The organism is Kitasatospora sp. NPDC032121, from assembly GCF_055580145.1.
Genome location: NZ_JBVILX010000006.1, coordinates 298,576 through 354,857, shown reverse-complemented (window position 1 = coordinate 354,857; position 56,282 = coordinate 298,576). Strand labels below are relative to the sequence as shown.

At 73.6% G+C, this 56,282-nt stretch carries 52 protein-coding genes (1 of these 52 running past the window's edge); 28 read left to right on the top strand and 24 right to left on the bottom strand.

Annotated features, from left to right (window positions below; all coding sequences use genetic code 11):
* The 4 genes from ACZ5OX_RS19430 to ACZ5OX_RS19415 all read right to left on the bottom strand — a co-directional run.
* Window positions 1–574, bottom strand: the beginning of a protein-coding gene (locus tag ACZ5OX_RS19430) for a sensor histidine kinase (RefSeq protein WP_465631332.1). It extends 2,534 nt beyond the left edge of the window; only the first 574 of its 3,108 coding nucleotides appear in the window; its start codon is at window positions 572–574; its stop codon lies beyond the left edge, outside the window.
* A 106-nt stretch (window positions 575–680) separates the two neighbouring features.
* Window positions 681–1,544 (bottom strand): MHYT domain-containing protein, encoded by an 864-nt coding sequence (locus ACZ5OX_RS19425; RefSeq protein ID WP_465631330.1) that lies wholly within the window; start codon window positions 1,542–1,544, stop codon window positions 681–683.
* A gap of 387 nt (window positions 1,545–1,931) precedes the next feature.
* The gene (locus ACZ5OX_RS19420; protein WP_465631328.1) at window positions 1,932–3,335 is read right to left on the bottom strand and encodes a cytochrome P450; all 1,404 of its coding nucleotides are present in this window, start codon (window positions 3,333–3,335) and stop codon (window positions 1,932–1,934) included.
* A 121-nt stretch (window positions 3,336–3,456) separates the two neighbouring features.
* A complete protein-coding gene (locus ACZ5OX_RS19415) occupies window positions 3,457–4,524 on the bottom strand; it encodes an RNA ligase (ATP) (RefSeq protein ID WP_465631326.1) in 1,068 nt (355 codons plus the stop codon).
* A 396-nt stretch (window positions 4,525–4,920) separates the two neighbouring features.
* Between ACZ5OX_RS19415 and modA the strand changes: the two genes are divergently transcribed.
* The 3 genes from modA to ACZ5OX_RS19400 all read left to right on the top strand — a co-directional run bounded on the left by modA (window position 4,921) and on the right by ACZ5OX_RS19400 (window position 7,948).
* On the top strand, window positions 4,921–5,781 hold the full coding sequence (gene modA / locus ACZ5OX_RS19410) for a molybdate ABC transporter substrate-binding protein (protein WP_465631324.1): 861 nt from the start codon (window positions 4,921–4,923) through the stop codon (window positions 5,779–5,781).
* 95 nt (window positions 5,782–5,876) lie between these two features.
* On the top strand, window positions 5,877–6,755 hold the full coding sequence (locus ACZ5OX_RS19405) for an ABC transporter permease (protein ID WP_465631411.1): 879 nt from the start codon (window positions 5,877–5,879) through the stop codon (window positions 6,753–6,755).
* Between the two features lie 116 nt (window positions 6,756–6,871).
* Window positions 6,872–7,948: an ABC transporter ATP-binding protein gene (locus tag ACZ5OX_RS19400; RefSeq protein WP_465631322.1), complete on the top strand. Its 1,077-nt coding sequence runs from the start codon at window positions 6,872–6,874 to the stop codon at window positions 7,946–7,948.
* 86 nt (window positions 7,949–8,034) lie between these two features.
* Here ACZ5OX_RS19400 and ACZ5OX_RS19395 read toward each other — a convergent pair whose 3' ends face one another.
* Both ACZ5OX_RS19395 and ACZ5OX_RS19390 read right to left on the bottom strand, forming a co-directional pair.
* Window positions 8,035–8,694, bottom strand: coding sequence for a response regulator (locus tag ACZ5OX_RS19395; RefSeq protein WP_392913935.1), 660 nt, complete (start codon window positions 8,692–8,694; stop codon window positions 8,035–8,037).
* A 44-nt stretch (window positions 8,695–8,738) separates the two neighbouring features.
* Window positions 8,739–10,124: a sensor histidine kinase gene (locus ACZ5OX_RS19390; RefSeq protein ID WP_465631320.1), complete on the bottom strand. Its 1,386-nt coding sequence runs from the start codon at window positions 10,122–10,124 to the stop codon at window positions 8,739–8,741.
* A gap of 205 nt (window positions 10,125–10,329) precedes the next feature.
* Between ACZ5OX_RS19390 and ACZ5OX_RS19385 the strand changes: the two genes are divergently transcribed.
* From ACZ5OX_RS19385 to ACZ5OX_RS19375, 3 genes are read left to right on the top strand one after another with little or no spacing between them, the layout of a single operon-like run.
* Window positions 10,330–11,247: an ATP-binding cassette domain-containing protein gene (locus ACZ5OX_RS19385; protein ID WP_465631318.1), complete on the top strand. Its 918-nt coding sequence runs from the start codon at window positions 10,330–10,332 to the stop codon at window positions 11,245–11,247.
* Window positions 11,244–12,032, top strand: coding sequence for an ABC transporter permease (locus ACZ5OX_RS19380; protein WP_465631316.1), 789 nt, complete (start codon window positions 11,244–11,246; stop codon window positions 12,030–12,032). The genes ACZ5OX_RS19385 and ACZ5OX_RS19380 overlap by 4 nt, the downstream gene beginning before the upstream one ends.
* A gap of 57 nt (window positions 12,033–12,089) precedes the next feature.
* Window positions 12,090–12,833 carry a hypothetical protein gene (locus tag ACZ5OX_RS19375; protein WP_465631315.1) on the top strand — a complete coding sequence of 248 codons (744 nt, stop codon included), beginning with the start codon at window positions 12,090–12,092 and terminating at the stop codon, window positions 12,831–12,833.
* 199 nt (window positions 12,834–13,032) lie between these two features.
* On the opposite strand, the gene ACZ5OX_RS19370 is transcribed toward ACZ5OX_RS19375, so the two are convergent.
* Window positions 13,033–14,073 carry a ferritin-like domain-containing protein gene (locus ACZ5OX_RS19370; RefSeq protein WP_465631313.1) on the bottom strand — a complete coding sequence of 347 codons (1,041 nt, stop codon included), beginning with the start codon at window positions 14,071–14,073 and terminating at the stop codon, window positions 13,033–13,035.
* Window positions 14,070–16,178, bottom strand: coding sequence for a hypothetical protein (locus ACZ5OX_RS19365; RefSeq protein ID WP_465631311.1), 2,109 nt, complete (start codon window positions 16,176–16,178; stop codon window positions 14,070–14,072). Before ACZ5OX_RS19365 ends, ACZ5OX_RS19370 begins: the two co-directional genes overlap by 4 nt.
* A gap of 312 nt (window positions 16,179–16,490) precedes the next feature.
* On the opposite strand from ACZ5OX_RS19365, the gene ACZ5OX_RS19360 reads away from it, so the two are divergent.
* From ACZ5OX_RS19360 to ACZ5OX_RS19330, 7 genes are read left to right on the top strand one after another with little or no spacing between them, the layout of a single operon-like run.
* A complete protein-coding gene (locus ACZ5OX_RS19360) occupies window positions 16,491–17,675 on the top strand; it encodes an inositol-3-phosphate synthase (protein ID WP_465631310.1) in 1,185 nt (394 codons plus the stop codon).
* A complete protein-coding gene (locus tag ACZ5OX_RS19355; RefSeq protein WP_465631309.1) occupies window positions 17,672–18,541 on the top strand; it encodes an SCO3242 family prenyltransferase in 870 nt (289 codons plus the stop codon). Before ACZ5OX_RS19360 ends, ACZ5OX_RS19355 begins: the two co-directional genes overlap by 4 nt.
* The gene (locus tag ACZ5OX_RS19350) at window positions 18,538–19,482 is read left to right on the top strand and encodes a sugar phosphate isomerase/epimerase family protein (protein ID WP_465631307.1); all 945 of its coding nucleotides are present in this window, start codon (window positions 18,538–18,540) and stop codon (window positions 19,480–19,482) included. The genes ACZ5OX_RS19355 and ACZ5OX_RS19350 overlap by 4 nt, the downstream gene beginning before the upstream one ends.
* Window positions 19,479–20,216: an EboA domain-containing protein gene (locus ACZ5OX_RS19345; RefSeq protein WP_465631305.1), complete on the top strand. Its 738-nt coding sequence runs from the start codon at window positions 19,479–19,481 to the stop codon at window positions 20,214–20,216. The genes ACZ5OX_RS19350 and ACZ5OX_RS19345 overlap by 4 nt, the downstream gene beginning before the upstream one ends.
* Window positions 20,216–21,094 carry a TatD family hydrolase gene (locus ACZ5OX_RS19340; RefSeq protein WP_465631303.1) on the top strand — a complete coding sequence of 293 codons (879 nt, stop codon included), beginning with the start codon at window positions 20,216–20,218 and terminating at the stop codon, window positions 21,092–21,094. Before ACZ5OX_RS19345 ends, ACZ5OX_RS19340 begins: the two co-directional genes overlap by 1 nt.
* Before the next feature lie 25 nt (window positions 21,095–21,119).
* Window positions 21,120–22,298 carry a metabolite traffic protein EboE gene (eboE, locus tag ACZ5OX_RS19335; protein WP_465631301.1) on the top strand — a complete coding sequence of 393 codons (1,179 nt, stop codon included), beginning with the start codon at window positions 21,120–21,122 and terminating at the stop codon, window positions 22,296–22,298.
* A complete protein-coding gene (locus ACZ5OX_RS19330; RefSeq protein WP_465631299.1) occupies window positions 22,295–23,722 on the top strand; it encodes a nucleotide pyrophosphatase/phosphodiesterase family protein in 1,428 nt (475 codons plus the stop codon). The genes eboE and ACZ5OX_RS19330 overlap by 4 nt, the downstream gene beginning before the upstream one ends.
* A 156-nt stretch (window positions 23,723–23,878) precedes the next feature.
* On the opposite strand, the gene ACZ5OX_RS19325 is transcribed toward ACZ5OX_RS19330, so the two are convergent.
* On the bottom strand, window positions 23,879–24,616 hold the full coding sequence (locus tag ACZ5OX_RS19325) for a peptidyl-tRNA hydrolase (RefSeq protein ID WP_465631297.1): 738 nt from the start codon (window positions 24,614–24,616) through the stop codon (window positions 23,879–23,881).
* A gap of 273 nt (window positions 24,617–24,889) precedes the next feature.
* On the bottom strand, window positions 24,890–25,819 hold the full coding sequence (locus ACZ5OX_RS19320) for a hypothetical protein (protein ID WP_465631295.1): 930 nt from the start codon (window positions 25,817–25,819) through the stop codon (window positions 24,890–24,892).
* A gap of 124 nt (window positions 25,820–25,943) precedes the next feature.
* On the opposite strand from ACZ5OX_RS19320, the gene ACZ5OX_RS19315 reads away from it, so the two are divergent.
* Together ACZ5OX_RS19315 and ACZ5OX_RS19310 are read left to right on the top strand one after the other, a co-directional pair.
* The gene (locus ACZ5OX_RS19315) at window positions 25,944–26,315 is read left to right on the top strand and encodes a YbjQ family protein (RefSeq protein WP_449791642.1); all 372 of its coding nucleotides are present in this window, start codon (window positions 25,944–25,946) and stop codon (window positions 26,313–26,315) included.
* 159 nt (window positions 26,316–26,474) lie between these two features.
* Complete coding sequence (locus ACZ5OX_RS19310) at window positions 26,475–27,599, top strand: flavin-containing monooxygenase (protein WP_465631293.1); 1,125 nt, start codon at window positions 26,475–26,477, stop codon at window positions 27,597–27,599.
* A gap of 3 nt (window positions 27,600–27,602) precedes the next feature.
* Here the strand turns inward: ACZ5OX_RS19310 and paaE are convergent, their stop codons facing one another.
* From paaE to ACZ5OX_RS19270, 8 genes are all read right to left on the bottom strand, one after another.
* Window positions 27,603–28,892, bottom strand: coding sequence for a 1,2-phenylacetyl-CoA epoxidase subunit PaaE (gene paaE / locus ACZ5OX_RS19305; protein WP_465631291.1), 1,290 nt, complete (start codon window positions 28,890–28,892; stop codon window positions 27,603–27,605).
* The gene (gene paaD / locus ACZ5OX_RS19300; RefSeq protein ID WP_465631289.1) at window positions 28,893–29,531 is read right to left on the bottom strand and encodes a 1,2-phenylacetyl-CoA epoxidase subunit PaaD; all 639 of its coding nucleotides are present in this window, start codon (window positions 29,529–29,531) and stop codon (window positions 28,893–28,895) included.
* Window positions 29,525–30,433: a 1,2-phenylacetyl-CoA epoxidase subunit PaaC gene (paaC, locus tag ACZ5OX_RS19295; protein WP_465631287.1), complete on the bottom strand. Its 909-nt coding sequence runs from the start codon at window positions 30,431–30,433 to the stop codon at window positions 29,525–29,527. The genes paaD and paaC overlap by 7 nt, the downstream gene beginning before the upstream one ends.
* Window positions 30,434–30,446: 13 nt before the next feature.
* The gene (paaB, locus tag ACZ5OX_RS19290) at window positions 30,447–30,764 is read right to left on the bottom strand and encodes a 1,2-phenylacetyl-CoA epoxidase subunit PaaB (protein WP_387757691.1); all 318 of its coding nucleotides are present in this window, start codon (window positions 30,762–30,764) and stop codon (window positions 30,447–30,449) included.
* The gene (paaA, locus tag ACZ5OX_RS19285; protein WP_465631285.1) at window positions 30,761–31,831 is read right to left on the bottom strand and encodes a 1,2-phenylacetyl-CoA epoxidase subunit PaaA; all 1,071 of its coding nucleotides are present in this window, start codon (window positions 31,829–31,831) and stop codon (window positions 30,761–30,763) included. Before paaA ends, paaB begins: the two co-directional genes overlap by 4 nt.
* Before the next feature lie 314 nt (window positions 31,832–32,145).
* Complete coding sequence (locus tag ACZ5OX_RS19280; protein WP_465631283.1) at window positions 32,146–33,771, bottom strand: M20 family metallopeptidase; 1,626 nt, start codon at window positions 33,769–33,771, stop codon at window positions 32,146–32,148.
* Window positions 33,772–34,524: 753 nt separating this feature from the next.
* Window positions 34,525–35,184 (bottom strand): response regulator, encoded by a 660-nt coding sequence (locus ACZ5OX_RS19275; protein WP_465631281.1) that lies wholly within the window; start codon window positions 35,182–35,184, stop codon window positions 34,525–34,527.
* Entirely contained in the window at window positions 35,181–36,569 is a 1,389-nt protein-coding gene (locus ACZ5OX_RS19270) for a sensor histidine kinase (RefSeq protein ID WP_465631279.1), read from the bottom strand. The genes ACZ5OX_RS19275 and ACZ5OX_RS19270 overlap by 4 nt, the downstream gene beginning before the upstream one ends.
* Window positions 36,570–36,766: 197 nt before the next feature.
* Here ACZ5OX_RS19270 and ACZ5OX_RS19265 point away from each other — a divergent pair, with 197 nt between their 5' ends.
* The 4 genes from ACZ5OX_RS19265 (at window position 36,767) to ACZ5OX_RS19250 (ending at window position 40,471) form a co-directional block, all read left to right on the top strand.
* Entirely contained in the window at window positions 36,767–37,624 is an 858-nt protein-coding gene (locus ACZ5OX_RS19265; RefSeq protein ID WP_465631277.1) for a class I SAM-dependent methyltransferase, read from the top strand.
* A 137-nt stretch (window positions 37,625–37,761) separates the two neighbouring features.
* Window positions 37,762–38,775, top strand: a complete 1,014-nt coding sequence (locus tag ACZ5OX_RS19260; RefSeq protein WP_465631275.1) for an aldo/keto reductase — start codon at window positions 37,762–37,764, stop codon at window positions 38,773–38,775.
* 76 nt (window positions 38,776–38,851) lie between these two features.
* Window positions 38,852–39,439 carry a TetR/AcrR family transcriptional regulator gene (locus ACZ5OX_RS19255; protein WP_465631273.1) on the top strand — a complete coding sequence of 196 codons (588 nt, stop codon included), beginning with the start codon at window positions 38,852–38,854 and terminating at the stop codon, window positions 39,437–39,439.
* A gap of 108 nt (window positions 39,440–39,547) precedes the next feature.
* Window positions 39,548–40,471 (top strand): ADP-ribosylglycohydrolase family protein, encoded by a 924-nt coding sequence (locus tag ACZ5OX_RS19250; RefSeq protein ID WP_465631271.1) that lies wholly within the window; start codon window positions 39,548–39,550, stop codon window positions 40,469–40,471.
* 79 nt (window positions 40,472–40,550) lie between these two features.
* Here the strand turns inward: ACZ5OX_RS19250 and ACZ5OX_RS19245 are convergent, their stop codons facing one another.
* Together ACZ5OX_RS19245 and ACZ5OX_RS19240 are read right to left on the bottom strand one after the other, a co-directional pair.
* Window positions 40,551–40,814, bottom strand: coding sequence for a GlsB/YeaQ/YmgE family stress response membrane protein (locus tag ACZ5OX_RS19245; protein ID WP_392871954.1), 264 nt, complete (start codon window positions 40,812–40,814; stop codon window positions 40,551–40,553).
* A gap of 150 nt (window positions 40,815–40,964) precedes the next feature.
* A complete protein-coding gene (locus ACZ5OX_RS19240) occupies window positions 40,965–41,231 on the bottom strand; it encodes a GlsB/YeaQ/YmgE family stress response membrane protein (RefSeq protein WP_224275209.1) in 267 nt (88 codons plus the stop codon).
* 5 nt (window positions 41,232–41,236) lie between these two features.
* Here ACZ5OX_RS19240 and ACZ5OX_RS19235 point away from each other — a divergent pair, with 5 nt between their 5' ends.
* The gene (locus tag ACZ5OX_RS19235) at window positions 41,237–41,746 is read left to right on the top strand and encodes a nucleotide disphospho-sugar-binding domain-containing protein (protein ID WP_465631409.1); all 510 of its coding nucleotides are present in this window, start codon (window positions 41,237–41,239) and stop codon (window positions 41,744–41,746) included.
* Window positions 41,747–41,832: 86 nt separating this feature from the next.
* On the opposite strand, the gene ACZ5OX_RS19230 is transcribed toward ACZ5OX_RS19235, so the two are convergent.
* From ACZ5OX_RS19230 to ACZ5OX_RS19215, 4 genes are all read right to left on the bottom strand, one after another.
* Window positions 41,833–43,431: an NCS1 family nucleobase:cation symporter-1 gene (locus tag ACZ5OX_RS19230; protein WP_465631269.1), complete on the bottom strand. Its 1,599-nt coding sequence runs from the start codon at window positions 43,429–43,431 to the stop codon at window positions 41,833–41,835.
* 235 nt (window positions 43,432–43,666) lie between these two features.
* Entirely contained in the window at window positions 43,667–44,680 is a 1,014-nt protein-coding gene (locus ACZ5OX_RS19225; RefSeq protein ID WP_465631267.1) for a TIGR03842 family LLM class F420-dependent oxidoreductase, read from the bottom strand.
* Window positions 44,681–44,882: 202 nt separating this feature from the next.
* A complete protein-coding gene (gene hydA, locus ACZ5OX_RS19220; protein WP_392871969.1) occupies window positions 44,883–46,331 on the bottom strand; it encodes a dihydropyrimidinase in 1,449 nt (482 codons plus the stop codon).
* A gap of 11 nt (window positions 46,332–46,342) precedes the next feature.
* Entirely contained in the window at window positions 46,343–47,185 is an 843-nt protein-coding gene (locus ACZ5OX_RS19215) for a nitrilase-related carbon-nitrogen hydrolase (RefSeq protein WP_392871972.1), read from the bottom strand.
* Window positions 47,186–47,609: 424 nt separating this feature from the next.
* Here ACZ5OX_RS19215 and ACZ5OX_RS19210 point away from each other — a divergent pair, with 424 nt between their 5' ends.
* The 8 genes from ACZ5OX_RS19210 to ACZ5OX_RS19175 all read left to right on the top strand — a co-directional run bounded on the left by ACZ5OX_RS19210 (window position 47,610) and on the right by ACZ5OX_RS19175 (window position 56,058).
* Complete coding sequence (locus ACZ5OX_RS19210) at window positions 47,610–50,792, top strand: hypothetical protein (RefSeq protein ID WP_465631265.1); 3,183 nt, start codon at window positions 47,610–47,612, stop codon at window positions 50,790–50,792.
* Window positions 50,793–50,930: 138 nt separating this feature from the next.
* Window positions 50,931–51,008, top strand: coding sequence for a putative leader peptide (locus ACZ5OX_RS19205; protein ID WP_350736542.1), 78 nt, complete (start codon window positions 50,931–50,933; stop codon window positions 51,006–51,008).
* A 200-nt stretch (window positions 51,009–51,208) separates the two neighbouring features.
* Window positions 51,209–51,949: a cysteine dioxygenase gene (locus ACZ5OX_RS19200; RefSeq protein WP_465631263.1), complete on the top strand. Its 741-nt coding sequence runs from the start codon at window positions 51,209–51,211 to the stop codon at window positions 51,947–51,949.
* On the top strand, window positions 51,943–52,329 hold the full coding sequence (locus ACZ5OX_RS19195; protein WP_360251340.1) for a rhodanese-like domain-containing protein: 387 nt from the start codon (window positions 51,943–51,945) through the stop codon (window positions 52,327–52,329). Before ACZ5OX_RS19200 ends, ACZ5OX_RS19195 begins: the two co-directional genes overlap by 7 nt.
* Window positions 52,330–52,543: 214 nt before the next feature.
* Entirely contained in the window at window positions 52,544–53,725 is a 1,182-nt protein-coding gene (locus ACZ5OX_RS19190) for an ABC transporter ATP-binding protein (protein WP_465631261.1), read from the top strand.
* The gene (locus ACZ5OX_RS19185; RefSeq protein ID WP_449791662.1) at window positions 53,715–54,383 is read left to right on the top strand and encodes an ABC transporter permease; all 669 of its coding nucleotides are present in this window, start codon (window positions 53,715–53,717) and stop codon (window positions 54,381–54,383) included. The genes ACZ5OX_RS19190 and ACZ5OX_RS19185 overlap by 11 nt, the downstream gene beginning before the upstream one ends.
* Window positions 54,380–55,057 (top strand): ABC transporter permease, encoded by a 678-nt coding sequence (locus ACZ5OX_RS19180; protein ID WP_465631259.1) that lies wholly within the window; start codon window positions 54,380–54,382, stop codon window positions 55,055–55,057. The genes ACZ5OX_RS19185 and ACZ5OX_RS19180 overlap by 4 nt, the downstream gene beginning before the upstream one ends.
* Window positions 55,058–55,101: 44 nt before the next feature.
* On the top strand, window positions 55,102–56,058 hold the full coding sequence (locus ACZ5OX_RS19175) for an ABC transporter substrate-binding protein (protein ID WP_465631257.1): 957 nt from the start codon (window positions 55,102–55,104) through the stop codon (window positions 56,056–56,058).
* The last annotated feature ends 224 nt before the right edge of the window (window positions 56,059–56,282 follow it).

The window sequence follows — 56,282 nt, the reverse complement described above, 5'->3', positions numbered from 1 at the left end:
CGCCGTACACGGCGTACGCCTCGGGCCAGCCGACGCTCCTGGCCAGGACCCGGTCGCGCAGGACGGGCAGGGCAGCGAGCGAGCTGCCGAGGGCGTCCAGCCTGGCCGCCGCCTCGCCGCCCAGTCCCTGGGCGTCGGCGCGGTTGTAGCCCCGGTCGGGGCGGTGGGCGTCCGGGAACAGCGGGGTGAGCGCCCGGTCGGTGGCCGCCGCCGCCTCGCGCAGGGCGCTCTCCCGGACGGCGGTGGGGGCCGGCGCCGGGGCCGCCAGCAGCTGACCGACAGCGGTGCGTTCGGCCTGCAGCCCGGCGACGGTCTCGGCGATGGGGGTGAGCAGCGTGCGCTGGGCGTCGCGCTGGCGCATCAGGCCCCAGACGCCCTGGGCGGTGGTGACGGTGGCGAACCCCCACAGCGCGATGACGGAGACGACCGGGACCATCAGCAGCGCGATGATCCGGGCGCGGACGCTCCGGGGGCGCAGCCCGCGCAGCCACGGGCCGGGGCGCGGCGGACGGGCGGGCGGCCCGGCATGGGCACCCCGGCGGGTACCGGGGGCGGTACCGCGGTCTTCTCGCATGGGTGAGGAGCCTTTCGGGCGGGGAGAGCGGGAAAACGGAAAAGCGGGAAAGCGGAGGGCGTGCGGCTCATGCGGCTTGGAAGACGCGCCGCGGCGGATGCGCAGCTCAGGCGGCGCGCTGCCCGGCCCCCGCCTCGGCCGGGGCGGGCCCATGCGAGGCTGGCCCGTGCGGGGCCGGCCCGGGGTGCGGGGGCTCGCCGGGGTGCTCGCCGATGGACGGCTCGCCGGCCGCCCGGTAGCCGGCCCGCTCCTGGGCGGTCGGCGAGAGCGCCACGAAGGCGGAGGCGAGGAAGAGGAAGGAGCCGAGGCCGACGGCGAGCGGGAAGACGAACTCCATCGGGCTGACTCCGCCGAGCTCCGTGCGGGTCGGCTCCAGCCGGACATGGACGGCGGCCATGCCGGTGTAGTGCATGCAGCTGACGGCGAGGCCCATGGCCATCGCGGCGGCCGCGGCCGCGTACACGTTGCGGATGGTGACGGCGGACCAGAGCGCGGCGGTGGCGGCACCGACGGCGACCAGTACGGAGAGCGCGACCGTTCCGGGGTCGTAGTGCAGTCCGCCGTGCATCCGGAGGGCGGCCATGCCCAGGTAGTGCATCGCGGCGACGCCGAGGCCGGTGGTGACGCCGCCGGAGAGCAGGGAGAGGCCGCGGTGCCGGCCGTAGCAGACCACGGTCAGGCCGAGGCCGGTGACCAGCACCGCGACCACGAGGCTGAGGAGGGTCAGCGGCACGTTGTAGCGCAGCTCGGTGCCGTCGACGGTGAAGCCGAACATGGCGACGAAGTGCATGGTCCAGATGCCGGAGCCGATCGCGGCGGCGGCCGTGACCAGCCAGTTCCGCCGGGCCGGGCCGCTCGCGGTGAGGCCGCGCAGCGTGCAGCGCAGCCCGAGGGCGGCGCCGGCGCAGGCCATCAGGTACGAGAGGGCGGGGGTCAGCCAGCCGAGGCTGAGATTGTTGAGGGTGCCCATGGGACCTCCGGTCGACCGGTCGGGCCCGGGGGCGGTACGCGGTGCGCCCGGGCTCCCCTGGCCGGGCGGTCTGCACCTGAATGGCATATGCCAGCCGCATGTGCGCTTCCGGTCCGGGGTGCGTGGGACGCTACCGAGAGGCCGGAATCGGTCAGACAAAGATCTGAAAAGCTGCCCGTGACACACGGGCGGTGTGTTCGAATGGCCCGGTCGTGTACCCAGCGGACGGTCGACGAGCGCGCGGCGGGCGACGTACGGACGACAGCGGACAATCGACAGCGGACAGCGGACAGATAACAGAGTTTGAAATCTGTCATCCGTCCGCTGAACCCTGTCGGCTGTCAGCTGTCGCCTGCCAGCTGTCTCCCGCCTACCGCAAGCCGCCCGTCAGTCGCCCGGCGTCACCCGGATCCGCATCGGGCTCGCCGCCCGCAGCGTGATCCCCTGCGCCAGCGCCACCCGCCGGTCCACCGCCTCCAGCTCGAAGTCCCGCAGCAGCACCCCCAGGGCCAACACGGCCTCCAGCATCGAGAAGTGCTGACCGATGCAGGCCCGCGGCCCACCGCCGAACGGGAACCAGGCGTACCGGTGCCGCGCCCGCTCCGCCTCCGGCAGGAAGCGGTCCGGGTCGAACCGCTCCGGCTCCTCCCAGTGGTCCGGGTGCCGGTGGGTGACCAGCGGCGCGACGACCACCTGCGCCCCCGCCGGGATAACGTACCCGTCGATGACGGTCTCCTCGACCGCCCGCCGCCCGCCCAGGGCCGCCGACGGATAGAGGCGCATCGCCTCCTTCAACACCCGGGTGATGTACGGCAGCGCGTCCAGGTCCGCCGCCGTCGGCGCCCGCCCGGCCAGGACGGTCCGCGCCTCCTCCCGGGCGAGCCGCCGCTGTTCGGGGTGGATCGCCAGCAGGTGCAGCGCGAAGGCCAGCGCGGTGGCCGTGGTCTCGTGCCCGGCGAGCAGGAACACCAGGACCTGGTCGCGGAGTTCGGCCGGGTCGAGCCGCGCGCCGTCGTCGTCGCGGGCCCGCCCGAGCAGGGTGAGCAGGTCGTCCGCGGCCTCGTCGTCGCCGCGCGCGGCCCGTTCGGCGATGATCCGGTCGCAGACCCCGTACAGCGCCCGCTGGGCCTCGGTGCCGCGCCGGTTGGCCGGGGTCGGCCAGGTGCGCGGAAGGCGGACCGGGGCGTAGCCGCGTTCCTTCACGTACTCGCCGAGCACCGGGAAGCTGTGGTGCACCACCGCGATCGCCTCCTCCACGTCGGCGCCGAAGAGGATGCGCGCGACCGCCCGCAGCGCGAACCGGGACGTCTCCTCCGCCGCGTCCACCACCCCGTCGGGCGCCGCCCGCCAGCGCTCGACGAGCGACTGCGCCTCCTGCGCCAGCGCGTCCGCGTAGCCGTCCACCCGGCGCCGCGTGAACAGCGGCTGTATCATCCGCCGTTGACGCTGGTAGTCGGCGTCCTGGCTGGTCAGCAGGCCGTTGCCGACGCTGGTGCGCAGTTCGTCGTAGAAGGAGCTCTCCTTGCGGAAGTTCGCCGCGTCGCCGGCCAGCACCTGGCGGACGCCCTCCGGCGAGAACACCCCGTAGAAGTCGGCCCGCAGCCCGGGCGGCCCGGCCTGGAAACGCACCACGTCGCCGTGTTCGCGGTGGGCCGCGAGGTAGCTGCGCAGCGGGCGACGGGTGAGGTCGAACAGCGATCCGACCAGACGGTTCCCGGACGGTACGGGTATCGCGGAGGTGGGGGCGGGCACGGGCCCGGGGGCGCGCACGGGGATGACGTCGGTGGCCATCGGCACTCCTTCTGTACAGGGATGCGCCCGCCGTCTCTCCCGACGGGCAGTCAGCACCGAGAGGAGCCGCGCCCGGATCCGCCCGACCGGGCTGATCCGCCCGGTCGGATCCGGACCCGTCTCACTCGTATTCGGTGCCCCCCTTGCGGGTCAGGTAAGCGTCACTGACCACTTTGGCGATCGCCCGCCCGCCGAGCACCGGGCTCCACCGCTCGGTGACCGGCCGCACCACCACGCCCTCCCGCAGGTGCAGTTGACGTCCGGAAACGGTCTCCTTGCCCCGGGCGAACGCCAGCACGGTCTCCGGGTCGAACGGCCCGCGCCACAGTTCCGGAGCCAACGGCAGCTCACCGTCCAGGAGTTCGACCGACGACAGCCAGTTCAGCTGTCCGTCGATCAGGGCCGACACGTCGAAGGCCGCGTAGCCGGGGCGCTCGGTGCGCGCCGAGGCGCCGTAGCCCAGGTCCTGCACCCCCTCGCCGAAGACCTCGCCGAAGATGCCGACCCGCTCGGCCCCGAGGCGCTCGGCCAGCCGCGCCGCCACCTCCGGGATGCCGTACGCCCGCACCGCCCGCCAGTACAGGTTGCGCTCGTCCTCGGCCAGCGCCAGCCCCTGCGCGCCGATGCCCTTGGAGGACACCTGCACCTCGCCGGTGGCGGCGAAGTACGTGACCAGGCAGCAACTGCCGTGCAGCTTCTCGGTCAGCACCACGGGCTCGCCCGGCGCGAAGGCGTCGGGGTAGCGCTTGAGGTTCTCGATGTCCACCCAGGGCAGCAGGTCCGGCGCGCTGACCACGTCGCCGCTCATCGACGTCGGCACCGGCGGCTGCCACTTGACGATCCCGAGCAGCTCGGCGAAGTCCTCGCCGCGCTCGGCCGCGGCGGCCAGGTCGGAGCCGGCGAGCGCGGCGGGCCGGCAGACGATGCCCTGGGACAGCTCGCCGCGCAGCCGTACCGCCTTCACCCGGTTCGCCCGGGCGCCGGCCAGCTTGCCGGTCAGCCCCAGCTCGTCGATCAACCCCTCGGGGAGGACGGCCTGTTCGGGGATGTAGACGGCGTGGTCCCCGGTCCGGTAGGCGCCCTTCGCGACCACCGCGCGGTAGAGGCCGACCTGGGCGAGCTCCAGAGCATCGGCGTTCGGGTGCTCCAGGATGACCAGCTTCTCGGCGGTGACGCGCAGCGTGGACACGGACGGACTCCTCCCCTTGGTTCGGCCGCGGCGGCGCCTCTGACCGCCTCCGGCCGCATGTACGGACAGCGACCACTGTGGCCGTCCGGCCTTCCACGGCGCGACACAATTTCCGCGCGCCCCTTCCGGCGCACGCACGCCGAGGACGCACGCCGAGCACGCACGCACGCCGGGCACTCACGCCGGGCATTCACGATCCCGGACGCGCCGTTCCGCGGCAGCCCGAGGGCCGCCACCCGGCTGTCACCGGCCGCCACCCGCCGCCATCGGCCTGCGCCATGCGAACCGACAGGGGGTTCATTGCTCGCATCTGCGGCACTATGATCGCCGTAATGGCCGCACCTGCGACCAGGACTCCGCGCCCCTTCCGGCGCGCACCCTGGAGGGGAAGCACCGATGAGCACCCGCACGCCGACCACCCGCAGGCTCGCCGTCGCCACCGCCGCGGCCCTCGCCGTCGCCCTCGGGGTCACCGCCTGCGGCAGCGGCGGCGGCTCGTCCTCCGGTTCCGCGGCCTCCTCGAGCACCTCCCCGAACGCCGCCGCGGACGCGGGCGGTGCGGGCGGCGGCGTCCCGAAGGCCTCCGGCACCGTCACGGTCTTCGCCGCCGCCTCGCTCAAGGAGACCTTCACCGAGCTCGGCAGGAAGTTCGAGGCCGCCAACCCGGGCAGCAAGGTCACCTTCAACTTCGGCGGCAGCTCCAGCCTCGCCACCAGTATCAACTCCGGTGCCCCGGCTGACGTGTTCGCCGCCGCCAGCCCCGCCACCATGAAGACCGTGAGCGACGCGGGCGGTGCGAGCGGACAGCCCACGACCTTCGTGCGGAACACCCTCACCATCGCCGTCCCCAAGGGCAACCCCAAGCACGTCGCGGGCCTCAAGGACCTCACCGCCTCCGGCGTGAAGGTCGCCCTGTGCGCGAAGGAGGTGCCGTGCGGCGCCGCCGCCCAGACCGCGCTCAAGGCCGCCGGCGTCGACCTCACCCCGGTCACCCTGGAGCAGGACGTCAAGGGCGCGCTCACCAAGGTCGAACTCGGCGAGGTCGACGCGTCCCTGGTGTACCGGACCGACGTGCAGGCCGATGCTGCGAAGATCGACGGCGTGGACTTCCCCGAAGCCGACAAGGCCGTGAACGACTACCCGATCGCCGCGCTCGCCAAGGCACCGAACAAGAACGGCGCCGCCGCCTTCGTCGCGTACGTCCGGACGCCCGAGGCCAGGCAGGTGCTGACCGCGGCGGGCTTCCAGGCGCCGTGAACGACCGCACTGCCGGCTCCGGGGCGAACAGCCGCCCGGGCCGGGACCAGCAGGCCCGCACCGTCGGCGGCGACCCGGCAGGACCCGCGCAGGCCCTGCCGGGCGCCCACCCGCGAAGCCGCCGCCCCCGAAGCCGTCCGCGAAGCCGGCCGCGGAGTCGCCCCCGAAGCCGGCCCCACAGCCGTCGCCCGCGCACGCAGCGCGTCCCTGTCGCACTGCTGCTCCCGGCTCTGCTCGGACTGGCCTTCCTGACCCTGCCACTGGCCGGCCTGCTGATCCGGGCGCCCTGGAGCAGCCTGTCCGAGCAGCTCACCAGCGCCGCGGTCTGGGAGGCGCTGCGCCTGTCGTTGATCAGCGCGACCGCGGCCACCGCAGTGTCGCTGGTCCTCGGCGTCCCGCTGGCCTGGCTGCTCGCCCGCACCGAGCTGCCCGGCCGACGGGTGATCCGGGCGCTGGTCACCCTGCCGCTGGTGCTGCCGCCGGTGGTCGGAGGCGTGGCACTGCTGCTGGTGCTCGGGCGGCGCGGCATCGTCGGCTCCTGGCTGGACTCGGCCTTCGGCATCACCCTGCCGTTCACCACCACCGGGGTCGTGATCGCCGAGGCGTTCGTGGCGATGCCGTTCCTGGTGATCAGCGTCGAGGGCGCGCTGCGGGCCGCCGATCCCCGCTACGAGGAGGCCGCCGCGACCCTGGGCGCCTCCCGACTGACCGCGTTCCGGCGGGTCACCCTGCCGTTGATCGCCCCGGGGATCGCCGCCGGGGCCGTCCTCGCCTGGGCCCGGGCGCTCGGCGAGTTCGGCGCGACGATCACCTTCGCGGGCAACTTCCCGGGCCGCACCCAGACCATGCCGCTGGCCGTCTACCTGGCCATGGAGTCCGACCCCCAGGCGGCGATCGCGCTGTCGCTGGTGCTGCTGGTGGTCTCCGTGGCCGTCCTGGTCGGCCTGCGCGACCGCTGGCTGTCGACGCCGTGACTTCGCCCGCACCGGAGACACCGCCCGCACCGGAGACACTGGCCACACCGGAACACTTCGAACGCCCTGGACACTTCCAACGCCCTGGACACTCCGGACACCTGGACGCCGCACCGATGAGCACCGCCAGCCGCCCCGGCCCCGCCCTGGACGCCCGTCTGAGGGTCGAGCGTCCCGGGTTCGCCCTCGACCTCGACCTCACCGCCGCCCCCGTCGAGGTGGTGGCGCTGCTCGGCCCCAACGGCGCCGGCAAGTCCACCGCCCTGCGCGCCCTCGCCGGACTGCTCCCGCTCACCGGCGGCCACCTGCGCCTGGACGGTCACGTCCTGGAGGACCCTGCGCAACGCGCGTACACCCCCGCCGAGGAGCGGCCGGTCGGCGTGGTCTTCCAGGACTACCTGCTGTTCCCGCACCTCAGCGCGCTCGACAACGTCGCCTTCGGCCCGCGCTGCCAGGGCCGCCCCAAGCGCGAGGCGCGGGCCGAGGCGGCGGCCTGGCTGGAGCGGATGGGCTTGGCCGACCACGCCTCGGTCCGCCCCGGCCGGCTCTCCGGCGGCCAGGCCCAGCGGGTGGCGCTCGCCCGCGCCCTCGCCGTACGCCCCCGGCTGCTCCTGCTGGACGAGCCGCTGGCCGCCCTGGACGCCCGCACCCGGCTCGACGTACGGTCCCAGCTGCGGCGCCACCTGGCCGAGTTCGAGGCGGTGGCGGTGCTGGTGACGCACGACCCGCTGGACGCCATGGTGCTGGCCGACCGGCTCGTGGTGATCGAGGACGGGCGGGAGGTGCAGTCCGGCAGCCCGGCGGAGGTCGCCCGGCGTCCGCGCACCGACTACATCGCCCGGCTGGTCGGCCTGAACCTGTACCAGGGCCGGGCCGACGGCACCCGGGTCACGCTCCCGGACGGCACGGTCCTGGCCACCACCGAGGAGCTGGACGGCCCGGCCTTCGTGGCCTTCCCGCCCTCCGCCGTGACGCTGTACCGGGAGCGCCCACAGGCCAGCGCCCGCAACCTGTGGAAGGCCGAGGTCACCGGGCTGGACCTGCACGGCGACCAGGTCCGCGCCGAACTCGCCGGCGACCTGCCGCTGGCCGCCGACCTCACCCCGGCCGCCGTCGCGGAGCTGGAGCTGGCGCCCGGCGTCGCGGTCTGGGCCTCGGTCAAGGCGACCCAGACCCACGCCTACCCGGCCTGACGGCCCACCGCCGGAGCGGCACCGGCAGGAGCCCTCCGGCGGGGCCGCTCCGACGGGATCGAGCCGACGGGATCGAGCCGGCAGCGTCACTCCGCCGGTTCGACGAACCCCGACTCGTACGCCGCGATCACCGCCTGGGTGCGGTCCCGCGCGCCCAGCTTCGCCAGCACGCTGCTGACGTGCGTCTTCACCGTCTGTACGCCGAGGAACAGCTGCTCGGCGATCTCCCCGTTGCTGAGGCCGCGCGCGACCAGCCGCAGTACCTCCGCCTCGCGCTCGGTCAGCGCCGCCCGCTCCATGGCCGCCCGGGCGGTCGGATTGCCGTGCCCGGCCGCCAACCGGCGGATCGCGGCCGGGAACAGCAGCGACTCGCCCGCCGCCACCAGCCGCACCGCCTGGGCGATCTCGGCCGGGCGGGTGCGCTTGAGCAGGAAGCCGTCGGCGCCCGCGCGCAGCGCCTGGTAGACGTAGTCGTCGTTCTCGAAGGTGGTCACGACCAGGATCCTCGGAGGGCGCTCCCCCGGTGCGCCGGGGCGCAGCAGTTCCCGGGTGGCCGCCAGGCCGTCCAGTACCGGCATCCGGACGTCCATCAGCACCACGTGCGGGCGCAGCGCGCGGGCGAGGGCGACCGCTTCGGCACCGTCGGACGCCTCGCCGACCACCCGCAGGTCCCCCTGCGCCTCCAGGACGGCCCGCAGGCCGGCCCGGACCAGTTCCTCGTCGTCGGCGAGCAGGATGTCCGTCATCCCGGCGGCTCCTCCGGCCGCACCTCGGGTCACAAGATCGTTCGTCACGAGCCCAAGCGTAGGGGCAGCCGGACGGTCAGCACCCATCCCCCGTTCCCCTCCTGCGCCTCGGCCGCCCCCGGCCCCGTCCCCTGCACCGTCGCCGCTCCCGACCCCGTCCCCGGTGCCACTCCCCACGCCGGCCCCCGCGCCGGCCCCGCCGTCGCCTCCCCGCCGAGCAGGGTGGCACGCTCGCGGATGCCGCGCAGTCCCTTGCCGCCCTTGCGCGTTGCGCCCCTGCCCGCGCCGTAGGCCGCCGGCCGATCCGCCCCGGCCGGTGAACGACCGCTTCCGAGTGGCCGGTTGGCGCAGCGCAGCTCCAACTGGCCGTCCCGTACGGCGATCCGGATGTCGATCGGCTCGCCGGGCGCGTACTTGAGCGCGTTGGTGACTCCCTCCTGGACGATCCGGTACGACTCGCGGGAGAGCACTCCGGGCAGGGTGCCGGGAGGCACCTCGATCCGTGCCTCCACCGGGCTTCCGGCCGCCCGGGCGGTGTCGAACAGCGCGGGCAGCTGGTCGATCCCGGGCTGTTCGGTGGCCGCGCCGCTCGCTCCGGCCGCGCCGCTCGCCCCGGTCGGGGTCTCGCGCAGCAGCACGAGGGTGCGCTCGAGATCCTCCATGGCCTGTCGGCCGGTCTCCTCGATGACTTCGAGCGCCTTGGCGACGAACGCCGGATCCCCGACCTCGCGCGCCGCTCCCGCCTGGAGGACCGTCACCGTCAGGGCGTGGCCGATCGAGTCGTGCAGCTCCCTGGCCAACCGGTTGCGCTCCAGCAGCCGTTCGGCCCGCAGTTCCGCCTCGGCCAGGCGCTCCGCTGGCGACGGGCCCAACAGTCGCACCGCCATGGCGAGTTGGAGGCGCCCTGCGTACACCAGGAACCAGCCGAGGCCGAGTGCCGCCAACGGCGTGAACGGGAGGTACCAGAGGACGTCCGGACCGGTCAGCCGCTCGAAGGCCCCGGCGATTCCGAAGACCACCGGGAACCCGACCGCCGAACCGAGCGCGACCCGTCCGATCAGCCAGCCGGCCGTGCGCCGCCGGTCGGCCCAGGAGCGGGAGGGCTCGGTGGCGATGTCCTCCTCGCGGTCGGGCACCAGCAGCAGCCGGGCCTGCACCCCCTCGGCCCGGCGCGCCGCCGGGATGAGCGCGGCGAGCGCGAGCAGCACGACGTCCGTCGAGACGCTCGCGATCAGGATCTCGCCGACGCCCTTGTGGTACGTCCCCGGATAGACCATCAGCACGACGCCGGCGAAGATCCACCCGACCAGCAGGTGCAGCAGTCGTGCGTACGTGGCGCCGGCCACCAGGGGCGCGACGAGCCTCGGCACCGCGCTTCCCGGCGCAACGCTCCCGGACACCGCGCTCTTCAGCGCTGCGATCTTGGACATTGGGCCATCCTGTCAGGCCGTCCCGTGCCCCGGCTCCCGCGTCGGTCTCCGGCCGGCTCCCTCTCGGGAGGGAGGCGGCTCCCCGCCCCGGCGGGATCCGCCGCACCGGCCCGCTCCGGTCGAATGGAGCCACCGCCCGGGGCCGACCACAGCGAGCCCCGGCGGAGACCGACGACAAGGCGAGACGAGACGAGGGGAGCGGGCCGTGATCGAGATCCAGGGCCTCACCAAGGAGTACGACGGCCGGCGCGTCGTCGACGACCTGACCTTCGAGGTCCGGCCCGGCGTGGTGACCGGCTTCCTCGGCCCGAACGGCGCCGGCAAGAGCACCACCATGCGCCTGGTCCTCGGCCTCGACCGGCCGACCGCCGGACACGCCCTGGTCGGCGGCCGGCCGTACGTCGAACTCCCCGACCCGCTGCGGACGGTCGGAGCGCTGCTGGACGCCCAGGCGCTGCACGGCGGCCGGACCGCGCACGGCCACCTGCGCTGGCTCGCCGCGAGCAACGGCCTGCCGGCCCGCCGGGTCGACGAGGTGCTCGGCCGGGTCGGCCTGGCGGACGCCGCCGGACGGCGGATCCGGGGCTTCTCGCTCGGTATGCGCCAGCGCCTGGGGGTGGCCGCCGCGCTGCTCGGCGACCCGCCGGTCCTGCTGCTGGACGAGCCCGTGAACGGCCTGGACCCGGAGGGCATCCGCTGGATCCGCACCCTGCTGCGCGGCTTGGCCACCGAGGGCCGGGCGGTGCTGGTCTCCTCCCACCTGATGACCGAGATGGCTCTCACCGCCGACCACTTGGTGGTGATCGGGCGCGGCCGGCTGCTCGCCGACGCCGCCACCCCGGAGTTCATCGACCGCCACGGCCGGACCCGGACCAGGGTCCGCGCCGTCGACCCGACCAAGCTCGCCGCCCTGCTCGGCGACCCCGGCCACGGCCTCGACGCCACCGAAGTCGGCGACGGTGCCTGGGAGGTGAGCGGCGCCGAACCCGAGCGGATCGCCGCGCTCGCCGCCGCCGGCGGCGTGGTGCTGTACGAGATCGCCGTGCAACAGGACTCCCTGGAGGAGGCGTTCATGCGGATGACCGCCGACAGCGTCGAGTACCGCGCGGAGGCCGCCGCGTGAACACGCCCACCCCTGCCGGGACTTCTGCCACCGGCGCTCCTGCCACCGGGGCTCCTGCCGCCAACGCCCTGCGCGCCGAGTGGATCAAGCTCGCCACCCTCCGGTCGCTCTGGATCACGCCCCTGCTCGCCCTGGTGCTCACGGCGGGCGTCACCACCGCCATCGGCGCGGCCCTCGGCGACAAGGACCACAGCCTCACCGGCGACCCCGGCGTCGGCATCTTCTACGGCCTCAACTTCGGCCAGGCGGCACTGATCTGCTTCGGCATCCTGCTGATCGGCCAGGAGTTCAACACCCGCATGATCGACGTGTCGTTCACCGCCGTACCGAGGCGGGGCCGTTTGTACGGCGCCAAGCTCGCGCTCGGCGCACTGGTCGGACTCGCGGTCGGCGCCGTCGGGACGGCGGGCGCCTTCGCCGGGTACGCGGCCACCGTTCCCGCCGAATGGGACGGGCCCGCCTTCGTCCGCACCGCCGTGGCCGGGGTGCTCTACCAGACGCTGCTGGTGGTGCTCTGCCTCGGGACGGCCGCCCTGCTGGGCAATCTCACCGCCGCCATGGGGCTGCTGGTCCCGTCCCTCTTCCTGCTCTCACCGCTGCTCAGCGGTGTGCCCGGGTTGCGGAAGGTGGTTCAGTTCCTGCCCGACCGGGCCGGCCAGTACGCCCTGCGGTACGCCGACGACCCGGCGGTCGCCTACGGCCACTGGACCGGACTGCTGATCATGGCGCTCTGGACGGCCCTGGCGGCGTACGGCGGGCTGCGGGCACTGCGACGCACCAAGTGACCCCGAGCGAAAGGGACAGGGGAGATCGGACATGGGAAACCGGAGTTGGGAGCGACAATGAGCACGATGGCCGACGCCGTACGCGCCGAACGGGTCAAGTTCACCACCCTGCCCTCGCAGTGGGCGGCCCCGCTGGTCGCGCTCGCGCTGACCGTCGGGGTCACGACAGCCGTAAGCGCCGCCTACGGGGCGAAGGACCACACGCCCGGTGAGGACCCGGCCGGCGGGATCTTCTACGGGCTGCTGTTCGGCCACGTCGCGGTGGCCTGCCTCGGGATCCTGCTGATCGGGCAGGAGTTCAACACCCGCATGATCGGCACCTCACTCACCGCCGTCCCCCGGCGCGGTCGGCTGTACGGCGCCAAGCTCGCGCTCGGCGCCGCCTTGGGCCTGCTGCTCGGGCTGGCATCGACGGCGGGCTCGTTCCTGGCCGTCGGCACCACCGTCGGCCTGGACCTCTCCACCCCGGGCCTGGCCCGCAGTTTCCTGGCCGGGTTGCTGTACCACCCGATGATGGTCCTGCTCTGCCTCGGACTGACCGCGATGCTGGGCAACTTCAGCGCCGCACTCGGCCTGCTGACCCCGATGGTGTTCCTGGGCACCACCTGGCTGGCCGCCATCCCCGGCGTCCGCGAACTGGGCCAGTTCCTGCCCGACCGGGCCGGCCTGTACGCGACCCGCACCCAACCCGAGCCGGGCGTCCACTACGGCCACTGGACCGGACTGCTGATCATGGCGCTCTGGACGGCCCTGGCGGTCTACGGCGGGCTGCGGGCGATGCGGCGCTACGAGCGGAGCTGACGACCGACGAGGAACGGCGAACGGATGACAGCTGACAGATTTCGAAATCTGTCAGCTGTCAGCTGTCAGCTGTCATCCGTTATCCGTTCGCCGTCATCTGTTCTCGGAAGCGGCGACGGCCAGGCTCTCGGGGGTGAGCACGACGGCGCAGACGATGGCAACCGCACTGGCGGCCGTGCGAGACCGTCCGCCCGGCTGACTACAGCGGGGGCAGTTCGAAGGTCGGGGTTGCGTAATGCTTGTCCTTCACCTCGCACGCCAGGAGCACGTCGGCAAGGGCCAGCAGCTGGCGCATCCGGCCGATGGCCCGGTCGACCAGGTCCGGATGCCCCTTGAAGCCGGAGTCCAGGTCCATGATCATCTTCCGGTACGACTCGGTGAAGTCCTCGGCGGCCCGATGAGCCTTCGGGTAGTTCGCGTAGGCCGCCACCTTGGGGTCGGGCAGGATGTCCACCACCTCTTTTTCCGTCGGGACGTGAAAGCTGTCGCCAGTGGGGTGGAGCGGCTTGTCGCCCGGCTTGTAGTACTTTCCGGCGCTCAGCTCGTGGAACGTGAAGTAGTGCGACAGATCCCGGTTCGAGTCCAGGATTCCTCCGCCGTCCCCTTCGCCTTCCCAGATGACGTCCCACATCAGCGTCTCCGCGTCCTTGTGGTTCGCCACGGTGATGCAGTCCTGCCCGAAGTAGGCGTACTGGCGGTCAACGCGCCCGCCGTCCGGGAAGACCCTCTCCTCCCCGTACCGGTTGACGCACGCCTCCATGTGCTTCATGAGGACCTCGTAGAACTGACCGATCGTCTGCTTCTCACCCGGGGTGATCAGGGTGTCCCGCTGCGAGTCGAACGGGGGCGACGGCGGCAGCGCGGCTCTGAGTGCCTCCGGCAAGGTGGTCGCGGTGACATCGCCAGGGGACTCGATGCACATGCCCATGGCCAGGAAGGCCTTCCCGAAGGGCAGGAGCTGGATCGTCATGGGACCGGGGGCCTCGAAGTGGCGCGGATACGGGACGGTGGCGACCTTGAAGATCTCGGGTGTGCCGCCGGTGGCGATCAGGGTGTTCGCAGCGATCGACAGGTGCCGCATCTCGACGGTCACCACCTCCCTGATGAGCTTGGCCGCCGTGCTGCGCCGGTCCTTGATGGACCACCAGCCCGTCAGATAGGCGGGAATGGTGGAAAACTCGACCAGGCAGGCAGCCTGCAACATCTTGTGCAGGTTCGCGATGTCGTCCTCGACGGTCATGACGCAACCACCTCCGGCTTTCCGGTCTTGATCAGGTTCCGGTACATCGCCAGGACCTTGCGCTTGCCATCGGACAGATCCCTGGTGACGGGCATGTAGAGCGACGAGTGCACCATGTCGGGCGCGCACAGTTCCAGGATCTGGTCGATGTTCCGGTCGACCGCCGTCTTGTCCCCCAGGTCGAGCGCGGCGTACTGCTTCATGACCGGGAAGATCATGTCGTACAGGTAGAGCACCCGCTTGTAGACGAATTCCCAGGCAGCCTGCGGATCGTTGTTGTGCTTCTTGCAGTCCTGCTCGAACTCCCCGGGGAGTTTGTCGTCGAAGGGCAGCATCCGCACACAGCAGTAGAACGCCGAGACGGTGGACCAGGGCGATCCGACCCACGTCACCTTGTCCGGCGGAACGTCCGGACCCGACCCGCTGTAGTGGGGGAAGAAGGCGATGACCGGGAGGTTGGGGGTCATGCCGGGGCCGGTCACCGGCTTGAACTCGATCTCCGCGCGGCCGCCGGACACGGGCGTGACACTGGTGATGGCGAGGACGTCCGGCTTCGCCTTGACCCAGGTCACCGCGTTCTGCATGGGCGGTGCCGGGTCCGGCACGTACTGCTGGAGGAGCAGCCCGACCGCGCGGGTGGGAATCGCGCCCCGTTCCCTGACCTCGATGACGACCTTTCCTGTCCCGCTCTGGTTGACGTAGGTCGAGCGGGCGTCGGTCTGGGCCGTGAGCACCTTCTCCGTCAGCATCGTGATCTGCTCGGAGTTCGGCTTGCACCGAATGCCCAGGACGCCGGTGGCCAGGTCCGTATCGGTCACCTTGCTGTCGATCGACACGTCGATGATGCCGGAGGTCAGCTCGTAGCCGTTCCTGCCGTAGGTCTCGGGCTTGATCTCCGCCACGGTCTTGGGTGTGGCGACGCCGGGCACCTGGACGAACAGCTCCAGGGTGCCGAAGGAGGTCTCCTTCTCCCCGGCGGCGTCCGTCTCAGGAACGGTGGCTCCCAGGTCGAGGCTGACGTAGCGGGTGCCGCCGGTGGCCTTGTTGATCTCCGCCGCCGCCGGCCCGAACCAGGCGTCCACCTCCTCTCCGCTCTCCTTCTTCACCCTCATCGACTTCTCCGGCGCCAGGAACCGTCCGCCGGGCACCGTGATCAGCTCGGTGTCGTGCCACAGGCCGATCGTGCCGACCACCCGGGAAAGACAGGGATTGCGGCGCGGCGGCTTCCCCGAATCGAGATCCTGTTTCCACAGCAAGAGCAGTCGGGTGAACCGCTCCTCCTGTGACGTGCAGTCGGCGAACTCGGGCGCGGTGAAGTAGTGGGTCAGATAGACGGAATACCGCATCATGATCCCACTGGCCTTCCGGGCCTCCATTTCCTGCTTGAGCCTGTTCAACAGCGGCGATTTGTCCGAGGTGAACCGGAGGTTTTCCCGGCGCACGCAGGCCTGGACGACGGTGGCACCGACTCCGTCACGGAAGACGTCGTCCCGCAGGTTCAGATTGCGGCTGAAATTCATCCAGCGCGCGGGCAGCTGGACATCGTCGTCGAGGTCTCCGAAGAAGAATCCCTCGGGCTCCGTCCTGGTGCCGATCTGGATTCTCCTGGCGAAGAAGGAGGGGCTCCAGATCGAGTCCGGGTTGTTGTCCGCCATGGTCGCGTTGGTGTGGTAGGCGGCCCTCGGGAAGTGGTCGTCGCCGACCTGCTCGTCCATGGAGAGGTCGGCGATCGGGAACGAATCGCCGGCCACGTTGACGACGGCACCGAACAGCGGATCTCCCGAGGTCGACACCTGCGATCCGTACTCGGTCTGCCCTCCGGTCACCGTGGTGATGACGCCCTTGCCGTCGCGGGTGTGGCGGGGCTCCACGTGGAGCCACCAGTCGTTGGCGCCGTAGGCGCTCCATCCTGACGGCGGCTCCTTCGCAGGCTTCCCACCGCTCTCGCCCTGCTGCATGCTGAACGCCCAGGCCGGAAAGGTCTCCCTGAAGTTCTCCGGGGTGATCTGGAACTTCTTGAGATATTCCCAGTTCAGATCCGCCGTCCGGAAGTCGTACGTCGGAAACAGGCCATTGTTGTTCATGGTCGCCGGATTGAAGGTCATCTCACCGCGGAAGAAGACGCGCGGGACGGAGAGAACACTCACAGTACCTCCTGGGGAGTTGACGGACAACCCTGTGCGTATACCCTCGACCCCTGATCCACATCTCTCCTCGACCCGGATAGCCGCGGGCATTCACCCGGCATCAGCCATCCACCCACCCCCGCGATTCGGCCTGGGTTCCTTCGGGTGATTCTCGCTGCGTGGAGTGGCCGGACCGGCCGCCTACTGCATAGATGGATCGTGGGTGATTCACGAACGGATAACCGCCCGCGGAATTTCCAGTCGCAGCGACGGTCGGAAGGAGCCTGGCACATGCCGGAACCGGGAACGGGGCCCCGGACAGGGGTCTGGCTGGTGGGAGCACGCGGCTCGGTGGCCACCACCACGGTGGTGGGCGCGGCGGCGGTCGGGTCCGGTCTGGCCGCGCCGACTGGGTGCGTCACCGCGAGCGAGGGCTTCCCCGGTACCGGACTGCCGTCGTTCGCTGCCCTGGTGTTCGGCGGGCACGATGTGGGCTCCGTCCCGCTGCCCGTGCGCGCCGCGGAGCTGGCCGCGGCCGGGGTGGTGCCGCAGCGGCTGCTCGAACCGCTGGAGAAGGCCGTCCTCGCCGCCGACCAGGAGATCCGCCCGGGGTACGCCGCCGGCCGGAGCACTCGGCCACAGGCCGTGGCGGCCCGGGCGCTCGCCGCCGACATGGAGGGCTTCCGGCGGCGGCTGGGACTCGACCGGGTCGTGGTCGTCAATGTGGCGTCCACCGAGGCCCCGGTGCCGGGCCGTCCCGAGCACCACGACCTCGACCTGCTGGAGGCGGCCCTGCACACCTCCGCCGACATGCTGCCGCCCAGCTCGCTCTACGCCTACGCGGCGTTCACCGCGGGCTGTCCGTACGTGGACTTCACCCCCTCGACCGGAGCCAGGCTGCCCGCGCTGGACGCCCTGGCCCGCGACCGCCGCCTGCCCTACGCGGGCAGCGACGCCAAGACCGGCGAGACGCTGGTGCAGTCGGTGCTGGCCCCGATGTTCGCCGTGCGCGCGCTGAGAGTACGGGCCTGGTCGGGCACCAACCTGCTGGGCGGCGGCGACGGCGCCACCCTGGCGGATCCGGGCGCGGCCGGCAGCAAGACGGCGTCCAAACGGCGGGGCCTTGGCCACATGCTGGGGCACCCGGTGGAGGGCGCGGTGCACATCGACTGCGTACCGGCCCTGGGCGAATGGAAGACGGCCTGGGACCACGTGGCCTTCGAGGGGTTCCTCGGGACCCGGATGACCCTCCAGTTCACCTGGGAGGGCTGCGACTCGGCCCTCGCCGCACCACTCGTGCTCGACCTGGCCCGGCTCACCGCCGCCGCACACGCGGCCGGCCTCTCGGGCCCGCTCGGGGCGCTGGGCTTCTTCTTCAAGGACCCGGTCGGCGCGGGTGGTTACGCCCTGGCCGACCAGTACCAGGCCCTACGGGCATTCGCCGCGGCGACCGCGAGCCGTGAGCCGCGCGCATGAGGATCCCGGCCCTCCGCGCGGTCGCCGAGCTGGTGCGAGCACCGGCCGCGCTCACCGTGCCCGGTGACCCCCTGGTCGGCGCGGCGCTCTCCGGCCGGCCGGCGGGCCCCGGCACCGGCCTGCTGGCCCTGTCCTCGGTCAGCCTCTACTGGGCGGGCATGGCCCTCAACGACTTCGCCGACCGGCACACCGACGCGGTCGAGCGCCCCGGCCGCCCGATCCCCTCCGGCCGGGTCGAACCCGCGGCCGCCCTCGCTCTGGCCGCCGGCCTCACCGGAGCCGGACTCGCCCTCGCCGCGGCCGGCGGCGGACGCGGGGCGCTGTCCGTCGCGGCGCCGCTGGCGGCCGTGGTGTGGGCGTACGACCTGGGCATCAAGGGCCACCCCCTCGCCGGGCCCGCCACCATGGCCGCCGCTCGCGGCCTCGACGTCCTGCTGGGCACCGGCGGTCGCCGGCTGCGCGCGGCCGCCCCGGCCGCCGCCCTGGTCGGCGCCCACACCCTCGTGGTCAGCGCGCTCAGCCGCCACGAGGTGCGGGGCGCGCGCGGGCCCCTCCTCCCGGCCACCACGGCCGCCACCTGTGCCATCGCCGCCGTGGCCACCGCCGACCGGAGCGCCACCCCGGTCCGGCGGGCGGTCCGCCTCGGCGCGCTCACCCTGTACGTCGCCGGCTTCGGCGGTGCCCAGGCCGCGGCGGGCCGCCTCGACCCGCACCGGCTCCAGCGGGCCGTCGCCGCCGGCATCGCCGCCGTCCTCCCGCTCCAGGCCGCCTGCGCCAGCCACGCCGACGCCCTGCCCGTGGCGCTGTCCCTGCTCGCCGTCGTGCCGGTGGCCCGGCGCCTGTTCCGGAAGCTGTCCCCCACATGACCGGCCCGGACGCGGCGCACGCGGACGCAGGACAGGCGGACGCGTGGCAGACGGACCCAGGACAGCCGACCGCACCCCGGGCGGACGGAAGGCACCCGGACGCAGGCCTGCGGTTCGGCTACGGCACCAACGGCTTCGCCGGACACCGGCTGACCGAGGCCATCGCCGTCCTGGCGGACCTCGGCTACGACGGCGTGGCCCTGACCCTGGACCACTGCCACCTCGACCCCTTCGCCCCCGGACTCCCCCGCAGGGTGGCCCGGGTGGCCCGACAACTCGCCCGCACCGGACTCGACATCGTGGTGGAGACCGGAGCCCGCTACCTGCTCGACCCCTGGACCAAGCACGCCCCCACCCTCGTCGACGAGGACCCGCGGCGCCGCCTGGAGTACCTGGGACTGGCGATCCGGGTGGCCGCCGAGCTGAACGCGGGAGCCGTCTCGCTGTGGAGCGGCGTGCCCCCGCCCGGGCTGTCGCCACAGGTGGCCTGGGACCGGCTGCTGCGCGGCTGCGCCCGGGCGCTGGAACAGGCCGAACGCCACGACGTCGTCCTCGGGTTCGAGCCCGAGCCCGGGATGCTCGTCGACACCCTGGACGCCTACGAGCAGCTGCGCCGCCGCCTCGGCGATCCGCCGCGCCTCGGGCTGACCCTCGACATCGGCCACTGCCGCTGCCTGGAGCCCTCCTCCGTACCCGACTGCGTCCTGCGCTACGCCCCGCACCTGGTCAACGTCCAGATCGAGGACATGCGCAGGGGCACCCACGAGCACCTGGAGTTCGGCGAGGGCGAGATCGACTTCCCGCCCGTCCTGGACGCGCTGCGCCGCAGCGGCTTCTCCGGGCTGGTCGGCGTCGAACTGCCCCGGCACAGTCACGCCGCACCGCAGGCCGCCGCACGCTCCCTGGCCTTCCTCCGCGCCGCCGCCGGGGCGTCCCGATGACCATCGGCAACGCCGCCCGGGTGACCGTCCACCGACTGCGCGCCGCCCTCGACCGACAACTCACCCCGGACGCCGCCCGCTGGCTGGCACCGGCCCTCGCCGAGGTCGCCGCCGAACCCGACACCGCGCTGCCCCGGCGCTTCGCCGAGGCGGGCCGCCGGGGCGGTCGGGCGCCGCTGGACCCGCCCGCGGCACCTGACGGCCACCCGCCCGCGGTCCCCGCCGAGGCGCTGACCTGGACCGTGGACGACGCCGTGCGCACCCTGCTGCTGGCCGCCGCCCCGGCACACCCCGACGGCCCGGCCGTCCGGGCCTCGGCCGTCTACCACGGCGGAGACGCCGCGGAACGGCGCGGCGTGCTCCGCGCGCTCGGCCCACTGGACCTGCTGGGCCCCCACGGCCTCCGGGCCGACGCAGTCCCCCTGGTGTGCGACGCGCTGCGCACCAACGACCCCCGGCTGCTGGCCGCCGCACTCGGCCCCTACGGAGCACGGCACCTGACCGCGCACGCCTACCGGAAGGCCGTCCTCAAGTGCCTGCACCACGGCGTCCCGCTGCGGGCCGTGGCCGGACTGCCGCACCGGGCCGACCCCGAACTCGTCAGGATGGCCCGGACCCACGCCCGTGAACTCACCAGCGCCGGCCGCCCCGTGCCGAGCGACGTGCGGTCGCTCGCCACGACCAGGACGGCCGGGACCGACCCCCTTCCGCCCCCTCACCCTGCCGGGACCTGATGCGCATCTTCGACCCCCACATCCACATGACCTCCCGGACCACCGACGACTACCAGACGATGCGGGACGCCGGCATCCGAGCCGTCGTGGAACCCGCGTTCTGGCTCGGCCAGCCGCGCACGGCCGTCCCCAGCTTCGCCGACTACTTCGACTCCCTCATCGGCTGGGAACCCTTCCGCGCCGACCAGTTCGGCATCCGCCACCACTGCGCCCTGGCCCTCAACCCGAAGGAGGCCAACGACCCGCGCTGCACCGCCGTCCTCGACCTGCTGCCCCGCTACCTCGACAAGGACGCGGTGGTCGCCGTCGGCGAGGTCGGCTACGACTCCCTCACCCCGGAGGAGGACCACGCGCTCGCCACCCAGGTCCTGCTCGCCATGGACCACGAACTGCCCGTCCTGGTGCACACCCCCCACCGGGACAAGGCCGTCGGCACCCGCCGCACGCTCGCCGTGCTCCGCGAGTGCGCGATCGCCCCCGAACTGGTCCTGATCGACCACCTGACCGAACTGACCGTGGCGGAGGTCGCCGACACCGGCTGCTGGATGGGATTCTCCGTCTACCCGGACACCAAGATGGACCCCCAGCGCGTGGTCCAGGTGCTCAAGCGCCACGGAACCGGGCGGATGCTGGTCAACTCCGCGGCCGACTGGGGCCGCAGCGACCCGCTGGCGACCCGGCGCACCGCGGAGGCGATGCTCGCCGCCGGCTTCACCGCCGACCAGGTCGACGAGGTCATGTGGCGCAACCCGGTCGCCTTCTACGGCCAGAGCGGACGCCTGACGCTGCCACCGGACGACCTCGGCACACCGGACGACCACGAGGCCCCCGGCGGCGCCGTCTACCTCGGAAACTCCATCGCCCGCGGCGGCGAATAGCCCCCGGAGCCAAGGAGACCACCCGATGCGCCTGCGCCACCCCGACGGCAGCACCGTCCACCTCGCGTACTGCACCAACGTCCACCCCGCCGAAGACCTCGACGGGGTCCTGCGCCAACTCGCCCGCTACGCCGAGCCCGTCCGCGAACACCTCGCGGCACCGTCCCTGGGACTCGGCCTCTGGCTCGCCTACGACGTGGCCCGCGCCCTCGCCACCGACGAGACGGCCCTGGCCCGGCTGCGCCGCGAACTGTCCACCCGGGGCCTCGAAGTCGTCACCCTCAACGGCTTCCCGTACCGCGGCTTCCACCGGCCCGTCGTCAAACACGCCGTCTACCGGCCGGACTGGAGCGAACCGGCCCGCCTCGCGTACACCCTCGACCTCGCCCGGGTCCTCACCGCACTGCTGCCCGAGGACGCGGCCCGCGGCAGCGTCTCCACGCTCCCCCTCGGCTGGCGCACCGGCTGGACCTCCGAACGCCACGGCCAGGCCCGGCGCAACCTGGACGCGCTGGCCGAAGGACTCGCCAAGCTCGAAGCCCGCACCGGGCGCACCGTCCGGGTCGGCCTGGAACCCGAACCCGGGTGTCTGGTCTCCACCGTCAGCGACGCCTGCGCCCGGCTCACCGGCCTCGACACCGAGCGGATCGGCGTCTGCCTCGACACCTGCCACCTCGCCGTCGACTTCGAGGACCCCCGAACCGCCCTGCGCGGCCTGGCCGCCGCCGGACTGCCCGTCGTCAAGGCCCAGCTCTCCAGCGCCCTCCAGGCCGACGAACCCGCCGACCCCGCCGTACGACGAGCCCTGGCGCGCTTCGCCGAGCCGCGCTTCCTGCACCAGACGCGCGCCGAACCGGCCGGCCCCGGCCAGGACCGGTGGGACGACCTCGACCAGGCGCTCCGCTGCCCGTCCCACGACGACGATCCGCGACCGTGGCGGGTGCACTTCCACGTCCCCGTGCACGCCGCACCGCAGCCACCCCTCACCGCGACCGGACCGGTACTGACCGAGGCCATCCGCGCCCTCGCCCGCGGCCCGGGCGCCGTCACCGACCACCTGGAGGTCGAGACCTACACCTGGTCGGTGCTGCCCGACCGCGACCGTCCGGCCGACGACCAGGCGCTGATCGCCGGCCTCGCGGCCGAACTCTCTTGGACTCACGAGCAGTTGCTCGCCGCCGGACTACGGGACGACACCCCGTGACCACCCGCCTGCTGGTGCTGAACGTCGCCGCCCTCACCCCCCGCCTACTGCGCCACATGCCCCACCTGCGGGCCGTCGCCGCACCCGACGGTCCCACCCCGGGGCACACCGCCCACCTCACCCCGGTCTTCCCCGCGCTCACCTGCTCCGTCCAGGCCAGCCTGCTGACCGGCCTGCCCCCGAGCCGCCACGGAATCGTCGGCAACGGCTGGTACTTCCGCGACCTCGGCGAGGTACTCCTGTGGCGCCAGCACAACCGCCTGGTGCGGGGCGAGAAGGTGTGGGACACCGCCAGGCGCACCCGCCCGGGGTACCGCGTGGCCAACATCTGCTGGTGGTACGCCATGGGCGCCGGCACCGACATCACCGTCACCCCGCGCCCCGTCTACCACGCGGACGGCCGCAAGTCCCCCGACTGCTACACCACCCCACCCGGCCTGCGCGACGAACTCACCCACGCCCTCGGCCCGTTCCCACTGTTCGACTACTGGGGCCCGCGCGCCTCCATCGCCTCCAGCCGGTGGATCGCCCGCGCCACCGAACACGTCATCCGCACCGCGGACCCCGACCTGACCCTGGCCTACCTGCCCCACCTCGACTACGACCTCCAGCGCTTCGGCCCCGACGCACCCCAGGCCGCCGCGGCCGCCAGGGCCCTCGACGCCGTACTCGCCCCGCTGCTCCGCCTGGCCCGGGAGCGCGGAACCACCGTGGTGGCGCTCTCCGAGTACGGCATCACCGCGGTCGACCACCCCGTGCACATCAACCGGGCGCTGCGCGCGGCCGGCCTCCTCACGGTGTACACGCAGGCCGGGATGGAGTACCTCGACCCGTACACGTCCCGGGCGTTCGCCGTCGCCGACCACCAGGTGGCCCACCTCTACGTGCCCGACCCCGCCGACCTGCCCCGGGTGCAGGACCTCGTCCGCGCCCTGCCCGGAGTGGAACGCGTCCTCGACACCGCAGGCAAGACCGCGTACGGACTCGACCACGCCCGCGCCGGCGAACTCGTCGCCGTCGCCTCCCCCGACGCCTGGTTCACCTACTACTACTGGCTCGACGACGCCCGCGCCCCCGACTTCGCCCGCTGCGTCGACATCCACCGCAAACCCGGCTACGACCCCGCCGAACTCCTCCTCGACCCCGCCGACCGCCTGGCCGCACTCCGCGCCGCCACCGCCCTCGCCCGCCGCCGCCTCGGCCTGCGCTCCACCCTCTCCGTCGTCCCGCTCGACGCCACCCACATCCGCGGCAGCCACGGCCGCCTCCCCGACCACCCCGACGACGGCCCCGTCCTCCTCCTCTCCGACACCACCCGCCTCCCCCGCCTCCACCCCCGGTACGCGGCCACCGACCTGCCGGCCCTCCTCCTCCACCTCGCGGGCAACCCCGGCGGTGAACCAGCGGAAGCGTCGGCTCCTTGACGGACCCGGCGATCTCCCGCACCACTCACCAGGCCGTACCGGGCCCGACCCCCTCGGCTCCCCAGCCCCGCCCAGTAGAACCCGCCGCAGGCCTGGGACTGCCGGGGACGCGTGCCTCACCTGCTACGTTGCCGTGCCGAGGTCAGAGTGATGCGTTCACGGACGTCGTAGGCGTGGGAGGGGGCAGTAGCGCTCGCCGCCTTCGACTGCAACAGTCGGCCCGGGGGCGATCTCGGTGAAGCCCGCGTCCTGGACCACCGGCAGACCGCTGCGCAGGAGGTCCTGCCACGTCTCCGGCGCGGCCGTCCGGACCGCGAGCGCGAACCCGGCCTCGGCCCACTCCTTGCGCTGCGCCTCGTCGAGCCGCCACCACGCGAGCTGGGCGGCGTGCCCGGTCTGCGCCATCGTCTTGCCCGCGCTCATCTCCAGCTCGGGGTTGAGCCACAGCACCGGCAGCCCCGGCTCGGGCGTCCCGACCTCGGCCGTCTCCTCCAGGTCCGTCCCGGACACCTGGAGCTTGGCGAGTTCCTTCGGCCAGCCGTCCAGCGGGATCGGCGGGAACACCCGCACCTCGGCCTCCCGCCCCCGCACCGTGACGCCGGGCAGCTCGCCCGCCCGCCGCCACTCACCGCCCCGGGCCCGCCGGACCACCTTGCGGATCCGGGCGTCCTCCCAGGCGGCGACCCGCTCCGCCCACTCGCCGTCCACCTCGGTCACCCGGGGGTCGGCGAGCAGGGTGAGCACCGCCCGCGCCGAGGTCTCCAGCGCGTCCGTCCGGCTCGGCGGAGTCGCCCGCTCCACCCGGACGACCAGCGGCAGCACGTACTGCGGCCGCTCGTCGCGCTCCTCGCGCGACGGGGTGTCGCCGGGCTCCGCCGCCGGGGCGGGGGCCACGGCGGCCGGCGACGGGGCCGGGGCCGCGGCCGGGGCCGGGGCCGTGGGCAGGGACGGGGAAACCGGAGACGAAGGAGCCGGGGCCGGAGCGGCGGAAGTCGGGGCGTCGGAAGGAGAAGTCACCCGACCAGGATGCCAGCCCCGCCCCGACCGACTCGGCCCGCCCCGTTCACCTCGACGGTTCGACTCGACGGTTCGACTCGACGGTTCGACTCGACGGCGAGCCCCCGGCACTCGCCGTCCGCACCGCCGCACCGCAACCGCGACGCCCGGTCAGCGCCGGTAGCCGCGCTGCGGGTCCCGCTCCTCCGCGTCCTCGTACATCAGGAACCAGCCCTCCGGGTGGGTGGCCGCCAGCAGCAGCTCCGTGCGCTGCTCCGCCGCGAGCTCCGGATCACCGTCGTCCGGCCCGTAGACGCCGAACAGCTCGTCGTGGCAGCCGTCCCAGTCGTAGTCGTACAGGTCGGCCGGGAGGTCGCCCATCATGTCCGCCACCGACTCGGGCTGCGCGCCGAGCAGCGCCCTGGCGTCCACCAGGGCCATCCGCAGCGCTATCTCCTCGGCCAGGCAGCGCGGCAGCGGCCACTCGCCGAGCGCGAGGTCGTCGGCGAGGTCGTCGAAGGCCCGGGCCATCGCGCGGCGCCAGCCCCGGTGCATCCGCCAGGTGCGCTCGGGTAGCCGGGAGAAGACCGTCCAGTCCGTGTCGTCGCCGTCGGAGACCGCCTCGTCCCCGTGCTCGTCGAAGTCGTCGTACGCGGCGTCGGCCAGACCGATCAGCTGGGCGTGGAGCAGGCAGGCGGTGCGCGGGGTGAGCGTCCAGTCCGCGCCCGCGCCGCCGTCCTCCTCGTCGCCCTCCAGCGGGAACAGGTCCGCGAAGTCGGGGGTGAAGTCCTCCGTGACGCTGATCTCCAGCGTGCCGCCGAGCGCCTCGACCCCGGGGATGGCGGCCACCAGCCGGTCCGGGTGCAGCAGTGCGCCGAGCGCCGCGTTGGCGTCCTCGGCCACCTCGCGCAGCAGTTCGCGGCGCTGGCCGGCCGGGTCGATGCCCTCGAAGTCCAGCTCCTCGACGGCCCTGATCGCGGCCGCGCGCAGGGCCGGCCAGTCGGTGATCCGAAGGCCCAGCACCACCGTCGCCTCGATCTCCTGCGCACCGGAGTCCTCCGCCGCGCCCGGCCCCTGTGGATGATCGCTTCGCTCGCCCATGGGGCTAACGGTACGGCCTTTCGGGCGCCCGATCACGGGTCCGGACCAGCTTACGGAAGCCTTCTCGGCCACCGCCCGGCCCCGCCTCGGTCACTCGGACGCACGAACTGGCAGGATGCGTCCCATGGCAGACATCAACGAGTACGGCGGCGGGCAGGGCCCGAACGCAGACGTCCTGGTCGTGACCACCAACGACATCCCCGGTTTCCGGGTCGACCACGTGATCGGCGAGGTCTTCGGGCTGACCGTCCGCAGCCGCCACGTCGGCAGCCAGATCGGTGCCGGTCTGAAGTCGCTGGTCGGCGGTGAGCTGCGCGGTCTGACGAAGACCCTGGTCGAGAGCCGCAACGAGGCGATGCAGCGGCTGGTCGAGCAGACCAAGGCGCGTGGCGGCAACGCCGTCCTGATGATGCGTTTCGACGTCACCGAGGCGGCCGCTGTCGGCACCGAGGTCTGCGCCTACGGCACCGCCGCGGTGATCTCCCCGGTCTCCTGACGCCCCTCCGGCCCGGGACGGGACGGCCTCCAGCCCGGGTCGGACGGCCTCCGGCCCGGCTCGGACGGCCTCCGGCCCGGTTCGCGGGAACACCCGCCGGTCCTTCGATGTTTCACGGGCGTGACTGTTTACGGTGCAACTAACGGTGTTCCGCAACGCGTGGACGTCCTGGTGGTGGGCGCCGGGCAGGCGGGCCTGTCCGCCGCCCACCACCTGCGCCGTCGCGGCTTCGCCCCGTACCGGGCGGGTATCGACGGCGGCTTCGTCGTCCTCGACGCCAACCCCGTACCAGGCGGTGCCTGGGCGCACCGCTCGCCGTCCCTGCGGATGGCCACCGTGCACGGCGTCCACGACCTCCCGGACGCCGAACTCCCGCCGCCGGACCCCGAGGCCCCCGCCCGCGAGGTGGTGCCGGAGTACTTCGCGGCGTACGAGGCCCGGCACGCGCTCCCGGTCGTACGCCCGGTCGTGGTGCGTGCCGTACGGGCGGAGTCCGAGCGCCCGGACTCCCGGTTGCTGGTCGAGACCGACCACGGCACCTGGTCCACCCGTGCGCTGGTCAACGCCACCGGCACCTGGACCCGCCCCTTCCTCCCGCACTACCCGGGCCACTTCGCGGGCCGTCAGCTGCACTACGCCGAGTACCGCGGCCCCGAGGAGTTCACGGGCAAGCGCGTGCTGGTGGTGGGCGGCGGGGCTTCGGCGATCCAGGTGCTGTCGGAGGTGGCCGCGGTCGGCGAGACGGTCTGGGTCACCCGCTCCGAACCCGTCTACCACGACGGACCGTTCACTCCCGAGTACGGGCGCGCGGTGGTCGCCAAGGTGGCGGAGCGGGTCCGGCAGGGCCTGCCGGTGCGCAGCGTGGTGAGCGTGACCGGGCTCGGCCCGTCCGTCGCCTACCGGCGCGCCGAGGAGCTGGGCGCGCTGCACCGCCGGCCGATGTTCGACCGCCTGACCGAGCACGGGGTCGCCTGGGGCGACGAGGAGCTGGCGGTGGACGCGATCGTCTGGGCGACCGGTTTCCGGCCCGAGATCGGGCACCTCGGACCGCTCGGGCTGCGCTCCCCCGGCGGCGGCATCGCGCTCACCGGTACCCGCGCCACCGCCGACCCCCGCGTCCACCTGGTCGGCTTCGGCCCCTCCGCCAGCACCGTCGGCGCCAACCGGGCCGGGCGCGCGGCGGTCAACGACCTGGTCAGGCTCCTCGGGAACCCGGCCCTCGGTGCTCCGGCCCTCGGTGCTCCGGCGCTCGGTGGCGCGGTGACGGAGCCCGCCGCCGTCTGAGGCTCAGCGGTCGTAGTCGACGGTCACCCGGTCGGTGAGCGGGCGGGCCTGGCAGGTGAGGACGTAGCCGGCGGCCAGTTCCTTCTCCTCCAGCGCGAAGTTGCGGCGCATCTCCACCTCGCCCTCGGTGACCAGGGCGCGGCAGGTGCCGCAGACCCCGCCCTTGCAGGCGAACGGCAGGTCGGGGCGGGAGCGCTGGGCGCCGTCCAGGATCGAGCGGTCGCGCGGGAGGCAGAGCGTGCTGCCGCGGCCGTCGAGGACGACGGTGACCTCGCTCTGCGGGCCCGAGGCGCCACCGGACGACGCGCCGCCCGACGAGGCGTCCGTCCGGTCCCAGTCCTCGTCGCGTTCCGGGAGCGGCTCGTCCTCGGCGTGGAACAGCTCCTGGTGCACCCGCTCGCCCGGCACGTCCAGCTCCGCCAGCAGTTCCTTGGCCCCCGCGACCATGCCGAACGGGCCGCACAGCCACCAGTGCCCGACGCTGCCGACGTCCACCAGCGCCGCCAGCAGCGCGCGAACCCGCTCCGGGTCCAGCCGGCCGCTGAGCAGCTCGGCGTCCCTGGTCTCCCGGGAGAGTACGTGGACCAGCTGGAAGCGGCCGAGGTAGCGGTCCTTCAGGTCGGCCAGCTCGTCCGCGAACATCACGGTGTCGCTGCGCCGGTTGCCGTAGAGCAGGGTGACGGTGGAGTCGCGGTCGGCGGCCAGCACGGAGGCGGCGATCGACAGCATCGGGGTGATGCCGGAGCCGGCCGCGAGCAGCACGTGGTCGGCCGGGACGCCGAGTTCGGGGGTGAAGAGGCCGGACGGCGTCAGCACCTCGACCTCCTCGCCCGGCACCGCCTCGCGCACCAGCCAGCGCGAGAACAGCCCGCCGGGCACCTCCCGGACGGCGATCCGCAGCGGCCCGCCGACCGGGGCGCAGATCGAGTACGAGCGGCGCTCGTCGGTGCCGTCGACCAGCTTGCGCAGGGTCAGGGTCTGCCCGGGGCGGAAGGCGTACTCCTGCACCAGTCCGTCCGGCACCGCGAAGGTCACCGCGACGGCGTCCTCGCACAGCCGCTCGACCCGGTCGATCCGCAGCCGGTGGAAGGTCGGGCGGCGGGCGGGGCGGATGCCGGTCGCCCCGGTGTCCGAGCCGGTGTCCGCCCCGGTGGCGGAGGCGGAAGCCGCAGTGGCGGAGGCCGGGCCGGCGGAGGCGGAAGCCGGGGCGGCGGGGGTGGGGGCCGGGGCGGCGGGGGTGGGGGCCGGACCGGCGGTACCGGCGGACGCGGCGGCGGGGGAGGCGGCGGGCATTCAGATCTCCTTGACGCGTTCGAACGGCTCGCGGCAGGCCCGGCAGCGCCAGAGCGCCTTGCAGGCGGTGGAACCGAAGCGGGACAGCTCCTCCGTCGCGGTGCCACCGCAGTGCGGGCACGGCACGGGGGGCGGGGTCGCGGTTCCGGTGCGGGTCGGGCCGAGGGTGAGCGCCACCGGACCGGCCGCGGCGACGGCGGCGGTGGGGCTCGGCGGGGCGATGCCCGCCTCGGCGAGCTTGCGGCGGCCCTCGGCGGTGATCAGGTCGGTGGACCACGGCGGGTCCAGCCGCAGCCGCACCCGGACGTCCGGGTACCCGGCCGCGCGCAGCCGGCGGTCCACGTCGGCGGCCATCTCGGCGACGGCGGGGCAGCCCGAGTAGGTCGGGGTCAGCCAGGCGGTCACCGTGCCGTCGGCGCTGCCGCTGCCGCCGTCCACCTCGACCTCGGCCAGGACGCCCAGGTCGGCCAGGGTCAGCATGGGCAGCTCCGGGTCCGGGACGGCCGCGGCGACCGCCCAGGCCAGGTCCCGGGTCGTCCTGCCCGTCGGGTCCGCAGCGCCCGTCGGGTTCGCGGCGCCCGTCGGGTTCGCGGCGCCCGTCGGGCCCGCTGCGCCCGTCGCGGTGTCGCCCGTCACCATGTCGCCCCCGGGTGGGCCCGGGCCACCACCTGGAGCTCGGCGAGCAGCGGGCCGAGCGCCTCGGTGTGCACGCCGTCCCGGCCGGCCCGGCCCAGGACGGTGGCCAGCGGCGGCACGTCCGGTACGGTCAGCCCGGCCTCGGCGAGGACGGCGGCGAGCGAGCGCAGCACCGGTTCACGCAGCGTCGCAGGGTCGACGCCCGCGCGCTGCTCCACCGGGTGTGCCGTGAACAGCTCCTCCAGCAGTGGCCAGACCGCGTCCAGACCGGCCTGCATCCGCTCGGCGGAGTACGGCGTGCCATCGCCCAGGCGCAGCGTCCAGGCGGTGGCGTACTCCCGGTGGTAGGCCAGCTCCTTGACGCCCCGGGTCGCGACCGCGGCCAGTACCGGGTCGGGGTGCGTGCTCAGCGCCTCGTACAGGGCGCCGCGCGCGGTGGCGAACAGCAGCAGCCGGGCGATCGAGTACGCGAAGTCGCCGTTCGGCGTCTCCACCAGGCGGACGTTGCGGAACTCGTGCTCCTCGCGCCAGTACGCCAGGTCGTCCTCGGTGCGGCCGGTGCCGTCCGCCTGACCGGCTCGGGTGAGCAGCAGGCGGGCCTGGCCGAGCAGGTCGAGGCCCAGGTTGGCGAGCGCGACCTCCTCCTCCAGCTCGGGCGCCCGGGTGCACCACTCGATCAGCCGCTGGGCGAGGACCAGGGCGTCGTCGCCCAGCATCTGGCAGTAGGCGGCGAGGTCCGCGCCGTCCACGCCTGCGGGCAGCGCCGTGTCCACGCCGAGCAGCGGGTCGGCGAAGCCCGTCCCGTACGCCCAGCGGCCCTCGCCCTCGGGGCCGGGGGCGGCGTCGGCGAGGCTGAGGTAGACGTGGTCGTCCTGGTCGGCGCCGGTGGTGGTGTCGTTGTGCACGGTGGCTCCCCCGTCAGATGTGCGGGACATCCTCGGGGATGTCGTAGAAGGTCGGGTGGCGGTAGACCTTGTCGCCGCTGGGCTCGAAGAACGGGTCGCGCTCGTCCGGGGTGGAGGCGGTGATCGCGTCCGAGCGGACCACCCAGAGGCTCACACCCTCGTTACGGCGGGTGTACAGGTCGCGGGCGGCGAGCAGGGCCATCCGGTCGTCGGAGGCGTGCAGCGAGCCGACGTGGACGTGGTTCAGCCCGCGCCGGGGGCGCACGAACACCTCGTACAGCGGCCAGCCGGCCTTGGACCCGGCCGGGGAGCCAACCTGGGGGTCGGTCACTTTCCGTTCTCCTGTTCGGTGGCTGCGGTGGCTTCAGCGGCCTCGGGGACTGCGGTGGTCTCGGGGGCTGCGGTGGCCTCGAAGGCTGCGGTGGTCTCGGGGGCTGCGGCGGCTTCGGCGGCGCGCTTGGCCGCGTAGGCGACGGCCGCCTCGCGCACCCAGGCACCGTCCTCGTGGGCGGCGCGGCGGCGCTCGACCCGCTGGGCGTTGCAGGGGCCCTGGCCGTGGATGACCCTGGTCAGCTCGGACCAGTCCGGCTCGCCGAAGTCCCAGCCGCCGCGCTCCTCGTTCCAGCGCAGCTCGGGGTCCGGGAGGGTGACGCCCAGGTGCTCGGCCTGCGGGACGGTCATGTCGACGAAGCGCCGGCGCAGCTCGTCGTTGCTGTGCCGCTTGATCCGCCAGGCCATCGAGCGGGCGCTGTTCGGCGAGTCGGCGTCCGAGGGGCCGAACATCATCAGCGACGGCCACCACCAGCGGTCCACCGCGTCCTGGACCATCCGGCGCTGGGCCTCGGTGCCGCGCATCAGCGTCATCAGCAGCTCGTAGCCCTGGCGCTGGTGGAAGGACTCCTCCTTGCAGATCCGCACCATCGCGCGGGCGTACGGGCCGTAGCTGCAGCGGCAGAGCGGGACCTGGTTGCAGATCGCGGCGCCGTCCACCAGCCAGCCGATCACGCCGACGTCGGCGAAGGTGAGGGTCGGGTAGTTGAAGATCGAGGAGTACTTCTGGCGGCCGGAGATCAGCTTCTCGGTGAGCTCGGCGCGGTCGACGCCGAGGGTCTCGGCGGCGGCGTAGAGGTAGAGGCCGTGGCCGGCCTCGTCCTGGGCCTTGGCGAGCAGGATCGCCTTGCGGCGCAGGGACGGGGCCCGGGTCAGCCAGTTGCCCTCGGGCTGCATGCCGATGATCTCGGAGTGGGCGTGCTGGGCGATCTGGCGGATCAGGGTGGCCCGGTAGGCGTCGGGCATCCAGTCCCTGGGCTCGATCCGCTGCTCGGCGGCGACGACCGCCTCGAACCGGTCCTCCGGCGTCTGCGCGGGGACCGCCTCGGCCACCTCTGCTGTCACCACGGTCCCCTCTCGTGTCCTACCCGGTCGGGCGGGCGTCTGGGCGCCGACCAACCGACTGACCGTTCGGTCGGTACCATTCTGCGCGGCGGGACGGAGGGATGGCAAGGTGCGGAACGGATAACAGCTGACAGATTTCAGAATCTGTCAGCTGTTATCCGTCGATTCTTCGCTGTTTGCTGTTCGCTGTCCCCTGTTCGCTGACTACTGTTCGCTGACTGCTGTTCGCTGTGAGTTGGTCGCTGTTCCCTGTCCGCTGTCGACTGTCTGCCCGTCGTCGACCGTCAGCGGTCGGCCGTCAGCGGCTCACCGGCGGCTCATCCCTCCGCGCGGTCCCGCAGTCGCGGCAGCGGTACGGCAAGAAGTGCTGCCAGCAGGGCGACCCGGGGGGCGATCTGGTCGAGCCGGATGTGCTCGTGCCGAGCGTGTGCTCCGGCGCCCACCGCACCGAAGCCGTCCAGGGTCGGCAGCCCGCGCGAGCCGGGCAGATTGGCGTCCCCCGCCCCACCCGCCGGGGCGCCGTCCAGCTGCTGCCCGAGCGCGGCGGCGAGCGAACGCACGTGCCGCAACAGCGGGTTGCCCGTCCGTTCGGGCCACGCCGGACGGCTGGACAGCACCTCCGTACGGACCCGGGCGCCCGGGCGCAGCGCGGTGAGCCGGGCGAGGTCGTCGAGCGTGCGGCGCTGCGCCTCTGCGGTGGCGAAGCGCAGCCCCAGCTCGGCCTCGGCCCGGCCGGCGACGACATTGGCGCGCGTACCACCGCTGATCCGCCCGGTGTTGAGCTCGGTACCGGGTTGGCCGGCGAGATCGCGCACCAGCACGAGCTGGTCCACCAGTTCGTCGACCGCGGACACCCCGTCGTGGGCGTCGTTGCCGGCGTGCGCCTCGCGGCCGGTCACGGTGAGCCGCACCCGGGTGCTGCCGCGCCGCGCGGTCTTCAACCGGCCGTCGGGGTGCGACGGTTCGAGCCCCAGGACCGCAGCGGCGCCGCGCAGCTGGCGCTCGACCAGGCGCCGCCCGTCCGGACTGCCCACCTCCTCGTCGGAGACCACGACCAGGCGGACGGTGCGGTGCGGGCACTCGCCCAGGTCCGCGAGAAGCGCCAACGCGCCCTCGAGGATGGCGAGTCCACCCTTCATGTCGACCACGCCGGGGCCGGTGAGCCGGCCGTCCTGCTCGGTCACCGGCCAGTCCGCGAGGGTGCCGACCGGCCAGACCGTGTCGTGGTGCCCGACGATCAGCAGGTGCGGCAGGGACTCGTCCCGGCCTTCCCACTCCAGTACCAGGTGGTCGCCCGCCGGTCCGGGTTCGCGGCGGGCGGTGGCACCGGTGGTACGGAACCCGGCCGCCAACTCCTCGGCCAGGGCGTCGAGTCTCGGGGCGTCACCACTGGGGGACTCGATCCGCGCCAGGTCGGCGCAGCGGCGCCGGACGGCGCCGGCGAGGCTACGGGCACGGGTGCTGAGTGCCTGCGGCACACCGGACAACGCCGTGGTGGCGGTTGCGGTCCCCGGGGTGGCGGTGGCCGCCGGTCTTGCCGTGGGCTTCGCGACAGCGGTCTTCGCCACCGCGGTCTTCGCGACGCCGGTTTTGGTGAGGGCTGATTTCGTGAGGGCGGTATTGGTGAGGGCCGACGTGGCGGCCGTGGTCTTGGCGACCGCCGCCTTGGTGGCGGCCGTCTTCGCGGTGGCGGTCGCGGTGGCGGTCGCGGTAGCGGTCGCGGTGGCGGACGCGGTGGCGGTGGCCTGCCCCGAGGCGGTCGGCACCGTGGTGGCCGGAGCCGGAGCGGCAGTTGCCGTGCAGGCGGCGGCAGCGGTACCGGTGGCAGTGGTGGCGGTGGCGAGGGCCTCGCCGTCGGTGGCGGCCGGGACGGTGGCAGGTGACGGGGCGGGTTCCCCGGCGGCGCCCGGCACGGCGTGCGACCCGATGGTCTGGGAACTCAACGCTCGCCTCCGCGGCCGCCGCCGGTATACAGCGGCCGTACCGGCCGACCGTTTCCGCCCGGGCGCCAGGCCCGGCCGGACCGCACCGATCGAACGGGATGATGGGCGGCCCACCGGAGCGGCCCGACTGGCCCAAGTACGGTGGTACGGCATGGCGGCGTGCTTGGCATGATGCGTCCTCCTCGCTCGATCCGGGGCCCCCGGTCCGCCCGGAGCCCCCGTGGACGGCGGCCTCCTGACAGCGGGCGCAGTGGCCGGACCGCCGCAGGGAAGCCGAGATGTGAGCCTAGAAGAACCGTCCGGTTTCCTGCGAGGTGGCCCTGCTCCCAGCGTGCCGGTACCGGGCCCCGCTTCGGAGGCCGCCCGTCCGCGATCGGCGCGGGCGCTCGGCGCGCGGGCCTGGATCGGCGCGCGGGCGCGGTCGCCGGATCGCGCCCATCTCCACCATGGACCCGCCGCCCGAGTTCGGCAGCGCAAACGGCCAAGGCACGGCATTTCCACGCCGGATGGGTGACAGCGGCTCAGCACGCGGTACGAACCGGGGGCACGCGACGGCTCAGGGAAGCCCGCTTCGGGTCCCGCCCTGACTCCGGAGGAACGTCCGGGGAACGCCCGCGTGTACACCGGACGATGCCGTGCCCCGATGTGCCCCACCGAGCCTCGACGTGCCTCGACTGCTACCCCGGGCACGGCGGGACGGCAGCCGGGCACGGCGGGACGGCTGGACGGCGTGCCCTTGGGACAGCGACTCGCTCAGCCACCGTCGCCCACCAGCCCGGCGTCGCGCGCGAGCAAGGCCGCCTGGACCCGGTTGCCGACTCCGAGCCCGGTCAGGATCCGGCTGACGTGCGCCTTGACGGTGCTCTCACGCATCCCGAGCACGCCGGCGATCTCCGCATTGGAGAGCCCGTCGGCGAGTTCGCGCAGGACCTCGGTCTCCCGCGGGGTGAGCCCGGCGACCCGACTGCGGGCCGTCACCGACCGGGGCGCCCCGACCCGGTGGTAGCGGTCGATCAGCCGTCGCGCGGCCGCCGGGTGCAGCATCCCCTGGCCGCCGGCGACGATGTGCACGGCCCGGGCGATCTCCGCGGGCGGGGTGTCCTTCAGCAGGAACCCGTCCGCCCCGGCCGCGAGCGCCTGGTACACGTACTCGTCCAGGTCGAAGGTGGTGAGGGCGATGACCCGCGGGCCGTCCGGGAGTTCGCGCAGCCGCCGGGTGGCGGCGATCCCGTCGAGCCTGGGCATCCGGATGTCCATCAGCACGACGTCGATCCGCCGGCTGCCGGCGAGTTCGACGGCCTGCAGCCCGTCGGCGGCCTCGGCGACCACGGTGAGTGCCGGATCCTGGGCCAGCAGGTCGACCAGGCCGAGGCGGACCAGCGCGTCGTCGTCGACCACCATCGTTCGGATCATGCGATGTCCTTCGGCTGAGGCTTCGCGCCCTGCTCTGACCGTTCTGACCGTTCTGATTGCTCTGATTGCCCCGATCCCTCGGACTGCTCCGAGCTCGGTGACACCCGCCCCGGGTGGGGCCGCGCGGCCCCCGGTGGTGAAGCCGGACCGTCGCCACGGGTGGGCCCCGGGTCGGGCGCCGCACGCGGCGGGCGGTCCGGCGCGGGTAACCGGGCGGAGAGCCGGAAGCCGCCGCCTCCGTCCGGGCCTGCGTCGAGATGGCCGCCGAGTGCGCCGACCCGTTCGGACAGCCCCACCAGTCCGTACCCGCCACCGGTGCGGGGCTCGTCCGGCGGCGCCTCGCCCGGGCCGTTGCGGACCTCGACCGTCGTCGCCGGAGCCCCGTAGCCGACCCGGACGGTGACGGGTGCGGCGTGGGCGTACTTGCGGGCGTTGGTCAACGCCTCCTGGACCAGCCTGTGCACAGCCAGTCGGTGGGTGGTCGGGACGGTCTCCGGGTCTCCGGAGAGGGCGAGTTCGACCCGCTGGCCGGCCTGGGTCGCCTCGCCGACGAGCTCGGTGAGGTCGCGCAGGGCGGGCGCCGGGACACGGCCGCCCCCGGCGGGCACGGACGGCTCGACTCCCGTGGCGGACGGGGCAGGTGGGTGGTCGGCCCGCAGCGCGCCCAGGACGTCGCGCAGGTCGTCGAGCGAACGGGCGGCGGTGGTGCGCAGCAGTTCGAGGCGGTGGGTGAGCCGGTCGGGGTCGGCGGCGACGGTGCCGGCTCTGGCCTGGTCGCGCAGCACCCCGGCGTGCAGCACGAGGAGGCTGAGCCGGTGGGCCAGCACGTCGTGCATCTCCCGCGCGATCCGAGCGCGTTCGGCGGCCCGGGCCTGTTCGGCGCGCAGCTCGCGCTCTCGGCGCAGCGCGTCGACCTGTTCGTGCAGGGTGCGGATCAGCACCCGTCTGCCGTGCAGCCACAGGCCGACCGCCAGGATGGCGGCCTGGACCAGGAGTTGGGACCCCGTGGCACCGACCCAGCCGAGCAGCGTATCCGCGCGCGTCGCCCCGGCCACCGCGATGACCGCGCCACCCGCCATCGCGGGGCCCGTCCGGCCGAGGTAGGCGAGGTGGAAGACGCTGAACAGCCCGGGGAAGGCGCGGTTGAACAGCCCGCCGACGAGCACCGGCAGCACGGCCGAGGCCACCGGGTGGCGGCGGGCGAGGAAGAGCGAGAGCGAGGCGAGCGCGGCCGCGGCCGTGCGCGGCAGGCGCAGCGGATCGTCGGAGTGCGCCCACTGGACCAGGGCCTCCTCGATGGCCAGGCCGAGCACGCCGATCAGCAGCAACGTGTCGATCCCGGCCCGGTGGTCCGGCTCGTACCAGCCGAGCACACTCCTGCGCATGCCCTTCCTCCTTTCCTCGCTTCGCGCTCCGAATGCCTTCCGTGGGGCCGGCGTTCGGAACTTCGGGCTCGATGCTAGGGGCGCTGCGCCGCGCAGCGCCTCTGTCTTCCGGCTACCCGCGCCCTCGACTTTCGTCGGGGGTCGGCGTCGCTGACCGGCCGATTCGCGGTGGCTCCGCCCTGCCTAGCGTCGACGGCATGACCGAAGACCGGCTCCGCCACCTCCCCGACTCCCCTTCCCTCCGCCACAGTTCGCCCGTCGGCGGGGACCACCTGCTGTTCCTCGCCGAGGCCCTGCGCACCTTCCACGACACCGGCGCGCTGGCCCCGAGCGGCCCCGAGCTGGTGAACGCGCTGGTGGTACCGGTCACCAGCCGCCCGAACCGTCCGATCTCGGTGCTGGAGGTGGGTGCCGGTACGGGCGTGGTCACCCGCCGACTGGCCCAAGTGCTGCGTCCGGGCGACCGGTTGCACGTCGTCGAGGCCAACCCGCGGTTCGCCGACCGGTTGCGGGAGGATCCGGTCCTGGCTGCCCGGCACCCCGGGGTCGGGTTGCGGCTGTCGGCCTGCCGGGTCGAGGAGCTGCCGGAGTGCCGGCCGGCGGCGCCGGACGGGGCGCGGCCGGAGGACGGTCCGCACCGGTACGACGTGATCGTGTCCGGGCTGCCGTTCACCAACTTCGAGCCCGCTCGGGTGCGGGACATCCTCGACCTCTACCTTCGGCTGCTGGTGCCCGGAGGCGAGCTGACGTACTTCGGGTACCTCGGCACGACGACGGCGCGCACCCTGACCTCGGGGCCCCGCCAGGGCGCCCGCCACCGGGCGGTGGTGCGGCTGCTGCGCCGGTTCGAGGCGGAGCACGGCCTGGGCCGGCGCACGGTGTGGCGCAACGTGCCGCCGGCCCGCGCCCACCTGCTGCGGTCGCCGGGCGGGCGCGAGGCCTGGGCACCGGCGACGGAAGCGACGGGCCCGGGCGCGACGGAGCGGGACACGGCGAGGCCGAAGAACCCGGCGGGCGGCGAGGAGGTGGGGCGTCACCCGATTCCGAACAACTGACAATCGACAGATGTCAACTTTCAGATAACAGACGACAGCGAACAGATTTTGAAATCTGTTCGCTGTCGTGCCATAGTGGCACCCGGGTCACCCTGCCCCCGCCTCCCCGGCACCGCAGCCGCCCCCTGGAGCCTCCCGTGTCCTCTCACACCCGTCCCGCCCAGCGCCCCCTCGGCACCACCGGGCCGGTCACCTCGGCCCTCGGCCTCGGGTGCATGGGCATGTCCGACCTGTACGGCCCGGCCGACGAGGCCGAGAGCATCGCCACCATCCACGCCGCCCTCGACGCCGGGATCACCCTCCTCGACACCGGCGACTTCTACGGCATGGGCCACAACGAGCTGCTGATCCACGAGGCACTGCGCGGCCGCGACCGCGAGAGCGTGCAGATCAGCGTGAAGTTCGGTGCCCAGCGCACGCCCGACGGCCAGTGGCTCGGGTACGACGCCGGCCCCGCCGCCACCAAGACCGCGCTCGCCTACACCCTGCGCCGCCTGCGCACCGACCACGTCGACGTCTACCGCCCGGCCCGGCTGGACCCGAACGTCCCGATCGAGGAGACCGTCGGCGCCATCGCTGACCTGGTGCAGGCCGGCCACGTCCGCCACATCGGGCTCTCCGAGGTCGGCGCCGACACCCTGCGCCGGGCCGCCGCCGTCCACCCGATCAGCGACCTCCAGATCGAGTACTCATTGCTGTCCCGCTCGATCGAGGCCGCCGTCCTCCCCGCCGCCCGCGAACTCGGCATCGGCGTCACCGCGTACGGCGTGCTCTCCCGCGGCCTGCTCGGCGGCCACTGGGACCGGGAACGCGCCCTCAGCGGCACCGACTTCCGCAGCCACAGCCCGCGCTTCCAGGGCGAGAACCTGGCCCACAACCTGGCGCTGGTCGAGGCCCTGCGCGAGATCGCCGCCGCCCGCGGCACGACCGTCGCCCAGATCGCCATCGCCTGGGTGGCCTCGCGCGGGCAGGACGTCGTCCCGCTGGTCGGCGCCCGCCGCCGGGACCGCCTGACCGAGGCCCTCGGCGCACTCGACGTCACGCTGACCGAGGCCGACCTCGCCGCCATCGAGGCCGCCGTACCCGCCGGCTCCGCCGCCGGCGACCGGTACGGCGCCGCACAGATGGCCCACCTGGACAGCGAACGCTGACCGCACCACCCAGCCCCACACCCCGACCGCCCCGACCGCCACGCCCGACCACACGATCCCAAGGACGGACCTCCCCGTGACCACGGACACCACACTCACCGCCGAGCAGATCCTGATCGCAGCGGAGGACGTCCTGCGGCGCTTCGGCCCGGCCAAGGCCACCGTCGTGGACGTCGCCCGCAACCTCGGTGTCAGCCACAGCAGCGTCTACCGCCACTTCCCCAGCAAGGCTGCGCTGCGCGAGGCCGTCACCCAACGCTGGCTGGACCAGGCGCACTTCGACCTGGCGGCCATCTCCAACGAGGGCGGCCCCGCCGCCACGCGGCTGCACCGCTGGCTGAAGACGCTGTTCGCGGCCAAGCGGAAGAAGGCGCTGGACGACCCGGAGCTGTTCGCCACCTACATGGTGCTGGTCGAGGAGAACAGCGGCCTGGTGGAAGCCCACATCGACACCCTGGTCGACCAGATCGCGCAGATCGTCCAGGACGGCACGGAGGGCAAGGAGTTCAAGCTCGCTCACATCCGGAACACCGCCCGCGCCGTCTTCGACGCCACCGGCCCGTTCCACGACCCGGCCTATGCGGCCACCTGGTCCACCCCGGGGATCGACGACCGGTTCGAAGCCGTCTGGCGGCTCGTTCTCGGTGGCCTGAAGGCCAAGTGACGGAACATCAGTGATCGGGGGCGCCGGCGAGCCGGGGGAAAACCGCTGGCCGGCGCCCCGCCCGTCGGCCAGACTGCCGCACACGGTCGATCTCACCTGGAGGATGACATGCGTGCGGCCCGCCCGGTCCTGGACAGCCTGGAGGGGCTCGCCCTCGGCGACGCCTTCGGCGACCGGTGGTTCGCGGTGCCACTGGACGAGGCGCCCGCCGCGCTGGCCGCCCGGTTGGTCAGGCCGGCGCCCTGGCACTGGACCGACGACACCGCCATGGCGCTCGTGCTGGTCCGCCACCTGCTCGACGGGGGCGAGGTCCGACCGGACGCGCTCGCCCGGGAGTTCGCCGCCGAGTACGGGCGCGAGTACGGGCGCAAGTACGGCCCGTCGATGCACCGGGTGCTGCGCGGGATCGGCGCCGGCGGGGACTGGCGCACCATCACCGCGGGCCAGTTCGAGGGCCAGGGCTCTTACGGGAACGGCGCCGCGATGCGGGTCGCACCGCTGGGGGCCTGGTTCGCCGAGGACCTCGACCTGGTGGCCCGGCAGGCCGAACGGCAGGCGCTCACCACCCACTTCCACCCGGAGGCGGTCGCCGGTGCGGTGGCGGTCGCGCTCGCCGCGGCGCTGGCGGTCCGCAGCCGGGGCGAAGACCCGCCCACTCAGGCCGAGTTGCTGACCGAGATCGCCGGGCGGCTGCCGGACACCGACGTCCGCTCCGGGCTACGGATCGCCGCCCGGCTGCCCGAGCACACCAGTGTCCGGCACGCCGCCAACGTGCTCGGCTCGGGAACGCTGATCTCCGCCCCGGACACCGTGCCGTTCGCCCTCTGGTCCGCGGCCGGGCACCTGGACTCGCTGCCCGAGACCGTCTGGCACACCCTGGAGGGCTGGGGCGACAAGGACACCACCTGCGCCATCGCCGCCGGCGTGACCGCCGCCAGGACCGGGCTCGCGGGCGCGCCGCCCGAGTGGCTCACCGCGCGCGAGCAACTCCCGGGCTGGGTCGGCGAGGTGTCCCTGACCACCGACCGGTGATCGGGCGCAACGGTCGGTGACCAGAACACCCGCTGACCGGAACACCTGGAAAGCCGGGCCCCGCTTCGGGGCCCGGCGGTCAGCGCCGGGAGACGAAGCGGAACACCCGGTAGGCGAGGAGCAGGACCATCGCGCCACCGATCGCCGACACCCAGGTCGTGACGTCGAGGATGCTCAGTCTCACCGTCCCGTGCATCCAGTGCGAGACGATCCAGGTGCCGATGTAGGAGCCGGTGATGCCGATCAGGGTGCTGCCGATCAGGCCGCGCTCACCCCTCGACATCGCCATCCTGGCCACGGTCCCCGATACCAGGCCCAGCACGATCCACGCCATCCAGCTCATCCGCCGCCCCTTGCGTCATCGGTTGACGACCCCGCCGAGCCCCCTGGGTCCGACCGGAAGGACGTACGAGGACGCCGTGCCGTTCCAGCGAACGGAAGGACCGGTACGAACCGGCCACCCGCGTGCCGGAGCCGCGGCCGAACTGCTCCGTCAGCGGCGCGAGTTGCCGAACAGCAGCCGGTAGACGATCAGCAGCACCAGCGCGCCGCCGATCGCCGACACCCAGGTCGCCGCGTCGAAGAAGTGCGCGGTGACCGAGCGGTGCAGGAAGTGCGACGCGATCCAGCCGCCGACGAAGGACCCGGCGATGCCGATCAGGGTGGTCACGATCAGGCCGCCAGGGTCCTTCCCCGGCAGCAGCAGCTTGGCCAGCCCACCCGCCAGCAGGCCCAGCACGATCCACGCGACGATGCTCATCCGCGATCCCCTCCCGTCCGAGGCGCGACGGGCCCCGTCCCGTCCGCTCTTGCCCGCAAGGACGCCATCGCACGCCACCCGGTTCCGGCACCCGCGGAGCCGCGGTCGAAGCAGCCGACCAGCCGGGCCCGCGCCATGCCGGGCCGTGCCGTGCTGGCCTGACCATCGGCGACACCCCGCACGACTGGCTCTTCCCGCGCACCGCCGCCGTGGTCCACCACGCGGGCGCCGGCACCACGGCCGCCGCCCTCCGCTCCGGAACGCCCACCGTGCCCGTGCCGGCCCCACTCGACGCGCCGTTCTGGTCCGCCCGGCCGGCCCTGCTCGGGGTCTCCCCCGACCCCGTCCCCCTGCGCGCCCTCACCCCCGCCCGCCTCGCCGCCGCCCTGCGCCTCGCCCTCGACGACCCCCGCTACCGCGCCCGCGGCCAAACCGTCGCCGCCGCCCTGGCCGCCGAGGACGGTGCGGCCAAGGTCCTGACCGCCGTGGAACGGGTGGCGGCAACGGCCGGGTGACGAGTGGCAGCCGACAACGGACGGCGAACAGCAGACAGCTGACAGATTTCAAAATCTGTCAGCTGTCCGCGGCCACCCGTCATCTGTCAGCCGCCACCCGTCAACCGCCTTCCGTCATCCGTCAGCGCCCCCACCCCACTCCCTCCCGACGCCCCTCTCCCGAACACCCCGGTCAGCCCCAGGTACACCACGGCCGCCGCCGTCAGCCCGACGGCCCAGCCGTAGTCGGCGAGCGGCTTGAGGACGGGGATCAGACCGTCGGCCGGAAAGGGGCCCTGCTCGGCGCCGTCGGCGTCGAGAGCGGAGTACGAGCCGCCGACGGCCAGCACCCCGCCCACCAGCAGCGCCGCGACGGCCCGCCAGTTCCAGCCGGCCGCGTACCAGTAGGCCCCGCCCGGCCGGTACAGCTCGGCGAGCCGGAGGCGGGTGCGGCGAAGCGCCCAGTAGTCGGCGATCAGCACTCCTCCGACCGTGCCGAGCAGGCCACCGACCACGCCCAGCCAGGTGAAGATGTACACGTGGGGGTCGGAGATCAGCCGCCACGGGAAGATCGCGATCCCGACCACTCCCGTGATCAGCGCCCCGGTCCGGAAGGTGACGAGGCGCGGCAGCAGGTTGGCCAGGTCGTAGGCGGGTGAGACGACGTTGGCGGCGATGTTCACCGACAGCGTCGCAACCAGCACGGTCAGCAGCGCGAACAGGATGCCGACCGGGTTCTCCATCTTGGCGGCCAGTTGGATCGGGTCCCACACCGGAGCCCCGTAGACCGCCTCGGAGCCCGAGGTGACCAGCACGGACAGGAAGGCGAACAGCGTCATCGTGGTCGGCAGGCCGAGTGCCTGCCCGCGGATCTGGGCCCGCTGGCTGCCGCCGAAGCGGGTGAAGTCGGGAATGTTCAGCGAGAGGGTGGACCAGAACCCGATCATGCCCATCAGAGCCGGGAAGAAGACCTTCCAGAAACCGCCGCCCCACCCCAGCCTGGACGGCTGGTCCAGCAGCGGCCCGAGCCCGCCCGCCTTGACGGTGATCCACACCAGCAGCGCGAGCGCGCCGACCATGACGAACGGCGCCGCCCAGTTCTCGAACCGCCGCAGCGCCTCCATCCCCCGCGCGATGACGGCCATCTCGATCAGCCAGAACAGCACGAACGAGAGCCACTGCGTCCACGGGTAGCCGCCGAACTCACCGGCCGTGCGCCAGGATTCACCGAACAGCTTGCCCGCCAGCAGGAAGATGCCCTCGCCGCCGATCCAGGTCTGGATGCCGAACCAGGCACAGGCCACCGCCGCCCGCAGCAGGGCGGGCAGGTTGGCGCCGCGCAGCCCGAAGGCGGCGCGGGCGAACACCGGGAACGGGATGCCGTACTTCGTTCCGGCGTGGCCGGTGAGCAGCATCGGTATGAGCACGAGGAGGTTGGCGAGCGCGATGGTCAGCACCGCCTGCTTCCAGTCCATGCCGAGCGTGACGAGGCCCGAAGCCAGCGTCCAGGACGGGATGTTGTGGGCCATGCCGACCCAGAGCGCGAGGAAGTTGTACGTGGTCCAGGTGCGCCGCGCCACCGGGACCGGCCGCAGGTCGTCGCTGGTGAAGCCGTTGGGGGGCAGGTCCCCGGCGGCCGGGTCGAGTTCGACCCGGCCGTCGGGGTGGTGCCACTGTCTTCCGCCACTGGTCGCGGTGTCGGGCATGGGCAACTCCCGTCCGCCGCGGGCGAGTCCGCGGCTGGGCTCAGGTGGAGGTCACAGGCGGATTCGCGGGCAGGTTCACCAGCCGGCTCGGGATCGGCACCACAGCGGGCCGCCACCGCAACGGATCGCCACCGCAACGGATCGGCACCACAGCGGGTCGCCATCGCAACGGATCGGCACCACAGCCGGAGGGGCATCACACGGACATCACAGGCAGAACATCACGAACAGGGCGTCACAGGTGCGGGATGACGTCCGTCCCGTACGCGTCGATGGTCGCCTCGATGGCGTCGTGCATGGCGTAGACGGCGAACTGGTCGACGCCGAGCGAGCGGAGCTCCGCGAGCCGGGCCCGCTGCGCCTCCACCGGGCCGATCAGGCAGAAGCGGTCCACGATCTCGTCGGGGACGAAGGCCGTGTCGGGGTTCCCGGCCCGCCCGTGGTGGCTGTAGTCGTAGCCTTGGCGGCCCTTGATGTAGTCGGTGAGCGCCTCCGGCACCAGGTCGGAGTGCTCGCCGTAGTGACCGACCAGGTCGGCCACGTGGTTGCCGACCATGCCGCCGAACCAGCGGCACTGCTCCCGGGCGTGGGCGAGCGCCTCGGGCGAGTCGTCCGCGGTGACGTAGGCGGGGGCGGCTACGCAGATGGTGATCGAGTCCGGGTCCCGGCCGGCCTCGACGGCGGCGGCCCGTACCGCCTTCACCATGAACTCCGTGAGGTAGGGGTCGGCCAACTGCAGGATGAACCCGTCTGCCTGCCGTCCGGTCAGGTTCAGCGCCTTCGGCCCGTACGCCCCCATCCAGATCGGCAGGGAGGCACCGGCGCCGACCCACGGCAGGTGCATCTCGGTGCCGTCCACCTCGGCGGTGCGCCCCTCGGCCAACTCCTTGATGGCGTGCATGGCTTCGGAGAGCCGGGCGAGGGTGGCGGGGCGTCGTCCGGCGACCCGCATGGCGGAGTCGCCGCGGCCGATGCCGCAGACGGTCCGGTTGCCGTACATGTCGTTGAGCGTGGCGAACATGGAGGCGGTCACCTCCCAGGTGCGGGTCGAGGGGTTGGTGACCATCGGGCCCACGACCATCCGCTCGGTCTCCGCGAGGATCCGGCTGTAGATGACGAAGGGCTCCTGCCACAGCACGCAGGAGTCGAAGGTCCAGCCGTGGCTGAACCCGGCCCGCTCGGCGCGGATCATCCGGTCGATGAGCAGCCGGGCGGGCGGGTCGGTCTGAAGGACGAGGCCGATGTCCATGAGGGGCTCCAGGTAAGGGTTTCGACCGCCGCCGCCCGGTCGCCGGTCGGGTCGGAGCGACGAGCGCGCGGGCGGCGGCGGGTGGACGTCCAGAGCGGGAGAGGCGGGCGGACGTTCCGGACGGGAGGAACGAGAGGGGCAGGAGGTATGGAAGGAACGGGAGGGGCAGGAGGGATGGGAGGGACGGGAAGCGGAGGGGGTGTCAGAGCAGGTACTGGCAGGTGTCCCGGCGCAGGAAGGTGCCGTGGCCGGCCCGGCCCAGCCAGTGGCCGTCGTCCAGCACGACGGTGCCGCGCGACATCACCGTCCGTGCCCGGCCGGTGAGTCGGCGGCCCTCGTAGGCCGAGTAGTCCACGTTCATGTGGTGGGTCGCGGCGGAGACGGTCTGCACCGCGGTGGGGTCGTAGACCACCAGGTCGGCGTCGGCGCCCGGGGCGATGGTGCCCTTGCGCGGGTGCAGGCCGAACATCCGGGCCGGGGTGGTGCAGGCGATCTCGACCCAGCGGCGCCGGCTGATGTGCCCGTCCAGCACGGCCTGGTGGAGCAGGTCCATCCGGTTCTCGACGCCCGGCAGGCCGTTGGGGATCTTCGAGAAGTCGCCCCGGCCCAGCTCCTTCTGGCCGACGAAGCAGAACGGGCAGTGGTCGGTGGAGACCACCTGGAGGTCGTTGGTGCGCAGGCCGCGCCAGAGCGCGTCCTGGTGCTCGCGCGGCCTCAGCGGCGTGCTGCACACGTACTTGGCGCCCTCGAAGCCGTCGGCCCCCTCCTCGGCGAGGTTGTCGGTGGAGAGGAAGAGGTACTGGGGGCAGGTCTCGCCGAAGACGTTGAGGCCTTCGTCCCGGGCCCGGGCGAGTTCGGCGAGCGCGGCGGCGGCGGAGACGTGCACCACGTAGAGCGGGCTGCCGGCCACCTGGGCGAGTCTGATCGCCCGGTGGGTGGCCTCGGCCTCCAGCAGTTCGCGGCGAACCTCGCCGTGGTGGCGGGGGGCGGTCCTCCCGGCGGCGAGTGCCTGTTCGACCAGGACGTCGATGGCGATGCCGTTCTCCGCGTGCATCATGATCAGCCCGCCGTTGGCGGCGCCGCGCTGCATGGCGCGCAGGATGCGGCCGTCGTCGCTGTAGAACACGCCGGGGTAGGCCATGAACAGCTTGAAGGAGGTGGACTCGCCGGAGTCCACGAGGGCGTCCATCTCCTTCAGCACCGCGTCGTTGACGTCGGAGACGATGGTGTGGAAGGCGTAGTCGATCGCGCAGTTGCCCTCGGCCTTGGCGTGCCAGGTGTCCAGGCCCTCGCGCAGCGAACCGCCGACCGGCTGGACGGCGAAGTCCACGATGGTGGTGGTGCCGCCCCAGGCGGCGGCCCGGGTGCCGGTCTCGAAGGTGTCGGAGGCCGCGGTGCCGCCGAACGGCAGTTCCATGTGGGTGTGGGCGTCGACGCCGCCCGGGATGACGTAGTGGCCGGTGGCGTCGATGACGGTGTCGGCGGTCCAGGCCTCGGCGGCGGAGCTTCCGGTGGCGGCGAGGGCGGCGATGCGCTCGCCCTCGATCAGGACGTCGGCGTGGAGTTCCTCGGTGGCGGTGATGACGAGGCCGCCGCGGACGACGGTGCGCTGCTGCGGGCCGCGGGCGGTCCGCACGTCGTTGGTGGTCATCGGGCTGCTCCTCACGCCTCGGCGAGCGGCCCGTAGGCGTCGGGGCGGCGATCGCGGTAGAACGCCCACTGCTGGCGGACCTGTTCGATCAGGCCGAGGTCGAGGTCGCGGACGACGAGTTCCTCCTCCTTGTCGGAGGCGACGTCGCCGACGAACTGACCGCGCGGGTCCACGAAGTAGGAGGTGCCGTAGAAGTCGTTGTCGCCGTACTCCTCGGTGCCGACGCGGTTGATCGCGGCGACGAAGTACTCGTTGGCGACGGCGGCGGCGGGCTGTTCGAGCTGCCAGAGGTAGCCGGACAGGCCGCGGCTGGTGGCGGAGGGGTTGTAGACGATCTGCGCGCCGGCCAGGCCCAGGGCGCGCCAGCCCTCGGGGAAGTGGCGGTCGTAGCAGATGTACACCCCGACCTTGCCGACGGCGGTGTCGAACACCGGCCAGCCGAGGTTGCCGGGCTTGAAGTAGTACTTCTCCCAGAATCCCTTGACCTGCGGGATGTGGTGCTTGCGGTACTTGCCGAGATAGCTGCCGTCGGCGTCGATGACGGCGGCGGTGTTGTAGTAGACGCCGGTCTGCTCCTCCTCGTAGACCGGGACGACCATCACCAGCCCGAGTTCGCGGGCGAGGTCCCGCATCCGGCGCACGGTCGGGCCGTCGGGAACGGCCTCGGCCCAGCGGTAGTGCTCGGCCTCCTGGACCTGACAGAAGTAGGGGGAGTTGAAGACCTCCTGGAAACCGATGATCTTCGCGCCCTGGGCGGCGGCCTCGCGGGCGTACCGCTCGTGGAGCGCGATCATGCTCTCCTGGTCACCGGTCCAGCGGGTCTGGACGAGCGCGGCACGGACGATCTGCGACATGGGTACCTCCGCAACTCCGCGGCCCGGCCGTGTGGTCGGGCCTGCGGTCTGAGGGTTGACGGGGCTGGTCCGACCCGCGGTTCCGCTCGGGGAACCACTGGGTCTACGTGCGTAGAAAGCGATCTGTAGACGGTAGGCCCGGCCTCGGTGGCCTGACAATACGTCGGCTGAAACGCGTCTGGGGCGATCTTGTTGCGCGGACACGCGGACGGTCCCGGGTGGGATGAAAAGCTGATCTACCCCGGGAGTTGCCCCCTTACTCGTTCGAGTGAAACCAGGCACTCCTGGTGCGCAATCGGCGATGGTGGGGTAAGACCCGCGTGGACATCGTCGCGGATCACTACGAACCGTCAGTTCACCGTGGTCTCCTACGAGTTCACGGCCCGGTCACGGGGGATCGGGCCGACGAAGCGGGGGTGTGGTGGTGAGGAATTCCGCGGCGGACACCGCGAGATCGGCGGAACCGACGGGCACGGCGCCCACGGCGGCGGGCGCCCCCGCGGCACGGCCGCCCTCCCTGCCCGCCTGGGCGGGCCTGCTGCTCGCCCTCGGCGCGCTGCTGCCGCTCGTCCTCGGCGGGCTGCTCTTCCACCGCCAGGCACCGCCCGTACGGGACGTCGCCCTCCAGTTGGCCGGTTCCCGCACGGCAGCCGAGGCGGTGGTCGGCGGGCGGGTCGCGGACCACCTGGCCGCCCTGCGCGCCGACGGCTGGCTGATCGGCGGCTACGGGCTGACGCTGGCCGCCGCGGCACTGCTGGGCGGGTACGTGCTCGGGCCGGCGCGCCGGCGGTCGCAGGCGTTCGCGGTCGGCGGCGCCGGGCTGCTCGCGGCCTGCTGCGACCTCGGCGAGGACGCGCTGCTGCGCGCGGGGCTCGACGGCCTCCACCCGGGCGCGGGCGGCTCCGACGCCCCCTTCGCCGCCGCCACCGCGCTCGCCACCGTCAAGTGGCTGCTGCTCCTGCCCGCCGGGGCGGGTGCCGCGGGGCTGTTGCTGGTGACGGCCACCCGGGCGGCGCGCGGGCTCCGGCGGTCGCGCGTGGACGCGAAGGCCTTCGGCGCCGACTCCCCCGACCGGCCGGCACTGATCCCGCCCTGGCCGATCGCCACCCGGCACGCCGCCCCGCCACCCGCCCGCGCGGCGCCGGGTGCCTGCGCCACACCCGACGCCCGGGAAGCACCCGTCCGGCACGCCCACTGGCGCGACGCCGCCCGGGTGCCGCCCGGCCGTGAGCCCGCCGAGCTCGGCTTCTGCGCGTCCGGCGGCGGCATCCGCTCGGCCTGCGTCACGCTCGGCGCGCTCCAGTCGCTGCGGCCCTGGCTGAAACGGGCCCGCTACCTGGTCTCCGTCTCGGGCGGCGGCTACACCGTCGGCGCGCTCCAGCTCGCACTCAGCGACTCGGCCCCCGGCAGCCCGGTGCGCGCCGTCTCGGGCCTGACGGCCGACACCGTGCTGGAGCCCGGCTCCCCCGAGGAGGACCACCTCCGCCGGCACGGCAAGTACGTCGCCGACGGCGCCGGGGAATGGCTGGTCGCCCTCGGGACACTGCTGCGCGGCCTGCTGTCCGCCCTCACCCTGCTGCTGGCCGCCGTCCTGACGCTCGGCCTCGGACTCAGCCGCTTCTACCGGGCCGTGCCGCTCACCGATCCGGGCCGGCTGGCGGCGGCCGGGCTGCGCCACGCCGGGGCCGTCGCAGGGCCGTTGGAGTTCCGGGCGCCGGCGCTCGCGGCCCTCGGTGCCCTACTGGCGTCGGCGGCCGGGTGCTGGCTGCTCTGGCTGCTGGCCTTCCCGTCGCTCGGCTGGCAGGCGCTGCTGCCACGCGTGCTGCGCCGGGTCAACCTCGGCCTGCTCGGGCTGGCCGCCCTGCTGGCCGTCGGGCTGCTGGCGGTGCCGGGGCTGGCCTGGGGCGCGGTGCGGCTCCAGCAGGCCCTGGCCGCGGGGCCGCAGCTGACCGGCGCGGGGCTCGGCCTGACCTTGGCGCTCAGCTACCTGGCACTGCTGCTCGGCATACTCTGGCGCGACCGCCGGGTGCCCGGCCGGGGTGCCGGCGCACCGGGCGCGGCGGGCCGCGGCGCGGTCCGGCCCTGCGGCGTCCGCGCCGCCAGCCTCCCCCAGACCCTCGTGGTGTGGTCCGCCCTCCTGGCGCTGACGGCGGGTGCGCTGCTGGCCCTCGGCTGGGCGGTCGCCACCGGGTACGCCTGGCCGGCCGCCGTCCAGGTGCTGCTGCCGCTGCTGCTCGTCGCGGTCGGGCTGAACCTCGACCAGACCTGGATGAGCCTGCACCCGTTCTACCGGCTGCGGCTGGCCTCGGCGTTCGCGGTCCGGCGGGTCACCGAGGGCGGCCGTTCGCTGGCCCGCCCGTACCACTTCTTCCGGGAGCAGACCTGGCTGAGCCACTACGGCGCCCGGCGCCCCGACTTCCCGCAGGTGATCTTCTCGGCGGCGGCCAACCTGTCGGGCAACTCCCGCACGCCACCGGGCCGTCCGGCGGTCTCCTTCTCGCTCTCGTACGACTACGTGGGCGGTCCGGACGTCGGGTACGCGCGTACCGACCTGCTCGAGCGGCGCACCCGTCCGCACATCGCCAGGGACCTCACCGTGCAGTCGGCGATGGCCGTCTCCGGCGCGGCCTTCTCCTCCGCGATGGGACGGGAATCCCGGGTCTACCAGCGGCTGTTCGCGGTCACCAACGCGCGTCTCGGCACCTGGCTGCCCAACCCCGCGGTGCTCGGTCCGGACTGGTCCGGGCCGCCGGACTGGCGCCGCTCCGCGCAGCCCTCCGTCCGCCGCCTCCCGTACCAACTGCGGGAGCTGATCGGGCGGTTCCCGGCCGACGACCGCTTCCTGCTCACCACCGACGGCGGCCACTACGAGAACCTCGGGCTGGTCGAGCTGCTGCGGCACCGGGTGCGCACCGCGGTCTGCATCGACGCCAGCGGGGACGCCGGCTACGCCACCAACCTGGCCGCCGCGATCACCCTGGCCCGTGAGGAGCTGGGTGTCACCATCACGCTGCACGAGCCCGAGCTGCTGATCCCGGGCAGCGCCGCCGACCGGCCCGCCGAGGGCGGCGTCGCGCACGACGGCACGAACGACGGCCCCGACGGTGGCCCGGACACCGGTTCGGACAGCGGTTCGGACAGCGGCCGGGGCTCCGGTGCGAACGGCCGCACGGGCCGCCGACCGCCGCTGCGCGGGCTGGCGGCGCAGCTGTCCGCCAGGCTCTCGGCCCGGGCGGTGGTCACCGGGGACATCCACTACCCCGACCTGGGCGACGGCCCCGGGGCCGTCCGGCACGGCCGACTGATCGTCCTCCAGGCGGTGCTGACTCCCGACATGCCGTACGAGCTGCACGCCTACGCGATGGCGAACCGGGCCTTCCCGAACGACCGCACGAGCGACCAGTGGTTCGACCACCAGCAGTTCGACGCCTACCAGACGCTCGGCCGCCACTTGGGCGAACAGGCCGCACCGCTGGTCGAGCGGGCCCTGGCCGGCCCCGCGCCGGACAGCACCGCCGGGTCGCTGCCCGCGCAGCCGGCGGATGACGCCGTGCCGGCACCGTCGGCCACTGCCCCGCCGGCGCCGCGCGGCCGGGCCGAGGGGTAGCGGCCGACGGGTTGTCGACACGTGGTCGAGGGGCGGTCCGCGGGTGGCCGAGGGGGCCGCCCGCGGACCGGCGGTGACCGGCGGCGGGCCGTCGGCTCGGCTTGACTTCGTCCGGTTCGCTCGGGAAGGATCCGGCGCATGGAATCCGGCACCACTCTGGTCTGCCGCCTGCACGTCGATCTGCGACGCCAGGCGAGTTCCATCTGTGCCTGTTGACCTTGCTCTTCCCCGCCGGTCCCGCCCTGTGACGTATGCCAGGGCCCGTGCCGCGCGATCGCACCCGCATTCCTGACTTCCGCCTCCGTCCCGGCGCACCCGTGCGTGGCCGGCCGCTCCGTCGGCCCGCGCCCGTCCACGGCCGCCGGACGGCGGGCGCATCCCACCGACGTTCCCCGCCGCATCCGAGGACGCCCCCCATGAGCCTGAGCCCGAGCATCAGCCCCGACGCCCGACCGGCCGCCGACCCCGGTCCCGCCCCCGGTCCCGACTCCGCCACCGCCCCCGGCACCGTCCATCGCGCCGCCCCCGGCACCGCCCCCGTCCATCACGCCGCCCGCGGCACTGCCCCCGTCCATCGCGCCGACACCGGCACCGGCACCGCGCGCCCCGCCGACAACGCGGGCAAGGCCGGCAACGCGGGCACCGCGAGCGCCGCCGCCAACCCCGAGCCGCCACCGACGCCGCCCGCCGAGTCCACCCCCGCGCCGCTCACCCCCGGCGCCCTGCGGACCATCGTCCGCGAGCTGGCCGAGCGCCCCGAGGAGTGGATCCACCACGTCCGCCTCTCCACCGAGGAGCGCTGGTACCGGCGACTGGCCGTCGACGGGGACCACGAGGTGTGGCTGATCAGCTGGTTGCCCGGCCAGTCCACCGGTTTCCACGACCACGGCGGCTCGCGCGGCGCGTTCACCGTCGCCCTCGGCGAGTTGGAGGAGCTGTCCCTCGGCGGCCCGGACCAGGGCCTGCTGATCCGGAGGATCCCGGCCGGCACCACCCGCGCCTTCGGCCCCGAGTACGTGCACGACGTGCGCAACACCGCCGTCGGCCCGGCCGTCACCCTGCACGCCTACTCGCCGCCCCTGAGCTCGATGGCGCACTACGACCTGCGGGCCGGCGGGCTCGTCCGCACCTCCGAGGAAGGACCCGAACAGTGGTGACCACGATCGACGACCTGGTGGAGCGGGCCCGCGAGGGCGTCCACCGGCCGCGCGCCCGGGAGGCGTACCAGGCCCAGCTGGACGGCGCGCTGCTGGTGGACATCCGTCCGGCGGCGCAGCGGGCGGCCGAGGGGGAGATCCCCGGCTCGCTGATCATCGAGCGCAACGTGCTGGAGTGGCGGCTCGACCCGACGGGCAGTCACCGGATTCCCGAGGCCTCGGGCTATGACGTCGAGGTGATCGTGGTCTGCTCCGAGGGTTACGCCTCCAGCCTGGCCGCCGCCTCCCTGCGCGAGCTGGGGCTTCATCGGGCGACCGACCTGGACGGTGGTTTCGTCGGCTGGGCGGCCAGCGGCCTGCCGACCCGTCAGGGCGGCTGAGCGCGCGGGCGCACCGCGTGCCGGGGCGGTAAATCAAGGACAGGAGATGATGCAGGTCATAGTCTGATCAGAGTTTCCGCCGGTCCAAAGCTGGGCAGCTACGCGGGCGGAAGTACGCCTGGGCGCTAGAAACTGCCGTCACCGAACGACCCGACCGAACGACCGAACGACCCAGGCGCCACCTCCCCGGGGCGCCCTGACGAGGAAACTCCACGTGATCAGATTCGAGGGCGCGGGAAAGCGCCACCCCGACGGCACCGTCGCCGTCGAGGGCCTGGACCTGGAGGTCCCGACCGGTCGGATAACCGTCCTGGTCGGGCCTTCCGGCTGCGGGAAGACCACCCTGCTGCGCATGGTCAACCGGATGGTCGAGCCCACCTCCGGCCGGGTCCTGCTGGACGACACGGACGTCGCGAAGCTGGAACCCGCCAAGCTGCGCCGTGGCATCGGCTACGTGATCCAGCAGGCCGGGCTCTTCCCGCACCGCAAGGTGATCGACAACATCGCCACCGTCCCCTACCTGCTCGGCTGGGACCGCAAGAAGGCCCGCGCCCGCGCCGCCGAACTGCTCGAACTGGTCGGGCTCGCACCGGAGACCGCCAAGCGGTACCCGTTCCAGCTGTCCGGCGGCCAGCAGCAGCGCGTCGGTGTGGCGCGCGCGCTGGCCGCCGACCCACCGGTGCTGCTGATGGACGAACCGTTCAGCGCGGTCGACCCGGTGGTACGGGCCGGGCTCCAGGAGGAGCTGCTGCGGCTCCAGTCCGAGCTGCGCAAGACGGTGCTGTTCGTCACCCACGACATCGAGGAGGCCGTCCGGCTCGGCGACCAGGTGGTGGTGCTCCGCGAGCACGGCCGGATCGCCCAGCTGGCCGACCCGCACACCCTGCTCACCACCCCCGCCGACGACGGCGTGGCCGCCTTCCTCGGGCGCGACCGGGGCCTGCGCGGCCTCGGCCTGCGCCCCGCGAAAACCGTCGAGCTCCGTCCCCTGGACGGAGGGCTCCGGTACGGCGGCTGGGAGTTGACGCTGGACGACGAACGCCGCCCGATCGGCTGGATCGACCGCGACGCCGTCACCGCCGAACTGCACCCGCCGGCGGGCTTCCGCCCGGACACCGACACCCTGCGCACCGCGCTGGACGCCGCCGTCCTCTCCCCCGCCGGGGTCGCGGTCGCGCTGGACGCCGACGGACGGGTCACCGGTACGGCGAGCCGCGACGCCGTCCTCGCCGCGCTGCGGCCCGACGGCTCTGGCTCCGGCTCCGGCTCCGACTCGTCTGAGGCCGGCCAGGGCGCCCGCGTCGACAAGTCCCCGGCCGGCGCCGGAAGCCGGCCGAACGACACTGGCGGACAGCACGACGTGGCGGGCGCGGACGGAGTCGACGGTGGACGATGAACCGATCGTCCGCTGGTACTGGATCGGCGACCACCTCGGCTACCTCGGCGACCTGCTCGCCGACCACGCCCTGATCGCCCTCGTCCCCGTGCTCATCGGCCTGCTGCTGGCCGTCCCGCTCGGCCTGGCCTGCGCCCGCTACCCCAGGCTGTACCAGCCGCTGTCCGCCGTGTTCAACATCGTCTACGCACTGCCCTCGCTGGCCGTGTTCGTGGTGCTGATCCCGTACACCGGCCTCGCCACCCAGGCGACCGTGATGATCCCGCTCACCTTCTACGCCCTCGCCGTGCTGCTGCCGACCACCGTGGACGGGCTGCGCGCCGTCCCGGACCCCGTCCGGCAGGCCGCCACCGCGATGGGGTACGGGCCGTGGCACCGGCTGACCTCGGTCGAGCTCCCGGCCGCCGTGCCGTACCTGATCGCCGGACTGCGGGTCGCGGCGGTGTCCAGCATCTCGCTGGCGAGCGTCGGCGCACTGGTCGGTCGCGGCGGGCTCGGGTACCTGTTCGTCGACGGCTTCCAGCGCACCTTCCCGACCCCGATCGTGGCCGGCATCGTGCTGATCGCCGTCCTGGCCCTGGCCGTCGACCTGCTGCTGGTGGCCGCCCGACGGCTGCTCGCGCCGTGGGCCGTCCGGGAGAAGGGAGCCGGCTCGTGAACTGGCTGAACTGGCTGAGCGACTTCTTCACCGCTCCGAACCACCTCAGCGGGCCGGACTCGATCGTGCACCGGGTCGCCGAGCACCTGGTGCTCTCCGGCGAGGCCCTGCTGTTCGCGGCGCTGCTCGCCGTCCCGCTCGGACTGCTGATCGGCTACACCGGGCGCGGCGTCACCGCGGTGACCGCGCTCGCGGGCGCCGCCCGCGCCCTGCCCACCCTCGGCCTGGTGACGCTGGCGGTGCTGCTCGCCGGGGTCGGCGACACCGCCGTGCTGGTCCCGCTGGTCGCGCTCGCCGCACCGCCGCTGCTGGTGGCCGCCGTCGAGGGGGTGCGCGGCACCGATCCGGACGTCCGGGACGCCGCGCGCGGCATCGGGCTGACCCACCCCCAGGTGCTGCGGCAGGTCTGCCTGCCCTCGGCAGCGCCGACCCTGCTGGCGGGCTTCCGCACCGCGACCGTGCAGGTCATCGCGACCGCCACGGTGGCCGCCTACGTCGGCCTGGGCGGTCTCGGCCGCTACGTCATCGACGGGCTGGCGACCCGCCAGTACGCGGTGACCGTGGGCGGCGCGCTGCTGGTGGTGCTGCTCGCGGTCGCCGCCCAGCTGTTCTTCGCGCTGCTCGCCCGGTTCGCGCTCCCGCCCGGGGTGCGTGCCCAGCAGCAGCCCAACTGACCCCGTCCGCCCTCCTCTCCAACTCCGGAAGGACATCTGTCACCATGTCGACAATCAACCGAAGCCGCCGCGTCGCCGCCATCGGCGCCCTCGCCGCGCTCGCCCTCGGCGCCACCGCCTGCGGTTCCTCCGGCGGCAACCCGCTCGACGGGGGCGCGGGCGCCTCGGCCTCGGCGGGCGGCTCGGGCGGCTCGGACGGCTCGGGCGGTTCCGGGTCGACCGTCGTCGTCGGCTCGGCGAACTTCCCGGAGAACGTCCTGCTCGGATCGATCTACTCGCAGGCGCTCAAGGCCAAGGGCGTCAAGGTCCAGGAGAAGTTCAACATCGGCAGCCGCGAGGTGCTCTACGGGCAGCTGCAGAGCGGCAACCTGACCGTCCTGCCGGAGTACAACGGCTCGCTGCTCGCCTACCTGGACGCCAAGTCCACCGCCGTCACCACCCAGGACGTGAACGCGGCGCTCACCAAGACGCTGCCGGCCTCGCTGGGCATCCTCGACTCCTCCCCGGCCGAGGACAAGGACTCGCTCAGCGTCACCCAGGAGACCGCCGACAAGGACAACCTCAAGAGCATCGCCGACCTCGCCGCCAAGGGCGGCGAGTTCACCATCGGCGGGCCGCCAGAGTTCAAGACCCGCCGCGAGCAGCAGCTCAAGGACGTCTACGGGCTGACCTTCAAGGAGTGGAAGCCCACCGCCGACACCACCGCGAACGCACTGAAGGACGGCAGCATCCAGGTCGGCAACGTGTTCACCACCGACCCGAAGATCGCCCAGTACAAGCTCGTCCCGCTGGCCGACCCGAAGAACATCTTCGGGGCACAGAACGTCACCCCGCTGGTCCACAAGGCGGGCGTGGACGCGACCGCGACGGCGGCGCTCAACGCGGTGTCGGCCAAGCTCGACACGGCCGGGCTGATGGCGCTGATGAAGCGCGTGTCGGTGGACAAGGAGGACCCGTCGGCCGTCGCCAAGGACTGGCTGAAGTCCAACGGCCTCGGCTGACGGCTGACGGCCGGTCGGCAGACGACCGACGGCTGACGGCTGACGGCCGGTCGGCAGGGCCGGCGGTCCGGCCTGCGACAGGCGGTCGGCAGGTCGACCGGCAGGCGGGCGCGGCCCGGGGGGGGGGGGGGGGGGGGGGGGTGGGGGTGGGGGGGGGGGGGGGGGGGGGGGGCCCGTCAGAGGACCGGCAGCAGCCGGGGGAGCTGGCCGACAGTGGAAGTGGG

Coding starts and splice junctions, on each gene's coding strand:
- ACZ5OX_RS19275 (WP_465631281.1), bottom strand. CDS start 35,184: ATGATCCGAACGATGGTGGTCGACGACGACGCGCTGGTCCGCCTCGGC.
- ACZ5OX_RS19400 (WP_465631322.1), top strand. CDS start 6,872: ATGAGCACCGCCAGCCGCCCCGGCCCCGCCCTGGACGCCCGTCTGAGG.
- ACZ5OX_RS19320 (WP_465631295.1), bottom strand. CDS start 25,819: ATGGGCGAGCGAAGCGATCATCCACAGGGGCCGGGCGCGGCGGAGGAC.
- modA (WP_465631324.1), top strand. CDS start 4,921: ATGAGCACCCGCACGCCGACCACCCGCAGGCTCGCCGTCGCCACCGCC.
- ACZ5OX_RS19315 (WP_449791642.1), top strand. CDS start 25,944: ATGGCAGACATCAACGAGTACGGCGGCGGGCAGGGCCCGAACGCAGAC.
- ACZ5OX_RS19245 (WP_392871954.1), bottom strand. CDS start 40,814: ATGAGCTGGATGGCGTGGATCGTGCTGGGCCTGGTATCGGGGACCGTG.
- ACZ5OX_RS19230 (WP_465631269.1), bottom strand. CDS start 43,431: ATGCCCGACACCGCGACCAGTGGCGGAAGACAGTGGCACCACCCCGAC.
- ACZ5OX_RS19395 (WP_392913935.1), bottom strand. CDS start 8,694: ATGACGGACATCCTGCTCGCCGACGACGAGGAACTGGTCCGGGCCGGC.
- paaD (WP_465631289.1), bottom strand. CDS start 29,531: ATGGTGACGGGCGACACCGCGACGGGCGCAGCGGGCCCGACGGGCGCC.
- ACZ5OX_RS19270 (WP_465631279.1), bottom strand. CDS start 36,569: ATGCGCAGGAGTGTGCTCGGCTGGTACGAGCCGGACCACCGGGCCGGG.
- ACZ5OX_RS19225 (WP_465631267.1), bottom strand. CDS start 44,680: ATGGACATCGGCCTCGTCCTTCAGACCGACCCGCCCGCCCGGCTGCTC.
- ACZ5OX_RS19360 (WP_465631310.1), top strand. CDS start 16,491: ATGCCGGAACCGGGAACGGGGCCCCGGACAGGGGTCTGGCTGGTGGGA.
- ACZ5OX_RS19205 (WP_350736542.1), top strand. CDS start 50,931: ATGGAATCCGGCACCACTCTGGTCTGCCGCCTGCACGTCGATCTGCGA.
- ACZ5OX_RS19175 (WP_465631257.1), top strand. CDS start 55,102: ATGTCGACAATCAACCGAAGCCGCCGCGTCGCCGCCATCGGCGCCCTC.
- ACZ5OX_RS19265 (WP_465631277.1), top strand. CDS start 36,767: ATGACCGAAGACCGGCTCCGCCACCTCCCCGACTCCCCTTCCCTCCGC.
- eboE (WP_465631301.1), top strand. CDS start 21,120: ATGCGCCTGCGCCACCCCGACGGCAGCACCGTCCACCTCGCGTACTGC.
- ACZ5OX_RS19355 (WP_465631309.1), top strand. CDS start 17,672: ATGAGGATCCCGGCCCTCCGCGCGGTCGCCGAGCTGGTGCGAGCACCG.
- ACZ5OX_RS19370 (WP_465631313.1), bottom strand. CDS start 14,073: ATGACCGTCGAGGACGACATCGCGAACCTGCACAAGATGTTGCAGGCT.
- ACZ5OX_RS19215 (WP_392871972.1), bottom strand. CDS start 47,185: ATGTCGCAGATCGTCCGTGCCGCGCTCGTCCAGACCCGCTGGACCGGT.
- hydA (WP_392871969.1), bottom strand. CDS start 46,331: ATGACCACCAACGACGTGCGGACCGCCCGCGGCCCGCAGCAGCGCACC.
- ACZ5OX_RS19250 (WP_465631271.1), top strand. CDS start 39,548: ATGCGTGCGGCCCGCCCGGTCCTGGACAGCCTGGAGGGGCTCGCCCTC.
- ACZ5OX_RS19240 (WP_224275209.1), bottom strand. CDS start 41,231: ATGAGCATCGTCGCGTGGATCGTGCTGGGCCTGCTGGCGGGTGGGCTG.
- ACZ5OX_RS19390 (WP_465631320.1), bottom strand. CDS start 10,124: ATGTCCAAGATCGCAGCGCTGAAGAGCGCGGTGTCCGGGAGCGTTGCG.
- paaE (WP_465631291.1), bottom strand. CDS start 28,892: ATGCCCGCCGCCTCCCCCGCCGCCGCGTCCGCCGGTACCGCCGGTCCG.
- ACZ5OX_RS19350 (WP_465631307.1), top strand. CDS start 18,538: ATGACCGGCCCGGACGCGGCGCACGCGGACGCAGGACAGGCGGACGCG.
- ACZ5OX_RS19365 (WP_465631311.1), bottom strand. CDS start 16,178: ATGACCTTCAATCCGGCGACCATGAACAACAATGGCCTGTTTCCGACG.
- ACZ5OX_RS19345 (WP_465631305.1), top strand. CDS start 19,479: ATGACCATCGGCAACGCCGCCCGGGTGACCGTCCACCGACTGCGCGCC.
- ACZ5OX_RS19200 (WP_465631263.1), top strand. CDS start 51,209: ATGAGCCTGAGCCCGAGCATCAGCCCCGACGCCCGACCGGCCGCCGAC.
- ACZ5OX_RS19425 (WP_465631330.1), bottom strand. CDS start 1,544: ATGGGCACCCTCAACAATCTCAGCCTCGGCTGGCTGACCCCCGCCCTC.
- ACZ5OX_RS19375 (WP_465631315.1), top strand. CDS start 12,090: ATGAGCACGATGGCCGACGCCGTACGCGCCGAACGGGTCAAGTTCACC.
- ACZ5OX_RS19420 (WP_465631328.1), bottom strand. CDS start 3,335: ATGGCCACCGACGTCATCCCCGTGCGCGCCCCCGGGCCCGTGCCCGCC.
- ACZ5OX_RS19340 (WP_465631303.1), top strand. CDS start 20,216: ATGCGCATCTTCGACCCCCACATCCACATGACCTCCCGGACCACCGAC.